We start from the raw sequence: 55,304 nt of genomic DNA, 5'->3' as shown, positions 1-55,304 counted from the left end.
GCCATCCTCATGGTCGACTCGACCTTCTCGCCGCCGCCGTTCTACCGACCGATCCACGACGGCGCCGACCTGGTGGTGCACTCCCTCACCAAGTACCTCAACGGGCACGGCGACGCCATGGGCGGCTCGGTCTCGGGGCGGCGCGATCTCATCCAGGCGATCAAGGCCGATGCCATGGTCGACGTCGGCGGCATCATCTCGCCCTTCAACGCCTGGCAGATCCAGCGCGGCACCGTCACCCTGCCCCTGCGCCTGCGCCAGCACTTCTCGTCGGCGCTGCAGATCGCGCAGATGCTCGAGGCCGACCCCCGGGTGGAGTACATCTACTATCCCGGCCTCGAATCGCATCCGGATCACGCTCTCGCCGTGCGGCAGTTCGGCGGGCGCGGCTTCGGTGGAATGATGTCGTTCGCCGTGACGGGCTCCCCCGACGTGCAGAACCGGTTCGTCGCGAACCTTCGACTGATCACCTCGGGGTTCTCACTCGGTCACGACGACTCGCTCATCGTGCACACCGGCACCGAGGGCGGCCGTGTCGCCACGTACCCGGCACCGTTCCGAGAGTTCGGACACCTGCGTCTCTCTGTGGGCCTCGAGGATGCCGACGACCTGGTCGCCGACCTCTCCGAAGCCCTGGATCTCACTTTCGGCGCCGATTCGCGATAGAGCAGAGGAGCCGAGAAAATCCATTCACGCGCATCCATCCCCCCTCTTCCGGGCGTAGGCTGGAACCCTAGGACGGACCGTCCGAGAAGATCTCCCGGCACCGCGATCGTCCGGAAGAGGAGTCACTCGTGGCTCAGTACGACGTCTCGAACCGCTCGGCGATCGTGACGGGAGCAGGCAGCGGAATCGGACGCTCGACCGCTCTGCTGCTCGCCCGGAACGGCGCATCCGTGGTCGTCAACGACCTGAACGCGGAGCACGCGAACGCGGTCGTCGACGAGATCCGCGCCGCCGGCGGCACCGCCGAGGCATCCGTCGGAGATGCGACCGACACCGCCTGGATCGCCAGCTCGATCGAGCTCGCGAACACGCTCGCCCCGCTGCGCATCGGCGTCAACAACGCCGGCATCGGCGGAGCATCCGCTCCCACCGCCGAGTACGACGACGAGGCCTGGGACAAGGTCATCTCGATCAACCTCAACGCCGTCTTCCGCAACATGAAGGCGCAGATCCCCTCGATCCTCGCGAACGGCGGCGGCTCGGTCGTCAACATCGCGTCGATCCTCGGCAGCGTCGGCTTCGCCGGCTCCCCCGCCTACGTCGCCGCCAAGCATGCGGTCGTCGGCATGACCAAGTCGGCCGCCCTCGAGTACTCCGCTCAGGGCGTGCGCGTGAACTCGGTCGGCCCCGGATTCATCGACACCCCGCTGCTGGCCACCATGGGTGACGAGGCCAAGGACTTCCTGATCAGCAAGCACCCGATCGGACGCCTCGGCCAGGCCGACGAGGTCGCAAACCTCATCGCCTTCCTCGCCAGCGACGCCGCGAGCTTCATCACCGGCAGCTACCACCTCGTCGACGGCGGCTACACCGCTCTCTGAGGCTCGTTCGCTGCGCACGCCCGACCGCGCGCAGCACACGTGCAGGACGAAAGCGCGGATGCGGGGCGAGATCACCGATCTCGTCCCGCATCCGCGCTTCTCTCCTGCACCCGGCACCGACCTACCCGTCGGCACCGGCTTTCACTCCTGCATCCGGCACCGACCTACCCGTCGGCACCGGAACAGGCCCAGTGGCCACGCCCGTCAGGCGAGGCGGTCCAACCGCAGCGTGGCCGTCGCGCTGTGCGCGGCCATGCCCTCGGAGTCGGAGATCACCTGCACCGCGTTGGCCAACTCGGGCGTGGCCTCGCGGCTGATGCGCTGATAGGTGAGCGGCTTGAGGAAGCGCGACACCGAGAGCCCGGCGCTGTGCTTGGCGCCCCCGGCCGTCGGCAGCACGTGATTGGTGCCCGCCATGCCCTTGTCGGAGTAGGCGACGGTGCTCCACGGCCCGAGGAAGATCGAGCCGTAGTTGCGCAGATTCTCGTGGTACCAGTCGTCGTCGGCCGTGAGCAGTTCGAGGTGCTCGGGGGCGAGATCGTCCATGAGCGCCGCAGCGGTCTCGCGGTCCTTCGCCACCGTGACCACGCCGTAGTCGCGCCACGCGGCACCCGCGATGTCGACGGTCGCCAGGGTCTCGAGCTGCCGTTCGATCTCGGCGATCACGGCATGACCGTGCTCTTCGGATGTCGTGATGAGCGCCGCGGGCGAGTTCGGCCCGTGCTCCGCCTGCCCCAGAAGGTCAGCGGCGACGAGCACGGGGTCGGCCGTCTCGTCCGAGATGACGGCGACCTCGCTGGGACCGGCCAGCAGGTCGATCGCGACCGTGCCGAACAGCTGGCGCTTGGCCTCGGCCACGAACGCGTTGCCGGCACCGACGAGCATGTCGACGGGCAGGTCGCCGAGCAGCCCGTAGGCCATCGCGGCGAGCGCCTGCACTCCGCCGATCACGAACACGCGGTCGACACCCGACAGGTGCGCGGCGTAGACGACGGCGTCGTTCGCTCCGCCGTCGGGCTGCGGAGGCGTGCAGGCGATCACGGTCGGCACTCCGGCGGCCTTCGCCACGCCGACCGTCATGAAGGCGCTGGCCGTGAGCGGGAAGCGCCCGGCGGGCAGGTAGGCGCCGACGCGCGAGACGGGGATGCACTTCGCTCCGGTCACGATCCCGGGCACGAACTCGGTCTCGAAGTCCGTCAGATGCTCGCGCGAGGCGCGGGCGAACGCCTGCGTGCGCTCGGCGCCCAGCTCGATCGCGGCGCGCAGGTCGGGGTCGAGGCGATCACCGCTCGTCGCGATCTGCTCGGCGGTGAGCTCGATGTCGGTGCCCTGGTAGTTGTCGAGCTTGCGCGCATAGTCGAGCACGGCATCGAGGCCTCGCTCGCGGATGTCGGCGAGCATGTTCGTCACGGTCTCAATGACGGCCGGATCCCGCTGCGCGGCGGGTGCATCGATGAGCGGGGACTTGAGGTGGTGGAAGTCGCCGTCGTAGCGGGCGAGGACTGCTGAGGAGTAACGCATGCAGGAAGGCTAGATCCGACCGATCCACGAGACAACCCTGATGATCCTGCGCAAGCCATCGGGTTTACCATTGGGTGTGACCATCACCCAGCTCACGGCCTTTCTCGCCGCTCTCGACGACGGCTCGTTCACGGCGGCCGCGAAGACCCTCGGCATGACGCAGGCATCCGTCTCCGAGCTGGTCGCCCGGCTCGAGCGCGAAATCGGCGTCGCGCTGTTCGCCCGCGGCAGCAGACGGCTCGTGCCGACGGCCGCGGCGCTCGAACTGCGACCGCACGCGGCTCAGGCGGTGAGCGCGGTGCAGAACGGCATCGACACGATCCAGGCCCTGGCCTCACTCGATCGCGGCACCTGCACCTTCGGCGTGCTGCGCAATGCGGCGTACTACGCGCTCGCGGATCTCGCCGAGACCTTCCACCACCGGCATCCGAACGTGCGACTGCGACTGGTCGGCATCAACTCCGCGCACGTGGCTCGTTCGATCGCCGCCGGGGAGCTCGAGGCCGGCCTGCTCGTGCTGCCGGTCGATGAAGACGGTCTCGAGGTGCGCCCGCTCTTCCGCGACGAGGTGCTCTATGCGTCGGCCACGCGGGCACCAGGCGCGGGCGCCGTCACGATCGACGAGGTCGCCGACGCCAAACTCGTGCTCTACGACGCCTTCGCCGGGTGGGATGACCCGACCAGGCGACAGCTTCTCGAGCGCGCACGGCTCCGGGGCCTGACGATCGACCCCGCGGTCGAGGTCGAGCACGTCGAAACCGCGCTCAGCCTGGTCGCGGCGGGCACCGCCGACACGATCGTGTCGCGCTCGATCGCGGAGTCCGAGGCCTTCCCCGCCGGCATCCGCACGTTCCCCTTCGCCGAGCCGATGCACGACACGATCGCCCTCGTGCAGCGCGAGGGCGTGCTGCTCTCACCCGCGACGCAGAAGCTCGCGGAACTGGCAGAGCGGATGCTGCGCGAACGCCTGCCCGAGCACGAGGGGCGCACGGCGCTCGGCTGACGCCGGATTCCACTCAGTACAGGTCGGCCCGGCGGTCGGCGAACAGGTCGTTGTGCGGAGGCAGCGACTTGTTGCGCGCGGCGTCGAGCGACAGCAGGGCTGTCGCCCCCATCACAGCTCGGAAGGCGACGATCCAGCCTTGCTCGTCGATGATCGCCGTGCCGTCGGTCCAGTCGACCCCACGCTCGGACCCCCAGCGATCGGCGATCACGACCGGCAGCCTCGACGATCGCGCCGATGCCATCGCCTGGATCAGTTCGGGAGCGTGTTCTCCCTCGGGGCGAGGAACGAGCGGCCAGTTGACGGGCAGTGCGAGCACGTCGGCGCCGGCGAGCGCCAGGCGACGAGGAACTTCGGGGAACTCGTTGTCGTAGCAGAGCGCCACGCCGAGGCGACCGAACGGGGCATCGACCACCATCCCGGCTTCCGCCCCGCTCTCGAAGACCGACTTCTCGGCACCCCACAGGTGCGACTTGCGATAGTCGGCCAAGCGCCCGTTGCGGGTGAGCACCGCGGCGGTGTTGAAGAGCCGGTCGCCGTCGCTCTCGGCGTACCCCACCACGACGACGGCATCCTCGGGGATCACCTGCTGGACCACCGACCACCGCGGGTCGTCGGCGCTCATCGCCGCACCTCGCGCTTCATCCTGATCGGTGAACACGTAGCCGCTCGTGGCGAGCTCCGGCAGCACGATCAGTTGCGCCTCACGCCGGGCGGCCGCCGAGATCGCCGAGCGGATGCGGTCGAGATTGCCCTCCAGATCGCCGATGACGATCTCGGGCGACACCGCCGCGACTCGCAGCCCCACGGCATCCACTGCTCCGGCATCCGCTACTCCCTCGCCCGAAGCGGAGACGCCGGGGCGCGAGGAGCCGGAAGCCCCTCGCGCCCCTGCATTCTCAGTCATCTTCGGTGGCGGTGACCATCACTCCGAGCGGGGCCAGGTAGCCGTTGGGGTCGATGGTCCAGTCGGCGGCGGCTGCCGCCTCGACGACCTCGGGTGCCCACTCGAGGTAGACGCGGTCGTCGCCGCCGTTGATCACGAGCACCGTGCCGGTTCCGGTCTCGTCTCCCTCGACGCAGACGTACGAGCGCCAGCTGCCCTCGGGAACCGAGAAGGTGTCGCCCGCGCCGAGCGTGACCGCGGTCGAGGGATCGCCGTTGAGCGTGACCTCCCAGCGGCCGGTCTTGAACAACAGAGCCTGCGTCTTGTCGTGGCGGTGGCGGAGCACGCCCTGCCCCGCCTCGGCACGCACCCACGCGAGGTTGAACGAGTGGGGTTCGGTGACGTTCGGCACCTGACGGCGGTTCTCGCTCATGCCGTACCCGATGGCGGTGGCCAGCTCGACCCGACCGCCGTCGACCGCTGCGCAGAGCAGCGCCGCCGACGAGTACTTGCGGTCACCCGGCTGAATGACCCGCGAGCGCATGTCCTCGACCGTGTAGGTCGTGAGCTCGTCGATGTAGTGCTGCTTCATCGGCGTGATCAGCGGCACGTCATCGGGCAGCACGTCGCCCGCGACCGTGTCGATGAGCTTGTTGTCGGCCGTGAGGTGCAGCCCGTAAGACTCGGCTTCGCGCAGCACCGACGGACCCCAGATGATGCCGCCGTTGTCGTCGCGACCGAGCACCGTGTAGAGGATGCCGTCATCCGGCCCTTCGTTCGTGAACCCGCGGAAGATCCAGGTGGGGATCGTGACGATGTCGCCGTCGTGGCTGATGTACTCGCCCTGCGTGCCGTCGACCCCCCAGCGGAGACGGAACTCGCCGCCGAGGTTGATGAAGACCTCTGCGGTGAAGTGCAGGTGCAGGTTGTTCGAGATGCCGTTCGGCATTCCGGCTGCACCGGTGTTGAACCCGTGGTTCACCTCGAGGTTCACGTACTGGCTCGCGTTCTGCGAGACGCCGGCACCGATGAAGGAGTAGTTCTCCTTGCGGTCGGAACCGGGGGTACGGCAATCGATGAATGCCGAGTTGCACGGCACCCAGTCGGTGCGACGGATGGTGCGGCGTTCGATCTCGTCCGCGGGGACGATGACGTCGACCTGGTCGACGATGGCGTTGCTCATTTCTTCTTCTCCCTGTCGATCAGTCGCTGATCAGTAGATGTTGCTGAATGCCGCGGGCTCGTCTCCGCGGACGCCCGCGATCTGAGCGCGCAGGGCGATGTCGTCCCACAGGCGCACCTCCTTGACGAGGGCTCCCTGGTGGAACGTGAACTGCGAGATGCCGATCAGGTCGATCGGCATGCCGGTGAGGCTGCCGTAGTTGGGGACGCCGTTGTAGTCGCCGACGAACTTCCAGGTGACCGCGACGCGCAGGCCTGCATAGCGCACGTCGTAGTTGGTCTGGATGTCGCGGATCTCGAACTGCCCCGCAGGGAACGACTCGAGGAACCGCAGCAGCGCGCGGCGGTATCCCTCGGGGCGGATGACGACGCGGTTGCCGACCGTGAGCAGCACGAGGTCGCGGTGGAAGAACTTCTCGACCTTCTGCAGGTCGCGCTCGTTCCACACCGTCTGGATCATGTCGATCACGGTCTCGACCTCGGAGCGGTAGTCGTCGGGCCGCACGCCCGAGTCGCCCTTCGCGATCGGGTCGGCGGGTGCCGCCTCGAGCCACGACCCCGAGTAGCCACGGAACGCCTGGGCACGGGCCAGTTCGTCGAGGTCGTCACCCCGCTCGAGCGCGCCGGCGAGCGAGTCGCGCACGACCCACTCCTCGACCATGCGGCCCTTGCGATACAGGCAGTTCGCGATGGTGCGGCTGTGAGACGAGGTCTGCAGGTGCCCCGACAGCACCAGGTGCGAGCTGAGAAACGCATCGTCTCCGCGCGCCTCCCAGATCACGTCTTCGGCCTGACCGGTGCGATCGGGCGTCGCCGAGATGCGCATGAGCGTTCCCTCGATGACCTCCTGTCGCGTGGTCGAGGTGCCGTAGGCGCCGTGCACGATCGAGTCTGGTTCGTAGTTTTCGCGGATGAAGCTGATCGACCGATCGACCCAGATCAGATCAGTGACCTCACGGATGAAGTCGTCGGGGTCTTGGTACGGCAGATAGGCAACCGGGTCGAGAGACACGCTTTTCACTCCTTCAGGATGCGAAGCTGCGGTTCATCGGTGATCGCTGGCTCCGTCTTCGTCAGTGTATGCGTATGCACAAATCGACGCAAGAGACGATCCAGCGCACACGGTGATCATTCCTCGTCGTAGCGAGTCAGGAGGCGTGCGCGGCCGCGAGAGTGCGCCGAGGCACGAAGGCCGATTCGAACCGTGCGTTCTCGAGGTCCGCTGCAGGATCCTCGATACGGCGCACGATCAGATCCGCGGCGGTGCGCGCCATGCCGGCGATGTCATAGCCGATCGTGGCGAGATCGATGATCGGCCAGGCGGCCTCGGGAAGGTCGTCGAAGCCCACGATCGAGAGGTCGTCGGGCACTCGGAGGCCGGCACGATGCGCGGCGTTCAGGGCTCCGTAGGCCACCACGTCGTTGCCGCAGAAGAGCAGCGTCGGGCGGTCGGTCGCCGCGAGGATCTCGGCCGCGGCGGCCTCTCCCTCGGCGGCACCGTAGGGGACGCGGCGGACATCACCCTCGTCGAGCGCCACACCCGCGGCCGCGAGCGCCTCGCGCAGGGCGGTCTCACGGCTCTGCGCCGTGCTGGTGTTGCTCGGCCCGAGCACGGCGCCGACCCTGGTGTGGCCCAGATCGACCGCTCTCCGCACGGCCTCGCGATAGCCGGGAGCCGGATCGACCACCGTGGCATCCGCCTCGACGAACGAGCCGGTGCGGTTGAAGTAGACGAACGGCAGCCCGCGGTCCTTGAGGCGCAGGGGCGCGACGGATTCGACCGTGGTCGTCGCGAGGATGACGCCGTCGAGGCCGTTCGCGAGCAGACGCTCGACGATCGTGTCGTTGTCGGCCGATTCGGTGTGCAGCATCAGCTGATACCCGAGCGCCTCGAGCTCGCGGTGCACCGGGGCGATGATGTGCGAATAGAACTGGTTGTCGAGGTCGGTGAGCAGCAGCCCGATGCGCCTGGTGCGGCCGGACGACAGTGCTCGACCCGCTTCACTCGGCACATAGCCCAGCAGCTGGGCGGCCTCGCGCACCCGGAGCTTCGTCGCCTCCGACACTCGCGCATCGTCGCGCAGTGCGCGAGACACCGTCGGCTGCGACACCCCCGCAAGCCGGGCCACATCACGACTCGTGACGACCATGTGACGCCTCCCCCTCGACTCGATGGATTCTACCGCCCTTGACGCCGGAATGCATACGCGGTCATAATCAGCACATACGTATGCAATGAAAGGAAGGGCCATGCCCCTGCATCTGAAGACCGCGCCGACGAAGACGTTCGCGGACACCGCTCAGCAGGACGTCGCCGAGCGCGTGAGGGGGATCATCGGCGACATCAGGGCGAACGGCGACGCCGCCGTTCGCCGATACGCCGAGCAGTTCGACAACTGGAGCCGGGACTCGTACCGGCTGTCGGACGACGAGATCACGGAGATCATCGCCACTCTCGACCCGCAGGTGATCACCGACATCGAGTTCGTGCAGAACCAGGTGCGCCGCTTCGCCCAGGCACAGCGGGATTCGCTCGTCGACATCGAGGTCGAGACGCTGCCAGGCGTCTTCCTCGGCCAGAAGCACGTGCCTGTGCAGGCCGCCGGCGCCTACATCCCCGGTGGCAAGTACCCGCTCACGGCGTCGGCCCACATGACGATCATCACCGCCAAGGTCGCGGGCGTACCTCGCGTCGTCGCGTGCACCCCGCCCATCCGCGGCGAGATCCCCGCCGCGACCGTGGCCGCGATGAAGATGGCCGGCGCCGACGAGATCTACATCCTCGGCGGAGTGCAGGCCGTGGCCGCGATGGCTGTGGGCACCGACTCGATCGAGCCCGTCAACATGATCGCCGGCCCCGGAAACGCCTACGTCGCCGAGGCCAAGCGCCAGCTGTTCGGAGAGGTCGGCATCGACCTGTTCGCCGGCCCCACCGAGATCCTCATCGTCGCCGACGAGCACGCCGATCCGTTCTTCACCGCCGTCGACCTGCTGTCGCAGGCCGAGCACGGCCCTGACTCCCCCGCGGTGCTCGTGACCACGTCGCAGGCGCTGGCCGAGGAGGTCATGGACTGGATCGAGAAGATCTTGCCCGGCATGCCCACGCGCGACTACGCAGGGCCGGCCTGGCGCGACTGGGGTCAGGTGATCGTCGCCGACGACCTCGACGAGGCCTACCGGATCGCCGACGACTTCGCCTTCGAGCACGTGCAGATCTTCACGCAGAACCCGCGCGAGGCTCTGACGCGCATGCACGACTACGGTGCGCTCTTCCTCGGCGAGAACACCTGCGTCTCCTACGGCGACAAGGTGATCGGCACCAACCACGTGCTGCCGACGCTGGGTGCAGCGCGGTACACGGGCGGACTCTGGGTGGGCAAGTACCTGCGCACCGTGACGTACCAGGAGATCCAGAACACCGAGTCGTCGGCCGAGCTCGGCGCCGTCTGTGGTCGCGCGGCGCGGGTCGAGCTGTTCGAGGGGCACGCCCGCTCGGGAGACGCTCGCGCCTGGCGGCACGCCGGCACCGAGTTCGCCTGGATCGACGAGAGTCACGCGGCGGTCGGCGCGGAGGCACGATGACCGACCTCACCGGTCGCACTGCGGTGGTCACCGGCGGCGGCAGCGGACTCGGGGCGGCCATCGCCCGGGCGCTGCACGCCGCCGGCGCGCAGGTGGTCGTCGTCGGGAGGGATGCCGAGAAGCTCGACCGCGCCGTCGCCGACCTCGGCTCGCGTGCTCGCGCTCTCACGTGCGACGTGGCCGACCCGGCATCCGTCGATGCGCTGCGCGAGCAGCTCGTCGGCACCGAGGTGTCGATCCTGGTGAACAACGCCGGCATCCCCGGCCCTGTCGCGGCTCTCACCGACATCGACGTCGCCGACTGGGACGAAGTGTTCGCCGTGAACGTGCGGGGCACGTTCCTGCTGTGCAAGGCGCTGCTGCCCGGCATGGTCGAACGCGGCGACGGCGACGTGATCAACGTCGCATCCGTTTCGGGCAAGCGTCCGCTCGCGCATCGCACCCCCTACTGCGCGTCGAAGATGGCCGTGATCGGGCTCACCTCGACGCTCGCGTTCGAGGTCGGGCCGGCCGGAGTGCGGGTGAACTCCCTGTCACCGGGGCCGGTGCAGGGCCCACGGATGGAGCGCAACTTCCGGCTCGAGGCCGAGAGATCGGGCACCAGCATCGACGACGCCGAGCAGGCGTTCGTCTCTCGCGCGGCGCTCGGTCGCATGGTGACGGAGCAGGAGGTCGGTGCCGCGGTGATCGCGATGCTGGCGATGCCCGGCATGTGCGGAGCCGACGTCGACCTCTCGGCGGGGATGGTGGCGTGATGTCCTCCTTGCGTGCCCGCGCGCTCGCGGGCGAGAAGCTGATCGGCGCTCTCCTCCGGATGCCTTCGGAAGAGCTCGTCGAGATGCTCGCGGTCGCTGAGTTCGACTTCATCCTGATCGACTGCGAGCACGGGCCCGCCGACGTCGTCGCCCTGCGCCAGCACATCGCGCTCGCCCAGGCGCACGGCGTGCCCGTGATCGTCCGGGTGGGTGAGGGCGATCGCGGTCAGATCCTTCGTGTGCTCGACCAGGGCGCGGAGGGCATCCTCGCCCCTCACCTCGACACCGCGGCGGATGCTGCGGCACTGGTCGAGGCGGCGATGTACCCGCCCGTCGGGTCGCGCGGTTTCGCGACATACAGCCGGGCGGGGCGATTCGGGCTCGTCGACCCCGCAGAGCACCGTGACTGGTGGCTCGAGAACACGCTTGTGCTCGGCATGATCGAGTCTCCGGGCGGAGTCGCGAACGTCGACGAGATCGTCGCGACCCCGCGGCTCGACGGCATCATGGTCGGCCCGGCCGACCTCGCCGCCAGTTCCGGCCCCGACGACCAGCCGGTGCCGGAGGCGATCGCCGCGGTGCATTCCGCTCTGGCGCGGGCCGGTTCGCTGCGGATGGACATCGTCGGCACGCGCGATGCAGCGAGCGCGGCCTTCACAGACGGAGCCGACCTCGTCGTCTACAACCTCGCGTCGTCGCTCATGGCGCATCTGCGCGGCCTGGCGACACCCGAGCGCTGACCCGCGGAGGCCCTCCCGCTGCATCCCTCACATCCCGTCGGGAGGAGAACTGCGCCCGGGGAGGAGAGATCTACGGATTCTCTCCTCCCCAGAGACAGTTCTCCTCCCGGACGTGCGCCCGGGTAGCCCCGAGCCTAAGAGTCGCGGCCCCGTCAACAGCCCCGATCAGGCGACGGCGCCGGCCAGTCGCTGCTGCGACATCCACGACCGCACGAGACGCCCGAACTCCCGGGGCCGCTCGAGGGGCAGCAGGTGCCCGGCATCCAGAGTGACGAGCCGTGCGTCGGGCATCGCCGACACGATCTCGGTGTGGAAGTGCGGCGGACAGATGACGTCATCCAGCCCCGACACCACGAGCGTCGGCATCGGCAGCTCGGCCAGGCGGGCGAGCAGGTCCGTGCGTGTGAGCTGCATCCGCAACTGCGCCCTCAGCCGCTCCACGCCGGTGTCCTCCCCCATGCGCAGCGTCCGCTGCACCAGATCGGGCCGGTCGCGCACGAGGGCCTCCCCGAGAAGAGGACAGAGGATGCTCTGCTGCAGCGCTCGCGGCTCCGCCCCCTCGTCGAGCTGCGACAGCCAGTCGCCCCATCCGGAGCGCTGCGCATCGATGGGCGCTTTGGCGTTGGTCGAGACCAGGCAGAGGCCCGCGACGCGCTGCGGCGCCGCGAGCGCGAGCGCCATGCCGACGATGCCGCCCAGCGAGTGACCGACGAGCACGAATGTGTCGGGCAACCCGTCGAGCAGCACCTCGACCTGCTCTGCGATCGAGGGGCGATCCAGCACCGGCTGAATCGCCCCTCTCGCCCCATCCGCGCCGAGCCCCGCATCTGCGCCGAGCCCCGCATCCGCCCACAGGTCGGCCGTGCAGTTCATTCCTGCGAGCAGCACGAGCGGCGGCACCGCGACAGACATGTCAGCCCTTCACGGCGCCGTCGCTGAGCCCCGCGACGAGATACTTCTGCGCTATGAACGCGATCACGAACACCGGGATCGTGAGCAGCATCGATGCGGCTCCCGCCTGTTGCAGCATCGGCAGGGTCTGCCCGAGCTGGGTGGCGATGAACACGGGCACGGTCTTCGACGAGGTGTCGGTGAGCACGAGCGCCGTGAGGTACTCCTGGAACGCGAACAGGAAGACGAAGATGCCGGCGGTGAGGATGCCAGGCCCCATCAGCGGGATCATGACCCTGCGCAGCATCCCGATCCTGGTGCAGCCGTCGATCATCGCCGCCTCGTCGAGCTCTTTGGGGATCTCGGCGAAGAAGTTGCGCAGCAGCCAGATCGTGAACGGCTGATTGATCGCGACGAGGGCGATCGCGAGTGCGAACGTGGTGTCGTAGATGCCGAGCGCCCGGCTGATGTCGTACATCGGCAGCACGACCGCGAATCGGGGCAGCGCACGGAAGATCAGCGCGAGCACGAGCAGCAGCGCCGAGACGTAGCTCGGGAACCGCGACAGTGCGTATGCCGCCGGGATGCCGATCGCCAGCGCGATCACCGTCGAGACGACGGCCACGACCACCGTGTTCACGAGGTAGTCGGCGAAGTAGGTGGTCTGCCAGAGATCGACGAACGCCTGCAGAGTCGGCTGGTAGTCCCACAGCACCGGCGGGTTGGAGAACGCGACGTCGGTGGGCTTGGTAACCGAGAGCGTCATCCAGATGAACGGGCTCAGCATCACGATGCACAAGATGGCGAGCAGGAGCCCCGTGATCACCGGCGGACGGTGGGGTCCGCGGCGACGACGCTTCGGCACGCCCGTGGTGACGATGGCCCTCGTCGAGAGTTCTGCGGAGGTGAGACTCATCGTTCGGCCTTCGCTTCCTTGAAGATGCCCCGGATGAACGGGATCAGCATGATGAGGATCAGGAGGATGGTGAGCACGTTGATCGCGCTGCCGAGCCCGAGGTTCTCGGCGCCGTCGGCGAATGCGACCGAGTAGACGTAGAGCATGATCGACTCGTTCCCGATGTTCTGCGCCTGCGGCGACAGCGGGATCAGGTTGTCGAACATGCGCAGCACGTCCATGATCGTGATCAGAGTGACGAAGCCGAGCACCCCGCGGATGGTCGGGATGATCACGTTCAGGTGCGTCTGGAAGCCGTTGGCGCCGTCGATCTTCGCGGCTTCCTTCAGCTCGTTCGGCACGCCCTGGAGCCCGGCGAGGATGATCAGCATCGCGAACGGCAGCATGTGCCAGACGGTGTTGGCGATCACGAGGATCGCGTTCGGCACCTGGTCGGTGAACCAGAGCACCTGCGATCCGCCGAAGAAGCCGATCAGGCGGTTCACGACCCCACCGAAGTTGTCGTCGAAGAGCCACGAGAAGGCGACGGCCCCGACGAGGTTCGGCAGCACGTACGAGACGAGCATGATGCCGAGCACGAGCGGACGTGACGTCGTGATTCGGTTGATGCCGGTGGCGATGATGTAGCCGAACACGAGCAGGATCGCCGTGGTGACGACCGTGACCGCGACGGTGAACATCACCGCCTTGTGGAAGCGAGGGTCCGTCAGCGCGTCGGTGAAGTTCTCCAACCCGATGAAGGTGCCCGGTGTGCCGTATCGGACCTGCTCGAAGCTCCACTGCACCGTACGCACCAGCGGGAGCACGAGGAGTGCACCCATCACCAGCAGGCTCGGAGCGAAGAGCAACCAGAATTCGCGTGCCTTCATATGCGTCCTCCCTTGGACGGACTGTGGCCTGAACTCGCGCTCAGGCCACAGTCATGGACGGTCGGTCCGTGATCAGCCGGCGATCTTCTCGCCGGCGGCCTGCATCTGCGCGAGCCCCTCGTCGACCGAGACCTGGCCGTTCAGGATCGAGACCAGGATCGGCCTGATCTCGTTCGTGATGTCGGCGATGACCGGCGACACGATCGGAGGCATGGCGCTCGCGATCGAATCGTTGGCAGCGGCGCCGTACGGGGAGTTCTCGTCAGTCACCATGCCCTCACGGGCCGGGTACGCGGCCGGGACGGATGCCGTCGATGCGTCTTCGCTGACGGCGGAGGCCATCATCTGGAAGAGCATGTCGTGGTCGAGCTTGGTGTTGAAGGGGATCGACCAGCCGTCGATCGACAGCCGGTTGTACGAGTACTGGGCGTCGTCCGAGACCTTCGGCGCGCCGGCGAAGCCGAACGAGTCGGACAGCTTGGAGTTCGCGGGCAGGGTCAGGTCGAACATGCGACCGGAGAACATGATCGACATGGCGGCCGTGCCGTTGAACATCTGCTGCTGCACCTTGGGCTGGTCGAAGGTCGTGACCTGCGGGTCCATGTAGGGCTTGAGTGCGAGCATCGCCTCGATGGCCTGCTTGGCCTCAGGCCCGTCGAGCGTGACCTCTCCGTCTGCGGTGACGAAGTCGGCACCGAGGGAGTTCATCGCACCTTCGAAGCCCGTGGTCACGTCGGCCGTGGCGAGCCAGGGCAGCGCGATCGGGTAGTCCATGAGGCCCTCGGCCTTGATCGCCTCAGCCGCGGCGATCATCTCGTCGAAGGTGGTCGGGACCTCGAGGCCGAGATCTTCGAAGATGTCGGTGCGGTAGGCCATCACGAACATCTGCGCCTGCATCGGGATCGCGTAGATGTCGCCGTCGTAGGACATGCCCTCGACCATCGACTCGCTGATCTCGCCGAGACCGTAGTCGTCGCCGTACTTGTCCCACAGGTCGTTCAGCGGGACGAGCTTCTCTTCTTCGCCGAAGCCGGGGATGACGAATCCATAGGTCTCGATGATGTCGTAGGTGCCTGTGTCGCCGGCGAGAGTCGCCGTGGTCTTGGTCACCTGCCCACCGAAGTCGATCGGGTCGTGCTTCAGCGTCACATCATCGGTCGAACAGCTCTTGACCATGGTGTCGGTGAAGGGGTCGATGGCGGAGGAGTTGTACGCGAGGACGTTGACCGTGGTCTTGCCCTCGGGAGCGGTGTAGTCGCACGACACCGTTGTCGCGTTCTCATTGTCTGTACGGCTCCCCGCGCCGCAGCTGGAGAGAGCGATCATGCCCACGGCTGCGAGGGCGAGTACCGGCAGTGCTCGATGCTTGATGTGTCCCATGACGCTGATGGTATACGTATGCAGCGGACTAAGGGAAGCCTATATTCCCGGAAAGTTTCAGTATTGAATACGTATACTGCGAAAACCCGCGGAACGGGCGCGCAGGCGCCCCTCCGCACCACTCTAGAGGCCTTCCGCGATCTCCTTGATCGCCGCCAGACGACGGTCCCATCTGCGGCAGATCGCATCGAGCTTCCTCGCCGTCGCCTCGAGCTCGGCGCCGATCGCGCGGAAGCGCACTTCGCGACCGACCCGCACGGATTCGACGAGTCCGACCTCCTGCAGCACGGCGAGATGCTTGGCGATCGCCTGACGCGAGACCGGCAGGCGCCCGGCGAGAGCGGATGCTGAAGCATCCTCCTCACCGAGCGCGGTCAGGATGCTCCAGCGCGTCTCGTCGGCGAGCGCTGCGAACATCGGCAGCAGCGTCGCGGCGGTCACGCCTCCGCCTCGACCAGCGCCACGAGCTTGTCGAGCTCGAGATCCCAGCCGGTGCGGTGCTCCTCCATGTTCACGGCGGCATCCGACGTGCGGTCGAACCCGGTCTCGATGACAGTCAGCAGCGTGCCGCCGTCGACAGGCTCGAGCGTGAAGGTGAACACGGTCGAGGTGTCTTCGTCGAGCTCCGCCGGGCGATGACCCAGGGCATCGTCGTTGCTCCAGCGATACGAGATCAGCCGCGGCTCGTCGATCTGCTCGACACGCAGGGGGATGACGTCGTCCGGCCCGAAGGTCATCGTGCCGGTCGCGCCCACACCTCTGCCCTCGAGCTCGGTACGGCCGAACCACCGAGACACGTGCGCAGGCTCCGCGACGGCCCGCCAGACCTTCTCGGCCGGTGCGGCGATGCGGATCGAGCGTCGGACGGTGAAGCCGGCCGCGTCGATGACGGATGCTCCTTCTGTCCTGCTGGCCATGATGACTCCTTCGTCTCGGTTGCGTGGCGTGGATTAGTGCAACTACAGCATTGCACTTGTTCGAGCGTGGCGCAATCCCCGAGTTGCACTTGCGTCCGCGCCCCGGCCCCCCGAACCCCTTACTCCCGAACCTTGCGCTTCTCGAGCACCCCGGCGAGCAGCACTGCGACGAGCGCCGCGGCCGGCGCCACGATCAGCCCCGCTCGCAGGCTCTCGTTGTCGGCGATGAATCCGACGAAGGGCGGCGAGAGCAGGAAGCCGAGCCGCAGCAGCCACGACACGACCGTGAGACCCACGCCCGGCTTCAGCCCCGGCAGCTCGTCGGCGGCGTGCATCGCGGCGGGGATGAGCGTCGCGATGCCGAAGCCGACGGCCGCGAAGCCCGCGATCGTTCCGGGGACGCTCGGGAAGATCAGCGCGAGGGTCATGCCACCCGCGGCGATCAGACCGCCGACCCTCGCGACCGCACGCTGGCCGAACCGGTCGGTCATGCCGTCGCCGAGCATCCGTCCGATGAACTGCGCGCCGACCAGGGCGATGAATCCGAGAGGGGCGATCGCGGCCGCGGCGCCGAGCGACTCGCTGAGGTACAGCGTGGCCCACGAGTTGCCGGCATCCTCGGCGATCGCGCCCGCCATAGCGATGAGAGTGAGGGCGATGACCACCATCACGGTGCGCGGGCTCACACCCCGGCGCACCGCGGTCTGCAGCTCGACGGGTTCGGCCGTGGCCTCGGCATCCGCCTCTTCGTCACGTCCGGGCAGGCAGAACCAGAGTGCCGTGAACGCCACAGCCGCGAACACCGCGGTCGAGATGCCGAGGTGCACGCCGAGCGGCAGCTGCAGCGCGATCGCAGCCGCCGCCATCCCACCGCCGAGCACCGCGCCGATCGACCAGATGGCGTGGAACGAGTTGATGATCGAGCGCCCATAGCGTCGCTGCACGCGAAGACCGTGCGCGTTCTGCGCGACGTCGGTGATGGCATCGGAGGCACCGCCGAGCAGCAGGGCGACGGCGAAGAGGATGCCGGAGGGCGCGACCGCGGCGGCGAGCAGACCGAGCCCGGTGGCGATCGTGCCGAACACGGCGATGCGCGCGGAGCCGAACCGACGGATCAGCACCGCGGCGAGAAGTCCGGCGGCGATCGCTCCGGCAGGGAAGGCGGCGATCGCGAGGCCGTATCCGACGTTGTCGAGACCGAGGGCAGCTTTGATCTCGGGGTAGCGCGGAAGGATGTTGGCGAACAGCGCGCCGTTCGTCAGGAACAGCGCCGAGACGGCGATGCGCGCACGTCGGGAGGCCCGATCCGGCACCGGCCGTCGAATCGATTCGATCGAAGTCATAGCAACGACCGTACACGCCGATCGGGGGCTTCGGACAATCGCGACGAGCCTGAGCCGAAGGGACTCAGCCGCCGAGCCTGAGCTGATGCGACTCAGCCGCCGAGCCTCAGCCGATGGGGCTCAGCTCAACTGGCGCTCCGCCTCCGGAGCGGCCACCGCGCTCGACGCGGCCGCGACCACGGCCGCCTTCGCCACGTCGAGGTCGTCGAACAGTCCGAGGAAGTCCGACTGCGGTCCGAAGGCGCGGAAGCCCTCGAGAGGCGTTCCGGCGATCGAGCCGAGGAACTGGCGTCGATCATTGCCGACGTGGAAGCCGGGATCGACCTCGACCCAGAGGCCCCGGGGTCGGGATGCCGAGCGCGCCCGCATGCTGGTGGCGGCCTTCGCCGCTTTCCTTATCCGAGTGGACATGGGTCACGCACTCATCGCGTGCAGCCTGCGAGAACCGCCGGCAGATCGGGCGAACTCCTCGCGCGTGACGTCGAGTCCACCGGACGAGCTCGCGGCGTTCATCATCGCGACCACGAGCGGCCGATCGATCGGCGCCTCGTCCTCGATCGCGAATCGCAGCGGGATCGAGGCGTGCAGCCAGAGAGTCTCGGCCACGCCGTCGCCCAGGGGGAGCGTGAGCGGGAACGCCTCGTTCCGCCGGAGCTTCGTGACGATCACGAGGCGCAGGTGCGTGAGCAGTTCATCGTCGACCTCGATCGGTGCCGCGGTGTTGCCGTACGTCAGATAACCCATGGTCTCTCCTCAAGCCAGACTTCGCTTGATAGATAGATTACTAGGTTACCTAGCTAAATCCCAGTCGGAACTCAGGGCAGGTCGCTGATCTCTTCGGCGAGCCGGCGCAGGAAGCGCGTCACGGCCTCGGTCTGGTCCGGCGTGAATTCGCTCGCGAGTGACTCGATGCGCTGCGTGAGTTCATCGGCGGGAGAGTGGAGATCCCGCAGCGACGGGCGTAGAACCTTCGAGCGGGCATCGGCCGGATGCGGGGCGATGACGATCTGCCCACGCTCCTGCAGTCGGCGCAAGAGGCTCGTGATCGCTGCCGTGCTCACGTTCAGGTGGGCGGCGAGGCTGCCCGGCGTGGCCGGTGCGTCTGAGGGAGCATCGGTGATGAACCGCATGGCTTCACGATCGGTGTCGTTCGGAGCACGCATGGCGGCCAATCGACGCCCCAGCTGCGCCTCGGCGCGACGAAGCTCATCGACCCGCGCGACGAGTTCGGTCGCAGTCGTCTGCAGCTCGGTTCCGGTTGCCATGTGTCACCCCCTGACGCTCCCATGATACTCGATGGAAAGGTAACCAGGTTGGCTAGTGAAATCCAATGCGACCTGGGACTCTCTTCGGATGCGAAGATGGATGTCTGTGGGAAGGACAGTCATGGTCGAGCGATTCACCCTCGGGGATGCGGGGTACATCATGTACTCCGACATGCTCGATCGCCTGCGGGAACGCTTCCCGTCCGTTCCCGACTGGCGACTCGACCAGATCGTCACCGCCGAGCACGACGCCATCACCGGCGGCATCCTGCAGATCGTTCCCGCCGAGGTCGAATCCGGCGCGATCGAGATGCTCTCGCGCGAGGCCGATGAGCGCGAGCGGCAAGACGCTCTGAGCGACGACGGCGAGGTGGCGTGATGGAGCGCTCTGAGGACTTCGGCCGATCCGGCTACTGGTACCCCGAATCGAGCACCGCCAGCACGGTCGACGTGCTGAACATGCTGCGCCGCTACCGCGCGGCCGAGACCGCGATGCGCGCACGCACCCGCGCATCGATGGGCATGAACGAGACAGATCTGGTGGCCCTGCGCTTCCTGCTGCGTGAGCAGCGGGCCGGACGCATCGTGCGCCCGATCGACATCGCCCGCATGCTCGACATCTCGACCGCCTCGACGACCACTCTGATCGACCGGCTCGAGAAAGGCGGCCACGCGAAGCGCGAGCCGCACCCGACCGACCGCCGTGCGGGCGTCGTCGTGCCGACCGTCAGCAGCGACGACGAGGTACGCGAGACCCTCGGGGCGATGCACCGACGGATGCTGTCGCTCGTCGACGAGATGAGCGACAAGGAGCGCGGGATCGTCACGCACTTCCTCGCGGGAATGACCTCGGCGATCGAAGAGGCATCCGATCTCGATCAGGAGCTGCGCGACGTCATCCGCTCGCACGAAGAGTCGGAGTCCCCCGGGGAGTGACCGGCGAGTGACCGCCGAGGGCCGGCCGCGAATCGGCCGGCCACCCGACGGGTCGATCAGGCCTTCTAGACCTGACTCTCGGTCTGCTCATCCGCCTGCGCGTGTTGCGCGTCCTGCGCGGCCACAGCCTCCTGCTCGGCCTGCGCGGCCAGCTCGGCCACGTACTCCGCATTCTCGAGGCGCTCGGGGAAGAGCTCGTCGAGATCGAGGTCGGGGTTCTCCTCCTGCGTCTCGACGAGCTCGACGGCCTCTTCGTGGGTCTGCACGCTCGGCATCGCACCGGGCAGCGGCCTGCGCGCCGACTCCTTGAGCACGACCACGGCGATGAAGCCGGCGATCGAGGTGCCGATCACATAGAACGCCGGCGCGAGCGACGACCCGGTCATCTGCACGAGCGCCTCCATCACCACCGGAGCCGTACCCGCGAACAGCGCGACCGCGAGGTTGTACGAGATGCCCATGCCGCCGTAGCGCGACGAGGTCGGGAAGAGCGCCGGCAGCGACGACGCGAGGTTCGCGACGTAGAACGTCACCGGGAACGCGAGCAGCACGAGGCCGAGCAGGGTCGACCAGATCTCGCCGTGCATCATGAACAGGAACGACGGCACGGCCAGCACGATCGCCGAGATCGAGCCGATGAACAGCACCCTCTTGCGACCGATGCGGTCGGAGAGCTTGCCGGTGAGCGGGATGCTGAGCGCCATCGCCACGAGCACCGGGAGCGTGAGCAGCGTGCCGTGCACCTCGTCGTAGCCGAGGGTTCCGGTCAGGTACGTCGGCATGTAGGAGGTGAGGGCGTAGCCGACCGTGTTCGCGGCGGCCACGAGAACGAAGGCTGTGAGCAGCTCGCGCCAGTACGCGCGGATCAGCGCGATGACGCCCTTCGGGGCATCGACGGCTTCCTTCGCGTCGTCGGCCGCGCGCTGGGCGGCATCCTGAGCCTCCTGGAAGGCGGGGGTGTCTTCGATCTTGAGTCGGAAGTAGATCGCGATCAGTCCGAGCGGCAGGGCGACGAGGAACGGGATGCGCCACGCGAAGCCCTGCATGACGTCTGCCGAGAGCGTGAGCTGCAGGATCGACACGAAGGCGGCGCCGATCGCGAAGCCCATGTACGAGCCGAGGTCGAGCAGCGAGGCGTAGAAGCCACGGCGCTTGTCAGGTGCGTACTCGGTGATGAACGTCGTGGCACCGGCATACTCGCCACCGGTCGAGAAACCCTGTGCGAGCTTGAGGACGATCAGCAGGATGGGCGCCCAGACGCCGATCACCGAGAAGTCGGGCAGCACGCCGATGAGGAAGGTCGCCGCAGCCATCATGATGAGCGTGAACGCGAGCACGCGCTGGCGACCCATGCGGTCGCCGAGCTGGCCGAGCACGATGCCGCCGAGCGGACGCGCGACGAAAGTCACGGCGAAGACGCCGAGCGAGAAGAGCGACTGCGCGCCGGCCGACGCGTCGGGCAGGAATGCGCGCCCGATGATCACGGCGAGGTAGCCGTAGACGCCGATGTCGTACCACTCCATGAGGTTGCCGACCACGGTGCCCGCGACGGCGCGACGGAGCATCGGACGGTCGACCACCGTGACGTCCTCGACGGTGAGGCGCCGCAGTTCGTCTGCCTTGGCGGGTCGCAGGCGACGGATCAGTCGCTGCCACAGGGTCGGATTCTCGGTCTTCACTGGATCGGACATCGTGCCATCTTCCTTCTCTTGCAGCATCCGCTTCGTATGACGGGCCGCACAAACGGCGGGGAGGTGGCTTTCGCCACCTCCCCGCACTGTGTCGATGGTGTCAGCTGTTGAACGCGTCCTTGACGTTCTCGCCGGCCTTCTTGACGTTGGCCTTCGCCTGGTCGGCGCGGCCCTCTGCCTCGAGCTTCTCGTTGTCGGTCACCTTGCCGGCGGCCTCCTTCGCCTTGCCGGCGAGGTCCTGAGCGGCGTTCTTGATCTTGTCATCGAGTCCCATGGGGGATCCTTTCTCTCATCAGCGGTGGTCTTCAGTCGGTCTAGGAATGCGGCTCTGAACTCACAGTCTTTGCGCTCACAGCGGGAGCGAGAGGATCTGGGCGATCAGCGGCAGCGTGGCGGCGGCGATCAGGGCGATGAGCCCGACGATGCCTGCGGCCTGCCAGAGCGGAGCGCGCGACGAGGAAGCCTGCGAGAACGACGCGCGCGACGAGGGAGCGGCGACGCGGTCGATGCCGGTGCGCCTGCCCACGGCCTCGCGGGCGGACAGCGGGGTGAGGGTGACGGACGCGGCCTCGGGGCTCACGATCCGGCGCGCCCGCAGATCGCGACGCGTGGGGGCTTCTGCTGCTGTCGTCATGGCGTCTCACCTTCCTCCGCATAAAGATTACTAGGTGAACTAGTGAATTGTCACCCTAGCGAAATATTCAGGCATTCCGCTTACGCTCAAGACATGACCGAGCTCACCCAGCCCACCGGGCACGAAGAGGCCCTGCGCGCCCTCCCCCGCGAGGATGGATCGGCGCCCCGCGCGCTCGTCCTCGGAGCCACCGGATACATCGGCGGCCGCCTCACCCCGCGCCTGCTGAACGCCGGATACCGGGTGCGCACGCTCGCCAGAGACGCCGCGCGCGCGGCATCCTTCCCCTGGGGCCCGGAGTGCGAGATCGTCGAGGGCTCGGCGGATGACGCGGATGCCGTGGCCGAAGCCATGCGCGACGTCGATGTCGTGTACTACCTGATCCACTCGATGACCGCGGGCAAGGGCTTCGAAGAGAGCGACGAGCGCGCGGCCACCACGGTGGCGGAGGCCGCGGCAAAGGCCGGCGTGCGTCGCATCGTCTACCTGGGCGGCCTGCATCCCGAGGATGCGAAGCTGTCGCCGCACCTGCGCTCGCGCGTGCGGGTCGGCGAGATCTTCCTCGAATCCGGCGTGCCGTCGCTGGTGCTGCAGGCCGGGGTCGTGATCGGCTCGGGATCGGCGTCGTTCGAGATGATCCGCCACCTCACCGATGTACTGCCGTACATGCCGGCGCCGAAGTGGGTGCGCAACCGCATCCAGCCGATCGCCGTGCGCGACGTGCTGCACTACCTGCTGGGCGCCGCGCGAGTGGATGCCGATGTGAACCGCGCGGTCGACATCGGCGGCCCCGACGTGCTGCGGTACGGGCAGATGATGAACGGCTACGCACTCGAGGCGGGTCTGCGTCAGCGGGCGATCGCGGCTCTGCCCGTGCTGACCCCCGGCCTGGCATCGCACTGGGTGAACCTCGTGACGCCGGTTCCGCGGTCGATCGCGCGTCCGCTCGTCGCCTCGCTGCAGAACGAGTGCATCGTGAAGGACCATGCGGTCGATGACCTGATCCCAAAGCCCGATGGCGGGCTGACGCCGTACCGCACCGCGGTGTCGATGGCGCTGGGCCGGCTCGACGCCGACACGATCGAGACGAGCTGGCAGGATGCCGAGGTCTCGGGCGCCCCGAGCGATCCGCTGCCGAGCGACCCCGACTGGGCCGGACGCACCGTCTTCACCGACACCCGCAAGCTGAAGACGGCCGCGCCGGTCGACGGGCTCTGGCGCGTGATCATCGGCATCGGCGGGTCGAACGGCTGGTATTCGTCGAAGTTCCTGTGGGCGGTGCGCGGGTGGATGGACCGCCTCGTCGGCGGCGTCGGCCTGCGCCGCGGGCGTCGCAGCAAGGTCGAGGCCCGGGTCGGCGACGCGATCGACTTCTGGCGCGTCGAGGCCGTCGAGGAGCCGGGGCGGGCGACCGATTCCTCCCCCGCGAGCGGCGGATTGCTGCGCCTGCGCGCCGAGATGAAGGTGCCGGGCGAGGCGTGGCTCGAGCTGCGGGCGCTGCCGGACGGCGAAGGGTCGCGCTACGAGCAGCGCGCCGTGTTCTTCCCCCGCGGACTCGCCGGCCGCCTGTACTGGCTCGGCGTGCTGCCGTTCCACGGGTTCATCTTCGCGGGCATGGCCGCCCGGATCACCGACGCGGCAGCCGTTCCGGTCGAGACGGGCGCGCCTGGTGCGGATGCGCCGGGCGCGCCCGAGGCGGCCGCCGTCTCCTGAGCCGCGTCGCGGCCTGAGTACCCGCGGACCAGGCAGGCAGGCGGGGTCACTTTCGCATCGTCCGCGGCCTGCAGGGTCACTTTCGCACCGCAAACGGGTGATTCGGATGCTCTATTGACCCCGCACCGGGCCGAAACCCGTGCGGGGCCACTTATGCACCCGGCGTCAAGAAGGGCGCTCGGCGAGTCCCGCAGGGTCGGCGCCGGGATCCGCACCGGGATCCGCCCCGGCATCCGCATCCGCATCCGCAGCCGCGATCGCCCCGGCATCCGGGATGATGTCGATCGCCTCGGTCGCGGTCGCGTAGACCTCGGCGAGGCTGTCGTCGACGTCGGCTTCGTCGATCCAGGCGAGGTCGTCCTCGGAGTGGTCGTACTCCACCGGCACGAGGGCGAAGTCGTCGCCGTACTCCTCGAGCCCCGCCATGACACTGTGGCGCACGGCCATGCGGGCATACCGGTCGCGCAGGATCAGCGGATCGCGCCGGAGGTCCTTCATGAACGCGACCATCATGAACGCCATGATCACCGCGAACGGCAGTGCGGCGATGATCGTGACGTTCTGCAGCGATTTGAGCCCGCTGCCCTCCTCGCCGGTGACGAGCAGCACGGCGGCGATCACTCCGACCAGCACACCCCAGACCACGGCGACCCAGCGCGAAGGCTCGGGGCGCCCCTGCTGCGACAGCGTGCCCATCACGAGGGATGCGGAATCCGCCCCGGTGATGAAGAAGATCGCGATCAACAGGATCAGCACGATGCTGGTGATCAGCGGGAACGGCAGGTTTTCAAGCACGCCGAAGAGCACTTCCTCGGGGGGATCGACCGTGAGGTTCGCGCCGTTCATCTGCTGCTGGATCGCCGTGGTCCCGAAGATCGCGAACCAGATGAGCGAGATGACCGCGGGCACGACGATGACGACCGACACGAACTGGCGGAGCGTGCGGCCGCGCGAGATCTTGGCGATGAACATGCCGACGAACGGCGACCACGAGATCCACCATGCCCAGTAGAAGATCGTCCAGCTCGAGAGGAACATCTGCGCCTCGTCGCCCTGCGAGGCCGATCGGGCGACCATCTCGGGCAGGTCGCCGAGGAACTGCACGGCGACCGAGGGGATGACGTTGAGGATCAGCAGCGTCGGACCCACGAAGAAGACGAAGAAGGCGAGCAGCAGCGCGACGACCGCATTGATGTTCGACAGCGCGCGGATGCCCTTCGAGACGCCCGACACGGCGGATGCGATGAAGCACGCGGTGAGCACGGCGATCGCGGCGATGAGGATGCCGTTGCCGAGCTCTCCGATTCCCGCGACGATCTCGACGCCGTGGCCGATCTGCAGGGCGCCGAGGCCGAGAGAGGCGGCGGTGCCGAACAGCGTGACGATGATCGAGAAGATGTCGATCGTGCGGCCGAGGGGTCCGGTCGTGCGGCCCTCTCCGAGCAGCGGGGCGAAGATCGACGAGATCAGCGGGGTGCGACCGCGACGGAAGGCACCGTAGGCGATCGCGCCACCGACGAGCGCGTAGAACGCCCAGGCCTGCGGACCCCAGTGGTAGAGCACCTGTGCCTGCGCGGTGTGCATCGCGTCGAGAGTGTTGGCCTCGACGGTGCCGGGCGGCGGGTTCTCGAAGAAGGTGAGCGGCTCGGCAGCGCCCCAGAAGACGAGACCGATGCCCATTCCTGCCGCGAACAGCATCGAGATCCACGAGAACATCGAGAACTCGGGCTCTTCGTCGTCGCGGCCGAGGGGGATGCGTCCGTAGCGACTGAAGCCGACGAACAGCATGAAGACGAGGATGACGGTGGCGATCGTCGTGAAGAAGAAGCCGAAGTACTCCACGACCCAGGCGAGCACGGTCGAGGTCGTGCCCGAGAGGTTGTCACCCGCGAACACGCCCCACGCGATGAACGCGACGGTCAGCGCGACGGCGAGGCCGAACACCAGCGGATCGGTGCGGTAGGTGCGGCCGGTCTCTTCGACCGAGACCCCGGGCACGAGCGCCGGATGCACGCCACGAGGCGGCACGGCAGCGATGTCCCGGACGATCTTCTGGGCGGTCTCGGTGGCCTTCGCGGCCTGCCTGATCGCGGCGGTCGTGGTCTTCGGAGCGTCGTTCCTCGGGGGCGTCTTATCGTCCGGAGTGTCCATGGGAACCCATTCTCCCATGCCGGCATTCTGCGGCCGGGACGGGAAAACCCAGATCACTCGGTCGATCCGCGGCGCGGCGGGGCCGCACACGCCGGGCGGATGCCGGATGCTCTGGGTTTTCAGGGCGTGTCAGCGCGTGCCCGCAACCGTCAGCGCGAGCAGTCCGGGCGCCTCAGCGCGAGCGCCGGGGTAGCGTCAGCGCGAGCGGCGGGGCCGCACACGCCGGGCGGATGCCGGATGCTCTGGGTTCTCCGGGCGCGTCAGCTCGTGCCCGCAAACGTCAGCGCGAGCGACGCCCGCCGAAGACCGCGTGCAACAGGGGCAGGGCCGAGACGCAGAGGAGGGTGATGCCCAGCGGCGGGATCGAGGGCACGAGCAGCGCTCCGCCGACGAGCATCGCGGCGAACAGCACCCCGGATCCGATGCGGCGCGCGATGCCCTCGAGCCGGTCGAGGCGACGCTCGAGGCGCGAGGTGTCGAAAGAGACGTTGCCGTCGTCGACGCGGGTGATGATCGCGTCGATCCGCTTGGGAAGGCGGTAGGTGACGGCGGCGGTCTCCATGGCCTGCTGCGCCATGTCCTGCATGAGGTTGCCCGACTCGTCGCGCAGCAGCCGCCCGGCGTAGGGCTCGGCGGCATCCCACACGTTGAAGGTGGGGTCGAGGCTCGAGCACATGCCCGAGGTCAGCGAGACCGCGCGGATCAGCAGCAGCATGTTCTCGGGAAGCTGCAGGGGGAGCGAGCGCACCATGTCGCCGAACTCGTCGGCGAAGTCCGTGAACTCCTTCGGGTCGACCTTGCTCAGCTCGGCGAAGCCCATGCCGCCGAAGCGGGCGAAGAGCGCCCGCAGAGCGCGTTCGAGCTCGGCGGTGTCGGCCGACGGCAGCAGCACGCCGACCTCCTGCGCAGCGGCCACGAGACCCTTGCTGTCGCGGCCGGCGACCGCGATGAGCAGCGTGCGCAGTCCGTCGCGAAGGCTCGCCGGAACCTCGGCCATCATCCCGAAGTCGATGAAGGTGAGCCGGAAGTTGCGGCCGGTGGTTGCCGGCTCCGGCGTCACGAAGATGTTGCCGGGGTGCGGGTCGGCGTGCACGAAGCTGTGCGTGAACACCTGGTCGAACATGACCTCGGCGAACACGTCGGCGACCTCCGACGGATCGATGTCCGCTGCGCGCAGAGCATCCGTGTCGTTGATCTTGATGGCAGTGACGTCCGACAGCGTGAGCACGCGGCGGGTCGAACGCTCCCAGACGATCTCGGGGGCGCTGACGCGCGCATCCTCGGCGAAGTTCTCGCGGAACCGCTCGGCGCTGGCCGCCTCGTGCAGGTAGTCGATCTCCTCGAGGCTCGTCTGCGCGAACTCCTCGACGAGACCGGGGGCGTCGACGCGGTCGGCGACCAGCCGCACGCGCGTCAGCCACCGGGCCACGCGGCGGAGCGCGGCGAGGTCGACCGCGACGATCTCGTCGATGCCGGGGCGCTGCACCTTGACGACCACGTTGCCGAGTCCGGTGTCGACGGCATCCTGGGCTGCGAGACGGGCGCGATGCGCCTGCCCCAGGGATGCCGCGGCCACCGGCGTCTCGTCGAACCAGGCGTAGGCCTGTTCCAGCGGCATGCCGAGCTCGGCCTCGGCGGCAGCGCGGATGCCGGAGAACGGCACGGACGGGACCTCGTCCTGCAGTCCCTCGAGCTCTTTGGTGATCTCGGGCGGCAGCACGTCGAGGCGCGACGACATGAACTGGCCGACCTTGATCATGAGGCCGCCGAGCTCGACGGCGAGCACGTGGAAGCGCTTCGCGAAGCGCTGCATGCGCGGCGCACGGGTGCGCTCCGAGACGGAACTCAGACCGAACTTCGGCAGGACGAGCTCGAACCACCAGATCTTGAGGAATTCACGCGCCGCGAAGGAGAGGATGCGGCGGTACCGGGCACGATGGGCGCCCTGCGCCGCAGCATCCGTCATGTGTCGTCCCTGGGTCGTGTGCGATCAGTCCTGAGCGAGGATCGAGTACAGCCTACGGCGGGCGTCATCGAGGATCTCGATCGCCGCCTGCACCTGCTCAGGCGATCCGCTGCGGCCCACCTGCGCGGCTGCCGCTGCGAGGTCGACGCCCGCCTTGGGCAGAGCCGTGAAGCGGGGATCGTTGCGGTGACCGTCCTTCGTCGAGCTCGACTCCCAGGGTGCCGGTGCCTCGGTGGTCTCGGTCGCGACCGCACGACCGGCCTCGGTGAGCGAGTACGTCTTGCGACCGTTCTGCTCTTCGGCCTCGATCAGGCCCTCGTCGGCGAGCAGCTGCAGCGTCGGGTAGACCGAGCCTGCGCTCGGCTTCCACGAGCCGCCACTGCGCTCGGCGATCTCGTTGATGATCTGGTAGCCGTGCATCGGCTTCTCGGCGAGGAGCGAGAGCACCGCGGCGCGAACGTCGCCCTTGGCCATGCGGGTGCCGCCGCTGGGGCGCTGCTCGAACGACTTGCGCAGCTGGTCGAGTGCGTCGAAGAGGGTGCCGGCCGGTCCGCTGGCTCCGCCGAAGCCGCCGGATCCGAAGATGCCGCCCAGCGGGTTGTCGGTGTTGCCTGCGCCGTTGCCTGCGCCGGTGCCGAAGGGGAATGCGTTGTTCATGGTGACCTCCCGGAAGTGGTGAGCGATAGTCAACGATATATCGTTAAGGCTGAGTGGTGGGTGGGAGTTTTCGTTCGAATCGCTCACTTGGCTCGATTTCACGGCTTTTATCGGCCAAGTGCGCGATTCGAAACCGGGTGGGAGATTTCTTCGGCGGATGTGTCGATCGGCCGATCGCTCGATCGTCATCCCTCTGTACGCTGACCGTCGAACAGCGAGGAAGAGACCATGCGCTACACACTGCTGTTGCACTACGAAGAGCTCGACGCCGAGACTCTGGGGGCCGAGGCCCTCGAACAGGGGCAGGCCGCGTTCGCGAGCTATGCCGCCACCCTGCAGTCGGCCGGGGTGCTGATCTCCGCCGAGGTCCTGCAGCCGTCAACCGTCAGCACCACGGTGCGGGTGCGCGACGGAGAGCTGCAGGTGCAGGACGGCCCGTTCGCCGACACCAAGGAGCATCTCGGCGGGACGGTCGTGATCGACGTCGCCGATCTCGACGCGGCGATCGGGTTCGCCCGACAGGCGCCTCCGGCATTCTGGGGCACGGTCGAGGTCCGGCCCGGCGCCGTCTTCACCGTCGACGGCGTCTGGATGCCGAACCGATGATCCCCGAGGAGGTCCGGGCCGCCGCCGAGAGCGCGGCGCGGACCTCCTATGGCCGGCTCGTCGCGCTGCTCGCTGCCCGCTCGGGTGACCTCGCGCTCGCGGAGGACTCCCTGTCGGGAGCGTTCGAAGAGGCATTACGACGCTGGCCGGATGCCGGGGTGCCCGACAACCCGGAAGGGTGGCTGTTGACCGTGGCCAGGAACAGACTGCGCGACGTGTGGAAGTCGGCTGCGGCGAGAGCATCCGCTCCTCTCGACGAGGAGAGCGCACGCGACGATCCGTTCGCCGAGCACGATCCGCTGGCGATCGGCGACAAGCGGCTCGAGCTGCTGTTCGTGCGCGCATCCGGCTATCGACCCGGCGGTGCGCGCTCCGCTGATGCTGCAGGCCGTGCTCGGCTTCGACTCGGCCGACATCGCCCGCGCGTTCGCGGTGCCGCCCGCAGCGATGGCGCAGCGACTGGTGCGGGCGAAGAGGCGCATCAAGGACGCCCGCATCCCGTTCGCGATTCCCGAGCGGGGAGCGATGCCCGAGCGGCTGCCCGCTGTGCTCGAAGCCGTGTACGGGTGCGCCGCGCTGACGTGGAGAGGAGACAGCGATTCGCTCGCGGGCGAGGCGCAGTATCTCGCCGCGACCCTCGCCGGGCTGCTCGAGGACGAGCCCGAGGCGTGGGGTCTCGCGGCTCTCGCGACGCTGACGTTGGCGCGGCGATCGCGGGAGTTCGTGCCGCTGGACGAGCAGGATCCCGGGTCGTGGGATGCCGCACTGATCGCCGAGGGCGAGGCGTATCTGCGGCGAGCGCAGCCTGCGGACGCGCCGGGGAGGTTCCAGCTGGAGGCGGCGATCCAGGCGGTGCATTGCGACCGTCGCCGAACGGGCCGCACCGACTGGGAGGCGCTGCGGATGCTGTACTCCGCGCTGCTCGCGGTCGCACCGACTCTCGGAGCCCGGGTGGCGGCCGCCGTGGTGACGGCGCGCATCGAGGGGCCCGAGTCGGGACTCGACGCGCTTCCGCCGGATGCCGAGGGATTCCAGCCCTACTGGGCGGCGAGAGCGGAGTTGCTCGCGGAGGCAGGCCGGGATGCGAGGGATGCGTACGCGAGGGCGATCGCACTCGCCGACGATCAGGATGTCCGGGATTTTCTGCGTTCTCGCGCGGAGGCGCACGGACGGAGCCGCTGACTCTCCTGCACGCATTCGCGCCTGAGCGCAAGCCCCGTGCGCCCCATAGCTCTCGGTGTTTGACTGCCGTCGATGTCGAATTCCCCTGCCGTTCAGCCCGCGTCCACCTCGATCCGAGTGAGCGTGGTCGTTCCCGTGTTCAAGCCGGGTGCGGCATTCGACGAACTCATCGCCTCACTCGACGCGCAGACGCTCGATCACTCACGCTTCGAGGTGCTGCTGTGCGACGACGGATCGGGCAAGGCGACCGCGGCACGGCTGGTCGAGGTCGCCCGCGATCGGGATTACATGCATGTGGCGTTCCTGCCGCATTCCGGGTGGCCGGGCACGCCCCGCAACCACGGGATCGACGAGGCGCGAGGCACGTACATCCAGTTCGTCGATCAGGATGACTGGCTCTACCCCGGTGCGCTCGAGGCGCTATGCGACTACGCCGACCAGCACGGCTCCGACGTCGTGGTCGGCAAGGAGGTCGGGATCGGGCGCCGACTGCCGAGCCGGATCTTCCGTCGCGATGTGCCCCAGGCGCGGCTCGGCGAGGATCCGCTGCTCGAGATGCTCACGCCGCACAAGATGTTCCGCACGTCGTTCCTGCGCGACAATCGCATCCGCTTCCCCGAGGGCAAGGTGCGCCTCGAGGATCATCTGTTCGTCATGCGCGCATACTTCGAGGCGTCGACGATCTCGATCCTCGCGAGCCAGCCCTGCTACGCGTGGGTGAAGCACGCGGGCAGTGCGAGCTCGTCGCGGATCGATCCGGAGTCGTACTTCCCGCATCTCGAGGCCGTGCTCGACCTGGTCGAGCGGTACACGGAACCCGGGCGACTGCGCGATCGGCTGCTGCGGCACTGGTTCCGCGGCAAGATCCTGAAGCGGCTGACGGGCAAGAAGTTCCTCGCGTACCCCGACGAGTACCGCGAGCGGCTGCTCGATGTGGTCGGGCCGCTCGCGCAGCGTCGGTTCGGACCGGGCGTCGACGGAGGCCTGTCATTTCCGAATCGGATCAGGGCCGCGCTGCTGCGGGCCGACCGCCGTGCGGATCTCGTGACGTTCGCGCGGTTCGAGGTCGAGACGACCTGCCGCGCCGTCGTGACGTCGGCGCGGTGGTCACGGGGTGGCGGGCTGTATCTGACGGTCGCCGTGTCGATCACCCGCGATGGGCAGGATGCTCTCGTCGTCGAGCCCGGCACCGGCGTGCTGACCTCGCTCCCCGTGGCGATGGACGGCCTGCCCACCGGCCTGCTCGAAGCCGGCCGCGAGCTGCAGAACGACCGGGTCGAACTGGTGCTGCGCGACAAGGCTGCGGGGGTCGAGCGCCGCGTAGCGCGCGTGAAGCCTCGGAATCTCGGCGCGGTCGCTCTCGCGATCGATCCACTGAAGGTCTTCGGGCCCGACGACGAGTCGCGCGGCGCGAGGCTGTTCGTGACTGTGCGGCGGGCCGGGTGGACCTTCGACGTTCCCCTCACGGCGGATGCCGCGACGCTCGCCGCCGCCGGACATTCACCGCTGCTCGCCGGTCGCACCTGCACTCCGGTCGCAGGGCATGGCGGCGCGGTCGAACTGCGGCGGCAGTGGCCCGGCGGACGGTTGAAGGACCTGGCCGGACGCGCGGTGCGTCGGGTGCGTGGTGGTTCGAGGGGTGCGTCGCGCACGACGTGAGCGTGTGCCGACTCGTCGTCAGCGCGGGAGCGTGAGGATCTCCGCTCCGTCTTCCGTGATCGCGATCGTGTGCTCGGTGTGGGCGGTGCGGCAGCCGGTGGCGCTGCGCAGAGTCCAGCCGTCGGCGTCGGTGATCAGCTCGTCCGTATCGGCCATCACCCATGGCTCGAGAGCGAGCAGCAGGCCGGGGCGCAGCTTGTAGCCACGACCGGGGCGTCCGTCGTTCGCGACGTGCGGATCCTGGTGCATGGTCGAGCCGATGCCGTGGCCGCCGAACTCGAGGTTGATCGGGTATCCCGCGTTGCTGAGCACCGTGCCGATCGCGTGCGAGAGGTCGCCGATGCGGGCACCGGGACGGGCGACGGCGATGGCCGCGGCGAGCGCGCGCTCGGTCACGTCGATCAGCGCGAGGTCGGCGGATGCCCGGGTGGTTCCCACCACGAAGCTGATGGCGGCATCGGCCGAGATCCCCCGCAGTGTGACGGCGAGGTCGAGCGTGAGCAGGTCACCGTCGGCGAGGGCGTAGTCGTGCGGCATCCCGTGCAGCACCGCGTCGTTCACAGCGGTGCAGACGTAGTGGCCGAAGGGTCCGCGGCCGAACGACGGGGCGTAGTCGACGTAGCAGGACTCGGCACCGGCATCCTCGATCATCTGCTTGGTCCAGCGGTCGAGGTCGAGCAGGTTCACGCCGACCCTCGTGCGCTCTTTCAGCGACCGCAGGATGCTGCCGACGAGCGCGCCGGCATCCCTCGCCCTGGCCAGTTCGTCGCTCGTGAGGATCTCGATCATGGTGCTCTCCGCATCCGGGTCGCTGTGGTTCCAATAACTATCCCGGTAATACTATCCCGGTATTAGAATGGGCACATGATGGTTCGGATGCCGTTGACCCCCGCCGAGGTCGAACGAGGCGAGCGTCTCGGCGCGCTGCTGCGGCGAGCGCGTGGCGAGCGGTCGATGCTGAGCGTCGCTCTCGACGCCGGAGTCTCGCCCGAGACCCTGCGCAAGATCGAGTCGGGTCGCGTGGCGACTCCCGCGTTCTCGACGATCGCGGCGATCGCGGGCGTGCTGCACCTCTCGCTCGATTCGGTGTGGGCGGAGATCGAGCCGCCGGTGCGCACGATCGGACGAGCGCAGGTCGCGTCCTGAGATGGCGAATGCACTGATCACGGGCAGTTCGCGCGGAATCGGCCGCGCTGTCGCCCAGGCGTTCGCGCGCAGAGGCGATCGGGTCGTCGTGCACTACGGCCGGGATCGCGCCGCTGCCGAGGCGACACTCGCCTCGCTCGACGGTTCGGGGCATGCTCTCGTGGGCGGCGACCTGGATGATCCGGCTGAGGCGCAGCGCGTGGTCGAGGAGGCCATCGCCGCGCTGGGCTCGCTCGAGATCCTGGTGAACAACGCGGCGGTCGCGCCGAGTGCGGCGAATGAGCATCGCGTCGACTCGACGTCGTACGCCGAGTGGCAGGCCGCGTGGTCTGCGATGGTCTCGGTGAACCTGCTCGGAGCGTCGAACGTGACGATGCTCGTGGCGCAGCACATGATCGAGCGCGGCGCGGGCGGAGCGATCGTCAACGTCGGCTCACGCGGTGCATTCCGCGGCGAGGCCGATCACCCCGCGTACGCCGCGACGAAGGCGGGGCTGCAGGCGTTCGGCCAGTCAATGGCCCTGGTTCTCGCCCCTCACGGGATCTCGGTCACGTCGGTCGCACCCGGGATGGTTTCGACCGAGCGCCAGTCGGCGAAGCTCGATGGCGAGCAGGGCGACAGCATCCGCGGGCAGAGTCCGTTCGGTCGCGTGGGCACTCCCGAAGAGGTGGCGGATGCCGTCGCCTACCTCACCTCGCCCGCTGCCGCATGGGCGTCGGGCACGGTGCTCGACCTCAACGGGGCGTCGTACTTCCGCTGAGCTTCGGGCGCGTCCCGTCGCCGGGGCATCCCCTCCCGGGAGAGTCGTCTCGCGAGAGTCGGCCCTCACACCCGCACGCCCCGCCTTCACCCCGCGCACAGCCCACAGCCCCGGGAGGAGAACTGCGCCTGGGGAGGAGGTTTTTCGAGAATCTCTCCTCCCGAGAGGCGGTCCTCCTCCCCTGTGGCGAGCTCGCCCCGAGAATCCGGCACTCCGACCCCGTGCGCCCCTTCGCGTCCTAGGCGCGCAGCACCGAGTCCAGCAGCCCCGGGAAGAGCGAGTCGAGATCGTCACGGCGCAGCGTCAGCATCCGTCGCCGTCCGTTGGGCTCGTTGCGGATGACGCCCGCTTCGCGCAGCACCTTCATGAAGTGCGACTTGGTCGACTTGGGGAGGTTCGGGTCGGTCGCGTGGCACGCGGCCATGTCGAGCGGGCCGTCGGCGAGCTGTCGAGCGATGGCCAGGCGCTCGGGGTCACTGAGCGCGAAGAGCACGTCGGTGAGCTGGATCTCGGAACGATCCGGATGCGGGAGGTCGCCTGGCATGGTTCGAGAATAGTTGAACAATCGCGGGAAGGCGAGTACGCTCCGATAGTTCGATGATTCTCGAACCTAACTCGTTCGAGACCTCGGACTCGACCCCAGACCCGCGGGAGCACAGATGACCACCACTTCGCCGATCGCAACCACCGCGTCGACGGCGAAGCCGATCCGCCGCCCGCGCTTCGGCTTCGCGCTGGCGATCGTCACGCAGATCGCGATGATGATGGGTGCGAGCGCGCCGTCGCCGTTCTATCCGGTGCTCGCGGCCGAGATCGGGTTCGACGCGATCGTGATCAGCGCCGTGTTCGCCGTGTACGCGATCGCCCTGCTGCTTGCGCTGCTCACCGCGGGGTCGCTCTCCGACCATGTCGGGCGACGCCCTGTCGCGATCGGCGGACTCCTCCTACTCGCCGTGAGCATGCTGCTCTTCTGGCATGCAGACACCGTCGCGACGCTCATGCTCGCGCGCATCCTGCAGGGTGCGGCGAGTGGTGTGCTCATCGCTGCACTCTCGGCCGCAGCGCTCGACCTCGCTCCCGGCGGACGGTCGAGGGTCGCCGCCCTGTGGAACGCCCTCAGCCCCGGCATCGGCCTCGCTCTCGGCGCGCTGATCTCGGGCATCGCTCTCGATCTGACCGGCGAGCCGCTGCTCGACGTGTTCGCACCGCTGACCGTCGTCTACATCGTGCTCGCCGCGCTCTTCTTCCTCGCGCCCGAGACCGCACCGCTGCGACCGGGAGCACTCGCGTCGCTGAGCTTCCGCCTGTCGGTGCCGGCCGGCATCCGCTCGGACTTCTGGCGAGGCGCGCCCGCGATCATCGCCGGATGGGCGACCGGTGGACTCTTCCTCTCACTCGGCGCGAACATCGTGCGCACCGAGCTCGGCGGCGAGGCGCACGTCTGGCAAGGGCTCGCGGTCGCGATGCTCGCGGGAGTCGGCGCGATCACCGCGTTCGCGTTCCGCAACCGCACGCCGCGCACGTCGGTGATCTTCGGCACCGCGGCGCTCGCGACGGGAACCGCTCTCTCGCTCTGGGCCCTCTCAGCCGAGTCGCTCCCCTTCTATCTCGCCGCGACCGCCATCACCGGCATGGGATTCGGCACCGCCTTCTCGGGGGTCGTCGGCTCGCTCGCACCGCGCATCCCCGCGACCGACCGCGCCGACACGTTCGCCGTGATCTACCTGCTCGCCTACCTCGCGTTCGGAGTGCCCGCAGTGGTCGCCGGAACGCTGGTCGGGGTGTTCGGGCTCGGAGTCGTGTGCGTCGGATACGGGGTCGCGGTCATCGTGCTCGCGCTCGTCGCGCTGGTGCTGCGGGTGCGCCGGGCGGAGTAGGCGCTCCCGCGGGATGCCGGACGCCGTCGCGACCTACCGCCCCGCGAGCAGCTCCCGCAGTCGCGCGGCCTCAGCCTCGGGCATCCCGTATCCGTGCTCGGGCGCGGGGTACACGCCGTCGCGTACCTCGTCGGCATACGCCTGCACTCCGGCGACCGACACTCCCCGCACATCGGCATAGCGCTTGACGAACTTGGCGACGCCGCCGGCGTAGATGCCGAGCAGGTCGTGGAAGACGAGCAGGTCGTGGAAGACGAGCACCTGGCCGTCGGCATCCGCTCCCGCGCCGATGCCGATCAACGGAATGCGCAGCAGGGGCGCGAGGGCCGCGGTGACCTCCGACGGCACGGCTTCGATGACGAGCACCGAGACTCCGGCATCCTGCAGCGCGAGGGCGTCTTCGATCACGGCGAGCGCGGCATCGGCGGTGCGTCCCTGGGCGCGGTATCCGCCGAGGGAGGTCGCGGTCTGCGGGGTGAGTCCGACGTGTCCGACTACGGGGATGCCGGCATTCACCAGCGCGCGGGCACGGTCGACCGTCGTGCCGCCGCGCTCGATCTTGATGAGGTCGACGCCGGCCTCCTTGATGAAGCGCTGGGCGGTCGCGAGGGCGAGTTCGTCCGACGCCTCATACGAGCCGAAGGGCAGGTCGCCGACGAGCAGCGGCTTCTCGAGTCCACGGCGCACGGCCTTCGTGAGCATGAGCATCTCGTCGATCGTGACGGGCACGGTGCTGTCGTAGCCGAGCACGGTCATCGCGGCCGAGTCGCCGACGAGCACCATGTCGACCCCGGCCTCCTCGACGATCTGCGCGCTCGGATAGTCATACGCGGTGACCATGACGATGGGCTCGCCGGACTGCTTCTTCGCGGCCAGACCACCCAGGGTCAGGCGTTTGGTCGGTGCGGCGTGGGCGCTCATCGGGCGACCCCTCTCAGCAGGTGGTTGTCGATCAGTCGGGCGGCGCCGACGCGGGCGGCGACGAGCAGCAGCGCGTCACGGTCGACGACCGTGACTGGTTGCAGGGTCTCGGCATCCCGAAGTTCCAGGTACTCGACAGCGATTCCCGCCTCGTCTAGAACAGCCTGAGCTCCAGACAGGATGCTCTCCCCCGATCGGTGCGCCGCGTCGGCGGCGTCGAGGGCGCGGTTGAGCGCGGTCGCCTGGGCGCGAGCATCCGCGTCGAGGTAGACGTTGCGCGAACTCATGGCGAGGCCGTCGGGCTCGCGGACGATCGGGCAGGCCTCGATGCGCACGTCGAGGTTCAGGTCGCGCACGACGCGGCGGACGACGAGCACCTGCTGCGCATCCTTCTGTCCGAAGTAGGCGACGTCGGGCTGCACGATGCCGAACAGCTTGGTGACGACGGTGGCGACGCCGTCGAAGTGGTGGGGTCCGCGGCTCGCGCCGTCGAGCACCTCGGTGATGCCCGCGACGTGGATGTTCGTGGCGAAGCCGTCGGGATAGATCTCGGCGGGCTCGGGTGCGAACAGGATGTCGATGCCCGCGGACTCGGCGAGCGCAGCGTCGCGGGCCTCGTCGCGCGGATAGCTGCTGAGGTCTTCGTTCGCGGCGAACTGGGTCGGGTTGACGAAGAGCGAGACGACGACGAGGTCGTTCTGCTCGCGTGCGGCACGCATGAGCGAGAGGTGCCCCTCGTGGAAGGCGCCCATGGTCGGCACGAGTCCGACGGACCGGCCCGCTGCCTTGGCGTCGCGGACCGCGGCTCGCACCTCGGCGATCGTGCCGAGGATTCTCATGCCTCGGGCTCCTCGGGGGTGGCGGCGTGATCGGCGGTCGTGTCGGCAGTCGCGTCAGGGGTGGTTGCATGTGGCGCGCGCCCGGCGACCGCACGGGTGGCGGTGGCGAGCGCGTCGAAGAGGTCTTGGTAGTCGACGGATGCTGCGCGCTGCCGCGCCACGGTCGCTTCGTCGCCGCGCGCGATCGGCCCGGTGAGAGCGGCCACAGCACCGGAGGCCGCCCAGTTGTCGACCGTCTGCCGCACGAGCGGTGCGAGGTGCGCGCGGTCGACGCCGGCGTCCTTCGCGAGGTGTTCGGCCGCGTCGAGCACGGTGAGCACGAAGTTCGAGGCGAAGGATGCGGCGGCGTGATACTCCGCGCGGTGGGCGTCGTCGACGCGGAACGGGTTCGCGCCCAGCGCCCGCGTGAGTTGCTCGGCCACCTCGAGTGCCTCGGGTGTGCGGCCGTCGATGGCGACGCCGATTCCGCGGAAGACCTCGGGAGTCTCGGTTCCGGTGAAGGTCTGCAGCGGGTGGAGGCTGAAGTCGACGTCGGCGAGAGGCGTCGCACCCGAGACATGCGCGACGAGCCGCGCGTGCGGTCGAACCGCGAACGCCACGGCGGGGATGGCGGAATCGGGAACGCAGAGCAGTGCGATGTCGGCATCCGGAGCTCGGTCTTCGCGGCGCAGGGGTCCGATGACGACGAAGCCCGCTGCCCGCAGGGCCCGTGCGAGTACGCCGCCGAGACGGCCGGCGCCGACGATGGCGATGGTCGTTTCAGGGGCGAGAGCAGGGGTGCTGTGCATGTCGATTCCCCGGCCGAGACGGTCGGCGCGGATGGGATGAGTATCCGCCCGAGACGGGGTGCGCGCAAAATCTGGGAGCAGAGTGCACATCATTCGATGCCACTTGATGCGTTTACTGCCTCTCTTTATCGAAAATGGCTGCGCATATCGCTCCCGCTCGTGTTCACAGCGCTCGACGTCGGCGTGCGGATCCGGACCGGCACCCGCACAGCGCTGTCGTGTCCATCCGAACGCGAGCGCTTGACGATCCGGGCGCAGCCCAATGGACTAGGTGGATGCTGTCGACACCTGTTCCCGACGAGGCCCCCGTAGAGCTCGTCATCATGCCGGAATGGGCAAGCTCGCAACGGGTGGTGGGCATATTCTCTCCTCGTCTGTCGAGAGAACTTCAGGCACGTATCCGCGCGTGGAACGACGAGTGGAAGTTCACGCTCAACCCTCAGAAGACGATCCACTGGCCTCACCCCGAGATAGGGCGCCGGTGGATAGAGGAAGGGAACGCTCTCGTCGAGGCGATCCAGGCAGAGCTCGGGCTGAGGTTTCGCGTCGTCGGCGGGTTCTCTGCGTACGCCCCGGAGCCCTGAGCGCGCATCGGCGGCTGAGCCGGAAGGACGAGCGCCCGGAACACGTCCGAATGGCTTCCCCGCTGCCGCGCACGAGCGACACGAACTCGCCCCTGCAGCATCCGCCGTACCCTTAACTGTTCTGCCCCATCCCCGGGCACCTTCTCTGGAGCATCCCCATGTCTGCAACCACGGTCGACGATCGTGCCCGCTATCGGGCGAATCCCACCGTCCTTCAAGCACTGAAGAGTCCGCGGATGCTGACGCGCGAGGTGCTCGCGGGTCTGGTCGTGGGGCTCGCGCTGATTCCCGAGGCGATCGCGTTCTCGGTGATCGCGGGGGTCGACCCGAAGGTGGGGCTGTTCTCGTCGTTCATCATGGCGGTGTCGATCGCGTTCCTCGGTGGGCGTCCGGCGATGGTGACCGCGGCGACCGGAGCCGTCGCGCTCGTGATCGCACCGGTCGCGCCGACGTATGGGATGGACTACTTCATCGCGACCGTGATCCTCGCCGGCATCTTCCAGGTGCTCCTCGGGGTGCTGGGCGTCGCGAAGCTGATGCGTTTCATTCCGCGCAGTGTCATGGTCGGGTTCGTGAACGCGCTGGCGATCTTCGTGTTCAGCTCGCAGTTCCCGCAGCTGATCGATGCGCCGTGGATGGTCTATCCGCTGGTCGCGCTGGGAATCGTCGTGATGATCGTAATGCCGAAGATCACCAAGGTCGTGCCGGCGCCGCTCGTGTCGGTGGTCATCGTGACAGCTGTGGTGCTGGCGTTCGCGATCACCGTGCCGACGGTCGGCGATCAGGGCGAGCTGCCCAAGAGCCTGCCGGAGCTGTTCATCCCGAACGTGCCGCTGACGTGGGAGACGTTCACGATCATTGCGCCGTTCGCGCTCGGAGTCGCTCTGGTCGGACTCATGGAGTCGCTGCTCACCGCGAAGCTCGTCGACGAGATCACCGACACCCACTCGAACAAGACGCGGGAGTCGTGGGCTCAGGGCGTGGCGAACATCCTCTCGGGGACCTTCGGGGGCATGGGCGGATGCGCCGTCATCGGCCAGACCATGATCGGCGTCAAGGCCTCAGGAGCCCGCACCCGCATCTCGACGTTCTGTGCAGGCATCTTCCTGTTCCTGCTGGTCGTCGTCTTCGGCGACTTCGTCAGCACGATCCCCATGGCGGCCCTCGTCGCGGTGATGATCATGGTCGCGATCGGAGCCTTCGACTGGCACAGCGTCAAGCCGTCGACCCTCAAGCGGATGCCGAAGAGCGAGACGTTCGTGATGGTTTCTACCGTCGTCTTGGTCTTGCTGACGCACAACCTCGCGATCGGCGTTGTCGGTGGGGTGCTGGTCGCGTCGGTGCTGTTCGTGCGGAGGGTGGCGCACTTCGTGTCGGTGTCCCGGACTGTTTCTGTTTCCGGGGATTCGGTCACGTATGTCGTGAACGGGGAGCTGTTCTTCGCCTCGAGCAACGACCTGACGACGTTGTTCTCGTACTCTTCCGACCCCGACTCCGTCGTTGTCGACCTGTCGGGATCGCACATCTGGGATGCATCGACCGTCGCCGCGCTGGACGCGATCGAGACGAAGTACACGGGGCTCGGGAAGAGCGTCGAGATCATCGGGATGAACGAGAGCAGTCAGCGGATGCGGGGACGGCTGACCGGCGGGTTCGAGTAGCACCTCGGTCGTTGAGCGAGCGAAGCGAGACGAAACGCCTTCGACCCGTCAGCCGATGGCTGCTTGAATCTGCCCCGCAAGCTTCTCGAGGGCCTTCTTGTTCTTCACGCCGTCCATGAGTGCCGGCGGACGGTTGTGGTGCACGTCGAGCGACAGGTGCACGTCAGAGCCGGATGCCGCGGGCGTCGTGATCGCGCGTCCGAGGAGCTCCCAGTTGAACAGCGTCTTCTTGGTCTGGAAGTCGATCGTGGTGCCGTCGGGCGCCTGGCCCAGGATCTTGGCCTTGTTGTCGGCGAGCACTTTCTGCACGGCAGCCGCCGTGGTCGTGGCGTCGGCGTTCGAGTGGAAAGTGGTGGTTGCAGCAGAAGACATCGTGATCCCCCTCAGGTCATGGTGTGTGTTTCACCCTAGCGAAGTCGTGTTCCGGCTCACGTAAGAGGCAGGCCCCACCCGAAGGCGGAGCCTGCCTCTTTGCCGCTACGTGCTCAGTATCCGACGGCCGCGAGACCGAACTCGATCTCGGCGGGCAGGAAGCCTTCGTACGCCATCTGGTCGTACAGCCCCTGCCGCGAGAACGACGAGTAGTCGAGGTACTGCTGCGCGGTCTCGGCCGCCTCAGCATTCCAATCTGCACCCGCGTTGTCCACGGCGAACGTCGCGTCCTCGGTGCTGAAGCCCTCGTACTCGAGCTGGCCGATCAGTCCTGTTCGCGAGAAACCGCTATAGCTGAGGTAGCTCTTCGCCGAGTTGATGGCGTTCTGCTGCCCGAGTGTGAAGACAGGCTTCTCTTCGAGGGTGAGGGTGATCTCGGTTCCCTCTTCGACCTCCGTGCCCGCAGCGGGGCTCGTCGACAGCACCTTCGCGAGAGGATCCGCGAGAGCTGTGAGCACCGGGGGATTCAGCCCCGCGGCCGTGAGCGTGACGAGCGCCTCGGTCGCGGTCTGCCCGGTGACGTCCGGAACCGCAACCATCACCACCGGCTCTTCGACCGGCTCTTCCTCTACGGTGACGGTCGACGCTGCGGGCTTCTCGTCTGCGACCTCGGTCTTGCCGCCGCCGCCCATCGCACTGGCCACACTGCTGATCACGATGACTCCAGCGGCGATCGAACCGCCGATGATCCACCCCTTCTTCTTCGACTTGCGCGCGGGAGCTGACGGAGCTGCAGCAAACCCGGCAGGCGGGGGCGCGTCGAACCCAGCGGAGGCACCCGTGGGGCTGGGCGGCATGCTCGGGTACCCAGGGGCTGCCGTGTCGACCAGGTCGGCGGCTGAGGGCGGTCCGGCAGGGAACGCGACTGTCTGCGCATCTGCGGGCGACCCGGTTCCAGGGAACACCTGAGTGGGCGCATCCGATGTCGACGGGGTCGCAGGGAACACCACCGTCGCTGCATCGGCAGGCGCCGGAGGAGCGGGCGGCTGCGGCTCAAGCCACTGGATGCCGTCCCAGTAGCGCTGTTCGTTATTCGCGTGCGGCGCGGGGTACCACCCCGGCGCCGGATTCTGATCGGTCATCTTGCTTCCCCTTCTGATGGCGTTGCCGCCCGTCAGCTCCCCCAGCGGCAGCCGAACGTGGTCGTGGTGTTCCGCGAGCGTCGCTGCTCGCGGGGTACTGCTTCGGTGGTGCGACCCGATGCGATATCGGGTCGCACCACGCTTACTGCGCCGAGTTGGCCACGCCGCGCGTCGCCTCGACCTGCGCTCGAACGACCTCTACCGCGGCGAGGATGGTCGGGCCGTCCTGCGTCGAGACCGCGTCGCTCAGCGCGTCGAGTGTCGTGTCGAGCGCCACCAGGGACTCAGGCCAGGTGACGGCGACGTTCGCGGGAACGTCCAGCGCCTCGAGCTGACCGAAGTTGAAGGCGAGCTCGCCGCTGTTGCTCAGCAGGCGCCAGAATCCGTTCTCCTGCACCGTGACGATGATGTCGTCGAGGTCCTTATTCATGTCGTCGAGGTGCGAGCCGGCCTGAGCGCGGAATGCCACTGCATCAACGACCTCAGCTTCGACCGCAGCAGTCGGCGTGGGGGTCGGCGTCGGCTCTGCCACGGCAGGCTCTTCCGTTTCGACGACCACGGGCGCGGTGCTGGCCTGCGGCGCCTCATCTCGGTCACCACCAGCTCCGATTGCTGCGCCGACGGACCCGACGACGATCACGCCGGCCGCAATCGCACCGCCGATCAGCCACTTCTTCTTCGGGCTCGCAATCGATGCGGCAGTGGGCGCCGCAGTCGGCACGGGAGGCGGCGGAAGCACCGGAATGGTCGCATCTGCGGGAGCGGGGCCCGGCGAAGGAGCGGAACCAGGAGCCGGTGCAGAGAAAGCGGGACCACTCGGAGCCGGCGGCGAGACAGGTGCCGAGGGTGCCGGGGCAGGCGCGGCGGCCGGTGCACTGTGCTGTGTCCATTGCACCCCGTCCCAGTAGCGATTCTGCGTCGGGTCTTCGGGGCTCGGATACCACCCGGCGGGGACGTTGCTCACATCTGCTCCATGCTGCTGAGATGCCCCCAGTTGGGCTCGATCTGACATTAGCGATTCCATGCGGTCGCATGGTCCCTATAACGTCACGATTGGATGACGAGCCGTTGCGAAATGTGCAACTCGGGAGGCCACGTACTGGGATACTCATGCTCAGGACTCCGCGCGGGAAGGAAAGCAGATGGCAGAGGTCGCAGCTGGCTGGTACGACGACGGTTCTGGTCGCCAACGGTGGTGGGACGGAACGACCTGGACCGAGCACTACCTCGACGCACAGCCCGGCCAGGCGCCCGCCGTGGTCGAAGCACGGGGCGGAGCTGTCGCCGACTGGGCGAAGAATCAAGCCCAGCGACTGACCGCCAAGCACGATCTGGCCAATGATGAAGACGCCATCTGGACGGCCGTCGGGAAGCCGCTCACCGGCCTCGGCGCAGGACGCTACAAACTCACCGCCGAGTACCTAGTGTTCGAGACGGGCACGCTCTCGTCGAAGGGCCAGCAGATCAGAGCCCGCGAGATCCACGACGTCGACTCGTCGCAGACCATGGCGCAGAAGGCTCGCGGCGTGGGGAACATCACACTGCTGGCGCGTCGCCCCTCGGGTGACGAGAAGGTCGTCATGCAGGACATCCCGAACTTCCGGGAGGGCGTGGTCGCCATCAACCGCGTTGCCGACGAAGCCCGGCACGCGCAGCACCTGCGAGAGAACACGTCGCGTTCGTCGATCGAGTACTCGGGTGCCGTGCAGACGGTCGCACCGGCCTTCGCCCCAGCGGCATCCCAAGCACCGGCCGTATCTGCCGCCGGCGATCTGAACTCCGAGCTCGAGCGCCTCGCAGGGCTGCGCGCCCAGGGGATCCTCGACGAGGAGGAGTTCACGGCGGCCAAGCGCAAGCTTCTCGGGCTGTGACCCTACAGTTCCGCTCTCGGCCGTCCGGCGCCGTTCATGCGAATATGAACGCGTGAGCGAGCAAGCACCAGCGGGTTGGTACCCGGACGGCAGTGGCAGCGAGCGGTATTGGGATGGAGCGGCGTGGACAGCGCATGTCCGGACTCCTGCGCCGCCTGCGCCCGCGACACCACCGCCCTCTTCCGCGGTCGCCGTCGTGGTCGCGACGAGTGAACCCGCGGCGTCCGCAAACGTGATCTCGAAGCTGGGTTCTGTCGTCAAGAAGGCGGCGGCGGATCGAAAGGCGACGAAGGAAGAAGAAGCACGGGACCACAGTGAGCGCGCTCGGGCCGCGGGCGCCTTGGTCACCAGCGGAGTGTTCGGCATCTCGACGGTTGAGATCTACGAGGGCGGTTACGTTCGCGTAGCGGAAGGCCGCGAAGGGAACAGCCGCGCCACCGAGATCACGAAGGCGACGCCGTTCGAACGACTCCGGTCGATCTCGTTCGCATCACCGGAGACGGACAAACCGGACTCCTCGGCCGCTGGCTCTCCGATTGAAGGCGCGGTGATGCAGGCGATGTCCGGCATCATGAAGGGCGGCAAGCTCCTGACGAAGGGCACCGCCATCGGCATGGCGGCATCGGGAGTGGCCCAGCTCGCTGCGAACTCCGCTCGGAAGTCGAGCCTGGTGATCGCGACAGACCGCGCCATCCACACATTGACCAACCAAAAGCACAACGGCGTGTACAACGTCAGTCAGAAAGAACACAACACGGTCGCCCTGGCCTTGGTCGACGCGGGGAACTCCGTGCTCGGGATCTCAGCAGAGCCGGAACCGCAGGTTGCAGTCGAAGCGATCGCCGTGGCCGCCGCGCCGCCTGCTGCACCGACGCTCTCGGACCGACTCCGTGAGCTCTCGGTGTTACACCAAGAGGGCATCCTGTCGGACGACGAGTTTTCCGCCGCCAAGGGCAAACTGCTCGCGGGACTCTAACTCTCGCGAGGAATTCTTCGTGATTTACGCCGGCGGCGACACAGGTCGCAGACGGAGCAAGTGAACGACGACCTATTGGCTTGGGAGGGCGCAATGGAGAGAGACCTCAAGACTGCCGAACGCATTCGAGCAGCGATGGAGTTCCTCGCGCGTGAGGGCGCGAGCGGCGGCTATGTTCCGATCACGCGGATTTGGGACAGTGCACTCGCCGCAGTGCCCCTCACTCCCTACGAATCCGAGTTGAACACGAAGAATCTGCCACGAGGTCAGACGAACTGGCGGTTCGCGAGTTCGGACTTCGTTGGTGCCGGATGGCTGATCAAGAACCCTTCCGGAACCGGAGAATGGTCGATCACTGCTCAGGGCCTGGAGGCGCTCGCGCAGCATCCGGGCACCGAGCTTTTTGCTGCCGCCGCACGCTTGAGCACCGAAGAACGCACTCGTCTGCGTGACGAAACTGTTCGCTCTCTGTCCGAGCGGTGGGTCAGCACCGACTCTGCCCAGCGGAAGCTCCTCGCAGCAGCGGATGTGATCGTCCAGGAGGGGTTCCGTAAAGGGCTATCAGCGTTCGCTCCGGGCCGGGAAGTATGGACACCGACGAACATTCGCGAGGTGCACGAACTGTGGGCTACAGCGGAGAAAGCCGAGGGCAAGGGCTTCACGGGCAACCTCACGCTGCAGTTCGCGGACGCCACTGACGACCAACGTTTGCTCATGGCCGAGGTGATCGCGTTGCAGCTGCTTCCGATCGGCTGGATCATCGGACACGCGAAGAAGCGCGAGCGCGTGCAATCACTGCTGGACAGCATGTCCCATCCCGTCGAGATTCCGAGGGTTTTCGACGAAGCCTTCGGCGGTGGAGCATTCAACCCCGGACAGGGTATGCAGACGCACGTCAACAACGCGATCACGATCATTCTGGATCTGCTCCTCTCGTGGAGCGCACTCTCCGAAGAGGCCCAGCAAGAAGCCCTTGACGACCCTCTGAAGTGGCGCGAGCTTGTTATGGGGACGGAAACTGGCTTTCCCACCCAGCGATACGCGCTGCTCTACCTGGTGCATCCGGGGTTCTTTGGCCCGATCGTGTCGACCGACCATCGCCAGCGCATCCGTCAGACCTTCATCGGGGAGATCGGCGGTGAGTTCTCGGACGATCCCGACGCCGACCTCCAGTCGATCGTCATCGCCCTTCAAGTCAAAGAAGGCAAGCCGATCAACTTCTACGGTGACCTAGAGGCGCGATGGAGGAGGACCGATCCGGATCCTGAACCCACGCCAGACCCTTTGCCTGGGCCTGTACATCCGCCATCTCCGGACCTCCCGGACCCCCGAGGTTTTGTTCCGCCCGAGCTCGATCTCGACGCACTCGCCGACCAAACTCACCTCGACTCCGTGTGGCTCGGCAAGGTGGCAAAGGCTCTCCACCGCCGCGGGCAGGTGATTCTGTATGGCCCTCCTGGCACCGGCAAGACCTACGTCGCCCGGGCCCTCGCGGACCAGCTCGGCAAGCCGGGCAGCGTCGTGAAGCGCATCCAGTTCCACCCGTCCTATACCTACGAGGACTTCTTCGCCGGATATCGGCCGGTGACGGATGCCGCGGGCCAGCTGTCGTTCTCGCTGACGCGAGGCCCCCTTCGCGAGATCGCGGACGAGGCTCGCAAGAACCCGGATGTGCCGCACGTGCTGATGATCGACGAGATCAACCGCGCGAACATCAGCAAGGTCTTTGGCGAGCTCTACTACCTGCTCGAGTACCGCGATGACGCCATCGACGTGCTGTATGCGGGTTCGGGCGATGACGGCGGCAAGTCGTTCACCCTCCCGGCGAATGTGCTCATCATCGGGACGATGAACACCGCAGACCGCTCGATCGCACTTCTCGACTCGGCCATGCGCCGCCGCTTCTCGTTCTTCGAGCTGCACCCGGATGTCGCACCGGTGAAAGACATCCTCGTTCGCTGGGCTGCACACCACCCGCAGACCCTGCCGGTGGCTGAGCTTTTCGAGCGCCTCAACTCGAGCATTCGCGATCGCGAAGACCGCGTAGGCCCGAGTCATCTGCTGCGAACCGACGACCTCGGCGAGGACGATCTCTTGGCGGTGTGGGAGGAAAGCATCCTGCCTTTGCTCGAGGAGCGTCACGTCGGAACCGGTGTCGACGTGCACGCGAAATATGGGCTGAAGACATTGCTCGACGGCCTCGGAGCGTCTGACGCCGAGGCGACAGCGTCGGGGACATGAGTTCGACGACGTTCGGCATCCGCGTTGAGGAGATCGCGGAGAAGGGCGAGTCCTTCGTCGCGCTGTCCACGCCACAGGCAGCGCGTCTGCAAGAGCTGAAGTTCTGTCGCGTATCTCCGACAGGCAACGCGGGAATCTGGCGCATCACCGACGTCGCTCGTGTGGGAGTCGTCGGGATCGACGGACTTCGACTGATCATTCGGCCGAAGACTCCGTTGCGGAGCCTGATTTTCATGGCGTCGTCTTCCGGCGTGCAGGCTGACGTGAGGCACGCGACGTTCGCGTTCGAGGCTGATCAAGATCTGCCCTCTACGCTGGCTTCAGCGCTGATCCGAGCGGTCGAGGCAGCGACGGGACGAGGGCTGCTGAAGGGGTATGTGTCCGTCGAGGAGACAGGCACAGTTATTCGCGGCCGATGGGATGTGGCGCGCCAGCTCAAGGCGCGGCCTGGCATTCCGGTCCCGGTCGAGCTGACCTATGACGACTACACCGAGGACGTCGCGGAGAACCGGATCGTCAAGGCGGCGCTGCGCGCGCTGGCGCGGCTCGAACAACTACCCCGTCGCGTCGTCGACGAGCTGGGCCCTTTGCTGGGGATGTTCTCCGACGTCTCGGATCTGCGGACTGGCAGTCGGCTGACCTTGCCGGCGGAGACCCGATTGAACGCTCATTACCAGCCGGCGCTGCGCCTCGCGCAATGGATCCTCGAAGCGACATCGTGGGCACACGCGGAGGGCGCGAGCTCCGGTTCGGCGTTCTTGCTCAACGTCGCGAAGGTGTACGAGGACTTCGTCGGGTCGGTGCTCCGGGCGACGCTGAAGCCCGAAGGGTTCGAGGTCGATCTGCAGGTGTCGGACTGGCGGTTGGACACCTGCGGAAAAGTGCGAATGCGGCCGGACATCGTCATCTCACGTGGAGGTCGCGTCGTGGCTGTGGCGGACACGAAGTACAAGGTGTGGGGTGAGAGTCATGGCTCTCCCCCGAACGCCGACGTGTACCAAGGGCTGGCATACGCGATCGCAGCGCAGGTGCCCGAGGTGCATCTGCTGTACGTGTCAGGAGATGTGGAGCCGCGGCGATACGAGATCGCGGCCACGGGGACTGTAGTCGTGGCGCATGCAGTGGATGTGAGCGGAGGACCGGAAGAGTTGATCACTCGAGTTGAACAGCTCGGGCATGCGATCGTCGCTTCGCTGGGAGCTGGCACGGTCTGAGGGTCCAACAGAGGCCCCGGAGCTCATTGGTAGCGCCGCTGGATCAATCCGCCTGCGAGGGAGACCCCGCCGGTTCGTTCTGTCCTGCGGTCGTCACTCCGACCGCGACCGCACGACGTGCGCGCAGCTTCGATAGGTGCCGATCGGTCATCCAAGACGCCGTGTCGGTCAGCACTGAGCCGTAGAAGCGCGGCTTCCGAGTGAGCAAACCGAGGCCATGGCCGGAGGATATCGCGAGGGTGAGCCAGCCGACTGCGGCGAGATCCGACGAGAAGAAGACGTAGGCGAACGCCACGTTCGCAATCACTCCCATGATGGCAAACGCGCTGCCACGCCAAACACGCGCCTGTGGAGAGTCGGCCGCAGGTTGATCGCAGACGCTGGTGCAAGGCCCGTCAGCCCAAAACCGCTCCACGGCTTATCCGCGTCAGGAGAGCCGTTGGTTCCGCATCTTTGTCATGCGTGCCGTGTGAGGTCGGAGGGATCTGCTTGTTCACCTCTTTCGCCTTGTCCTGATGTGGATCTCAGAGCATTGAATCTCCTACATCAAAAGACGGGCGCATGTTATTGGGCGAGGATCGCAAGAAGATCAAGCGGCTGGCAGCCGCTCAGGCCACCAGAAATCGCGGTTTTGTGCGTGATAGAGGTTATATCGATCGGCTTGATGCGCGTTGGATCGATGAACATGCGCTGGTTGCTCGGATCCACACCATGACTGTCTCAGTCGGGATCACCGTAAATACGGCGTTAGATGGGAACTCCGGAAAGCCGGCCACACGCTAGCGAGAGACTGGCGAAAAAAAGTATTGCTTTACCGATTGCTAAACAGGAAAGATGCGTGCTACTGTTCCCTCAATCTAAATCCTGGGAGGGCACCATGAGCACTTCAAACGTCGATCTGGAAATAGCCGCGATGGGCGCTATTTCTGCCGCCCTTTCACCCCTTGATTCCGATGAGCAGGCCCGCGTACTGCGTTGGGCGGCCGACCGATTCGCGGTTCGCGACATCAAGTTCGATGCCGCTTCGACTGATGTCTTCGAGAATACTGCGGTGTCAGCTCCTACGGAAGTGCCCGGACGGACGTACAACTCGATCGACGAGCTATTTGAGTCCGGTGTAGCGAAGACCAACACACAGAAAGCCCTGCTCGCTGCGTACTGGTTCCAGGTCGTCCAGGGCGGCGGAACCTTCCAGTCATTCACTCTGAACGCTGCGCTTAAGAACATGGGCCAGGGCATCCCGAACATCACCGACGCTTTGGGATCGGCCGAGGGACAGAAGCCGGTGCTCGTGATGCAGACCGGCAAGACCGGGAAGAGCCGTCAGGCTCGCAAGACCTACAAACTCACGACCGCCGGCATCAAGGCCGTCGAGTCGATGCTCGCGGACTCTGATGTCGATTGACCCGAAGACTGCGTTCGCGGCGCTTCCTCCGACGCTGGCGCAGGATCTGCTCGATGCCTACGCGGAGGTCGTCACGAACTACGCCGAGCATCGGTGGGAGCCCGCCGAGCTCAACGGGGGGAAGCTTTGTGAAGCGGTGTACACGATCGTCGAGGGCCATCTGTCGAGCACCTACCCCGCTCGCGCCAACAAGCCCAAGAACATGCCTGCTGCCTGCCTGGCGATCGAGAATAAGCACACAACCGCGGTGCGGTCGGCCCGCATTCAAATCCCGCGGATGATCGTGGCGCTGTACGAGATCCGAAACAACCGCGGAGTCGGGCACGCCGGCGGCGACGTCAACCCAAACCAGATGGACGCGACCGCGGTCCTGTACATGAGCAAGTGGCTCATGGCGGAGCTGGTCCGCCTACTCCACGGACTGACTACCGAGCAGGCCAGCGAGGTCATCGAAGCACTCGTCGAACGCGAGATCAGTCTGGTGTGGAAGTGGGGCGAGAAGCGTCGTGTCATCCGGACGGGACTGACCCTCAAGCAGCAAGTTTTGCTCCTGCTCGCGGGCGTAACCGAGGCGACCGAGGCGGAGCTCGTTGCATGGCTAGAACACAAGAGGCCGAATGATCTGCGGAAGGCGGTGCTTCGTCCGATGCACAAGGAACGACTGATCGATTTCGACGAGACGATCAAGGTCATCCGGCTCCTCCCGCCCGGAGTTGAGGCAGCAGAAAAGCTCATCCACTCCCTCTCGAAGTCATAGACGTGAACTAGCAATGGAGGATCCTAAGATGGACAACGCCGAATTCGAGACGCGGCTCGACCGTGTCAGCCGGGCAGCTGACGTAGTGAACTCGCTTCCGAAGAAGCTGCAGGCCGGTGCCTTTCAGTACTTGATCGGCGGTGATGTCCCCATCGTCGAGGTCCCTCCGGCTCGGCATCAGGCGGAGGGCAACAGTTCCTCGTCGACCCTTACTCCGGCGCCTGCCTCAACCGATGCTGGCTCGAAGCCGACCCCACGTGCGCGTAAGAACGGCTCGAAGCCTGGCAAGTCGGCATCAAACGATCTAAGCATTGATCTGTTCCCCGAGGGTAAGACCTCCTTCAAGGACTTCGCCGCTGAAAAGGCACCGAGCACCAACAATGAGCGATATGCGGTCGCTGTGTACTGGATCTTGAGAGTGGCTGAACTCGAGGCTGCCACCGTCGCGCAGGTCATGAGTTGCTTCATGGTTGCCGATTGGAGGCTTCCAAACGATTCTGGCAATGGCGCGTCGAAGTCCCGTGTCGCTGGCTACCTCAGCAGTGGTAGCTCTGAAGATCTGAAGTTGAGTTCGATCGGCTTGAACCTTGTGAAGTCGGATCTGCCCCACGCAAAGACCAAGAGCTAGGCCACGTGCCGAGCAAGGACTGTCAGTGGTGTGCGGCTCCCGCGGATTCACGGGAACACAAGTTCGCCCGGCACCAGCCGGAGTGCTAGCGGCGGCGACGAGCTGAATGACCGGGACTCTTGACCTGGCCTAACTGCTCCAACCCTTCCCCAAGCTCCGCGTTTGTGACGGCGTTCGCGCTGATTCGCTGCCAGGACCCAGCTCGCGACGCCAGCTGCGACCACGAACCGAGTTCCCTTCTCCCATAAGGCGTCCGAAACGGACCTGGATGCGACCGAGCTCCTTACGAAGGATGCCTTGGTGCGCTCAGGCGCCTGAGGCGCCTACCCTCCCGTGCTTCCAACTGGACGCGTCGACGTTCACGTCTGTCTTTAGTGACGTGGCCACGCGCCCGGGCGCGTGTTTGTCAACGGAGCCGCTCCCTGAGAGGACCTGGCGGGCGAATCCCTCGTCATCCGGGGCGACCCGAAGCTCGGCTTCTACGATCGTGTGCCAGCTCACTCCGGACACGGAATCGTACTCTGCACTGGCCCGCAACCGAACGGTGCCAGTAGTGATCAACCCGGTGAGAAGCGCGCGTCCACTGTCACCCGAGAACTGCGCCACGAACCGCATTCCGTGCTTCTCACCCGAGCTAATCGGCAAACCGATCTTCCGCGGCTCAGTCCATACGACCGAGCCGGCGCTCACTATCGCAAGTTCGAACGCGGGAGTGAGTGCGACGTCCGCCAAAGACTGAAGCGGAATCGTGATCTCCAGCCGAAGGTCGACGCCGTGCCCTACCTCGTAGACCGCGCGAGAGACGGCAGCTTGCGCGACATCCCCATCGTTTTCTCCATTGCCGAACCGAACGGTCAGCACCGGGCGACGTGACTCCATCCGGTCCGATAGATCACGTTCCCGCTCGCGCATGTCATACACCAAGACCACGATGAGGCCCGTAAAGGCCATTCCAGAGAAGAGAGCATTGGCGGCTCCGAACATGTCCCCGACTACGCCCAGCTCGGCTACCGGCTGCCCCCAGTCGTGGAGCCAGCCGTTGAGGATCACTACGGCCCAAACCATTGCCGCTAGCGCCACGAGAACGACACCGAGGAACACGCAGAACCAGAACCACGGGCGGATGGGACGGCGCGACCCCGCTTCGCCGCTAGACGATCTCACTGACGACACTTTCCATCCATCCCAACAGTGTTTCGTGGCGCCCTCTGGCGGCACGTGGGCCAAGCTCAAATCCCTGCGATGCCAACGCCGAAGGAGCGAGCGCGTACTCAGGGATAGCTGGCGCCTCACGCAGACGACGCCGTACCGACGTGGCGCTTGAACTGCTCAGATACATGACCTTCGCGAGCTCAGTTTTCACGGTAGCCGGCCCGACAATGCCGTAGCTCGGGTCATACTCAAACTCCCGCAGCTCGCGCTCGGCCAGCTCGCCATTGTCGATGGGATCTCGAGCGCCATTGATCCGCGCAAGCCCGCGGATTGCTCGTGTCAGGGTGCGACTACCGCCGCGAGACACGCGCTCCAACGATACGTCCGAGAACCGCGTCGTCTCTCGAGTTTTAATCGTGTCCCCACGGCGAACCACGTTCATAACGTCAGCGTCCGAAAGGTCGTCAAGCCTCAAGACGGAGTTCCAGTATGTGTCCAGCATGGCGGCGGCGCCGAATCGGGCCAGTGTCGCTGCGGCAAGCAAGACGGCTCGGTTTGAAGGCAAGTCAGCAGGCTCAACGACGCCTGCGCGCCCGACCAGAAGCGTCAACGCGTCGGCGTACTTCCCGATCGCAGATGGCCAAACCTCGGCAACATCTTCCGGAGGGATCTCGAGGAGGTCGCTGGCTCTAAGTCCTCGCACGCTGGCGTTCCCCTGACCGGCCGCGCTGAGCGCCACGAACCGAAGAATCTGGAGAGATGTCACCCGGAAATCGACCAAGATCGGATGGGCTTCCTGCCCCCGCTCCCACCCCTCGCGCAAGTCCTCCCCTATAGCGCCAGCGCGGGCGTTCGCGAGGTCAAAGACGTCGATTGGTACTCCCGAAGTATTGATCGCCTCGAAGATCTGCGCCAGCTCGTATACTTCTACGTCATGCCCGAGCACTACGCATGGGAGATCGTAACGGTCCAGTCGGTGCAGCTGATCCTGTAATTCGACTCGGTCGTTGGGAGGCGTTGGCCCCCAACCAAAAAGTTGGTCCCTATCTGTGCCCCGAGTTCGATTGAGCGAGAATCCATACTCACCCACACCAGAGATTGCCTGATAGAGCGCAGTCAACCGCTGTTGCCCGTCTAGCACCAGATACTGAACGCCGTCGGGACGCAACGTTGGCGCGCCGGCGATGGGTCGCATCGCCAACTCTGGAACGGGCGGCACCAGAAGGAGAGTTCCGATCGGCCAATCGCGCGCGACACTATCCAGCAAGGCGGCGACTTGAGAGGGCGGCCAAACAAACTCGCGCTGAAAGTTAGGCAGGCCGATGACCCCGTCATCAATCATACGAACGAGTTGGCCGACCGAAAAGGTAAGTACGTGCTGCCTCAACTACGCGCCCTTCGTAGACCAGAAAAAGCATTCCCTAGGTGACCATACTCGCGGCGATGCTCAATGCCGGTCATTTGCGGGTTGGGGCTGCGACGTTCATTGAGGGCGGCTGGGGTGGGACCCAACGAACGTTGAGTGCGAACGGCCGGCGCGGCAGAGCGCGCAGGGCACCCGAAATCTGGACAGTCGTGACGCAGAATCCCAGCGATGAAACGGAAGTGCGCGTTGAGGCAGCGTGAACTCCGACGGGAGGCTTGTCCGCCCGCGCGAAGCAAGAAGCTCGCTCGAAGTCGATTCGTCGAACATCTGACGAATCGACAAATTCTCCGACTCCGATCAGATCGATACGATGGCGGAGAGCGGATCGACCGCCGGCCAGTTCAGGGGAGGGACGAAGTCGTGAGCCCTCTCAACGTTGCACCCGGCTCGATCGTCACGGTTCGCGATGCGGACTGGCTCGTGACCAAGGTCGATCCCACGCAGGACGGCCTCCTGATCGAGGTCACCGGACTCTCCGAGTTGGTCCGTGACACTCGCGCTGCCTTCTACGAAGGCCTCGACGACATCGCGCCGCTCGATCCGCGAGCGGCACGGCTGCGCTCCGACACGTCTCCCGGGCACCGGAGCACCCGCCTCTGGCTCGAATCCACCCTGCGCCGCACGCCTCTCCCTCTCGGCGAGGGCGACCTATCAGTTTCGACGCGAATGCTCACCGACACCCTCGGCTACCAACGCAGCGCCGTGCGCAAGGCTCTGAGCTCAGAACAACTCCGTCCGCGCGTCCTGCTCGCTGACACCGTCGGCCTCGGAAAGACGATCGAGATCGGGATGATCCTCTCCGAACTCGTCCGTCGCGGACGCGGCGAGCGCATCCTCATCGTCACCCCGAAGCACGTGCTCGAACAGATGCAGTTCGAGATGTGGACGCGCTTCGCCCTTCCGTTCGTGCGCCTCGACTCCGTGGGCATCCAGCGCGTGCGTCAGAAACTGCCCGCCACCCGCAACCCGTTCAGCCTCTACAAGCGCGTGATCATCTCGGTCGACACGCTCAAGCAGGACCGCTACCTGAATCATCTGCGCCGGCAGCAGTGGGATGCGGTCGTCATCGACGAGTCGCACAACCTCACCGGCGTCACCAAGAACAACGCCCTCGCCCGTGTTCTCGCCCCGAACACCGAGGCCCTGATCCTCGCGTCGGCCACTCCCCACAACGGTCGCAAGGAGTCGTTCGCCGAGCTCATCCGCCTTCTCGAGCCCACCGCCGTCTCCCCGAACGGTGACGTGGATCCGCAGGCACTCGATCGCCTCGTGATCCGGCGGCACCGTTACTCAGATGAGGTCAAGCGTGAGGTCGGAGATCAGTGGGCGGAGCGCAAGGAGCTGCAGCATCTGGTCGTCGCCGCGTCACCGGCAGAGGATGCCGTCGCCGACGAGCTGGCCGAAGTGTGGCTCTATCCGAAGGTGAGCACCCCCTACTCGGGCGATAACAAGGGCCTCTTTCCTTGGACCCTCGCGAAGGCGTATCTCTCCAGCCCGCCCGCGCTTCTGGAATCCGTCCGCAACCGCATCCGCACCCTCGGCGAGGCAGGCA

The 55,304-nt window shown here is 67.0% G+C and carries 58 protein-coding genes and 2 pseudogenes (2 of these 60 cut by a window edge); 26 read left to right on the top strand and 34 right to left on the bottom strand.

Annotated features, from left to right (window positions below; all coding sequences use genetic code 11):
• Positions 1–666, top strand: partial view of an aminotransferase class V-fold PLP-dependent enzyme gene (locus tag RQG77_RS06305; protein WP_311243974.1) — the 3' portion only. 549 nt of this gene lie to the left of the window's left edge; the window shows 666 of its 1,215 coding nt (coding positions 550–1,215); its start codon lies off the left edge, out of view; its stop codon occupies positions 664–666.
• Positions 667–794: 128 nt separating this feature from the next.
• A complete protein-coding gene (locus tag RQG77_RS06300; RefSeq protein ID WP_056310430.1) occupies positions 795–1,547 on the top strand; it encodes an SDR family NAD(P)-dependent oxidoreductase in 753 nt (250 codons plus the stop codon).
• Positions 1,548–1,751: 204 nt separating this feature from the next.
• On the opposite strand, the gene hisD (RQG77_RS06295) is transcribed toward RQG77_RS06300, so the two are convergent.
• Complete coding sequence (gene hisD, locus RQG77_RS06295; protein ID WP_311243973.1) at positions 1,752–3,068, bottom strand: histidinol dehydrogenase; 1,317 nt, start codon at positions 3,066–3,068, stop codon at positions 1,752–1,754.
• Positions 3,069–3,144: 76 nt separating this feature from the next.
• Here hisD (RQG77_RS06295) and RQG77_RS06290 point away from each other — a divergent pair, with 76 nt between their 5' ends.
• Positions 3,145–4,071 (top strand): LysR family transcriptional regulator, encoded by a 927-nt coding sequence (locus RQG77_RS06290; RefSeq protein WP_311243972.1) that lies wholly within the window; start codon positions 3,145–3,147, stop codon positions 4,069–4,071.
• Between the two features lie 13 nt (positions 4,072–4,084).
• Here RQG77_RS06290 and RQG77_RS06285 read toward each other — a convergent pair whose 3' ends face one another.
• The 4 genes from RQG77_RS06285 to RQG77_RS06270 form a co-directional block, all read right to left on the bottom strand.
• Entirely contained in the window at positions 4,085–4,978 is an 894-nt protein-coding gene (locus tag RQG77_RS06285; RefSeq protein ID WP_311243971.1) for a nitrilase-related carbon-nitrogen hydrolase, read from the bottom strand.
• Positions 4,971–6,140 carry a hypothetical protein gene (locus RQG77_RS06280; RefSeq protein ID WP_311243970.1) on the bottom strand — a complete coding sequence of 390 codons (1,170 nt, stop codon included), beginning with the start codon at positions 6,138–6,140 and terminating at the stop codon, positions 4,971–4,973. The genes RQG77_RS06285 and RQG77_RS06280 overlap by 8 nt, the downstream gene beginning before the upstream one ends.
• 30 nt (positions 6,141–6,170) lie before the next feature.
• Positions 6,171–7,151: an ester cyclase gene (locus tag RQG77_RS06275; protein WP_311243969.1), complete on the bottom strand. Its 981-nt coding sequence runs from the start codon at positions 7,149–7,151 to the stop codon at positions 6,171–6,173.
• 136 nt (positions 7,152–7,287) lie between these two features.
• The gene (locus RQG77_RS06270; protein ID WP_311243968.1) at positions 7,288–8,289 is read right to left on the bottom strand and encodes a LacI family DNA-binding transcriptional regulator; all 1,002 of its coding nucleotides are present in this window, start codon (positions 8,287–8,289) and stop codon (positions 7,288–7,290) included.
• Positions 8,290–8,389: 100 nt separating this feature from the next.
• Here RQG77_RS06270 and hisD (RQG77_RS06265) point away from each other — a divergent pair, with 100 nt between their 5' ends.
• The 3 genes from hisD (RQG77_RS06265) to RQG77_RS06255 are packed head-to-tail and all read left to right on the top strand — an operon-like array spanning position 8,390 to position 11,216.
• Complete coding sequence (gene hisD / locus RQG77_RS06265) at positions 8,390–9,721, top strand: histidinol dehydrogenase (protein ID WP_311243967.1); 1,332 nt, start codon at positions 8,390–8,392, stop codon at positions 9,719–9,721.
• Positions 9,718–10,476 carry an SDR family oxidoreductase gene (locus RQG77_RS06260; protein WP_311243966.1) on the top strand — a complete coding sequence of 253 codons (759 nt, stop codon included), beginning with the start codon at positions 9,718–9,720 and terminating at the stop codon, positions 10,474–10,476. The genes hisD (RQG77_RS06265) and RQG77_RS06260 overlap by 4 nt, the downstream gene beginning before the upstream one ends.
• The gene (locus RQG77_RS06255; protein WP_311243965.1) at positions 10,476–11,216 is read left to right on the top strand and encodes an aldolase/citrate lyase family protein; all 741 of its coding nucleotides are present in this window, start codon (positions 10,476–10,478) and stop codon (positions 11,214–11,216) included. The genes RQG77_RS06260 and RQG77_RS06255 overlap by 1 nt, the downstream gene beginning before the upstream one ends.
• A 165-nt stretch (positions 11,217–11,381) precedes the next feature.
• Here the strand turns inward: RQG77_RS06255 and RQG77_RS06250 are convergent, their stop codons facing one another.
• From RQG77_RS06250 to RQG77_RS06205, 10 genes are all read right to left on the bottom strand, one after another.
• A complete protein-coding gene (locus RQG77_RS06250) occupies positions 11,382–12,128 on the bottom strand; it encodes an alpha/beta hydrolase (RefSeq protein ID WP_311243964.1) in 747 nt (248 codons plus the stop codon).
• A 1-nt stretch (position 12,129) separates the two neighbouring features.
• The gene (locus RQG77_RS06245; RefSeq protein ID WP_311243963.1) at positions 12,130–13,023 is read right to left on the bottom strand and encodes a carbohydrate ABC transporter permease; all 894 of its coding nucleotides are present in this window, start codon (positions 13,021–13,023) and stop codon (positions 12,130–12,132) included.
• Positions 13,020–13,892, bottom strand: coding sequence for a sugar ABC transporter permease (locus RQG77_RS06240; RefSeq protein WP_311243962.1), 873 nt, complete (start codon positions 13,890–13,892; stop codon positions 13,020–13,022). The genes RQG77_RS06245 and RQG77_RS06240 overlap by 4 nt, the downstream gene beginning before the upstream one ends.
• Before the next feature lie 72 nt (positions 13,893–13,964).
• Positions 13,965–15,272: an extracellular solute-binding protein gene (locus RQG77_RS06235; RefSeq protein WP_311243961.1), complete on the bottom strand. Its 1,308-nt coding sequence runs from the start codon at positions 15,270–15,272 to the stop codon at positions 13,965–13,967.
• Between the two features lie 123 nt (positions 15,273–15,395).
• A complete protein-coding gene (locus RQG77_RS06230) occupies positions 15,396–15,713 on the bottom strand; it encodes a metalloregulator ArsR/SmtB family transcription factor (RefSeq protein WP_311243960.1) in 318 nt (105 codons plus the stop codon).
• A complete protein-coding gene (locus tag RQG77_RS06225; protein WP_311243959.1) occupies positions 15,710–16,189 on the bottom strand; it encodes an SRPBCC domain-containing protein in 480 nt (159 codons plus the stop codon). The genes RQG77_RS06230 and RQG77_RS06225 overlap by 4 nt, the downstream gene beginning before the upstream one ends.
• A gap of 119 nt (positions 16,190–16,308) precedes the next feature.
• Positions 16,309–17,532: an MFS transporter gene (locus RQG77_RS06220; protein ID WP_311243958.1), complete on the bottom strand. Its 1,224-nt coding sequence runs from the start codon at positions 17,530–17,532 to the stop codon at positions 16,309–16,311.
• A gap of 120 nt (positions 17,533–17,652) precedes the next feature.
• Positions 17,653–17,943, bottom strand: coding sequence for a hypothetical protein (locus tag RQG77_RS06215; RefSeq protein WP_311243957.1), 291 nt, complete (start codon positions 17,941–17,943; stop codon positions 17,653–17,655).
• A gap of 3 nt (positions 17,944–17,946) precedes the next feature.
• Positions 17,947–18,276, bottom strand: a complete 330-nt coding sequence (locus tag RQG77_RS06210; protein WP_056310438.1) for a hypothetical protein — start codon at positions 18,274–18,276, stop codon at positions 17,947–17,949.
• Positions 18,277–18,347: 71 nt separating this feature from the next.
• Positions 18,348–18,797 carry a MarR family transcriptional regulator gene (locus tag RQG77_RS06205; protein ID WP_311243956.1) on the bottom strand — a complete coding sequence of 150 codons (450 nt, stop codon included), beginning with the start codon at positions 18,795–18,797 and terminating at the stop codon, positions 18,348–18,350.
• A 121-nt stretch (positions 18,798–18,918) separates the two neighbouring features.
• Here RQG77_RS06205 and RQG77_RS06200 point away from each other — a divergent pair, with 121 nt between their 5' ends.
• Both RQG77_RS06200 and RQG77_RS06195 read left to right on the top strand, forming a co-directional pair.
• Positions 18,919–19,176: a hypothetical protein gene (locus RQG77_RS06200; protein ID WP_311243955.1), complete on the top strand. Its 258-nt coding sequence runs from the start codon at positions 18,919–18,921 to the stop codon at positions 19,174–19,176.
• Entirely contained in the window at positions 19,176–19,733 is a 558-nt protein-coding gene (locus RQG77_RS06195) for a MarR family transcriptional regulator (RefSeq protein WP_311243954.1), read from the top strand. Before RQG77_RS06200 ends, RQG77_RS06195 begins: the two co-directional genes overlap by 1 nt.
• 65 nt (positions 19,734–19,798) lie before the next feature.
• On the opposite strand, the gene RQG77_RS06190 is transcribed toward RQG77_RS06195, so the two are convergent.
• From RQG77_RS06190 to RQG77_RS06180, 3 genes are all read right to left on the bottom strand, one after another.
• On the bottom strand, positions 19,799–21,424 hold the full coding sequence (locus RQG77_RS06190; protein ID WP_311243953.1) for an MFS transporter: 1,626 nt from the start codon (positions 21,422–21,424) through the stop codon (positions 19,799–19,801).
• Between the two features lie 100 nt (positions 21,425–21,524).
• The gene (locus RQG77_RS06185) at positions 21,525–21,698 is read right to left on the bottom strand and encodes a CsbD family protein (protein ID WP_082477872.1); all 174 of its coding nucleotides are present in this window, start codon (positions 21,696–21,698) and stop codon (positions 21,525–21,527) included.
• Positions 21,699–21,773: 75 nt separating this feature from the next.
• On the bottom strand, positions 21,774–22,058 hold the full coding sequence (locus tag RQG77_RS06180; protein ID WP_311243952.1) for a hypothetical protein: 285 nt from the start codon (positions 22,056–22,058) through the stop codon (positions 21,774–21,776).
• 93 nt (positions 22,059–22,151) lie between these two features.
• Here RQG77_RS06180 and RQG77_RS06175 point away from each other — a divergent pair, with 93 nt between their 5' ends.
• The gene (locus RQG77_RS06175; protein WP_311243951.1) at positions 22,152–23,771 is read left to right on the top strand and encodes an SDR family oxidoreductase; all 1,620 of its coding nucleotides are present in this window, start codon (positions 22,152–22,154) and stop codon (positions 23,769–23,771) included.
• Positions 23,772–23,936: 165 nt separating this feature from the next.
• Here the strand turns inward: RQG77_RS06175 and RQG77_RS06170 are convergent, their stop codons facing one another.
• From RQG77_RS06170 to RQG77_RS06160, 3 genes are all read right to left on the bottom strand, one after another.
• Positions 23,937–25,922 carry a BCCT family transporter gene (locus RQG77_RS06170; RefSeq protein WP_311243950.1) on the bottom strand — a complete coding sequence of 662 codons (1,986 nt, stop codon included), beginning with the start codon at positions 25,920–25,922 and terminating at the stop codon, positions 23,937–23,939.
• Positions 25,923–26,202: 280 nt separating this feature from the next.
• Positions 26,203–27,888: an AarF/UbiB family protein gene (locus RQG77_RS06165; RefSeq protein WP_311243949.1), complete on the bottom strand. Its 1,686-nt coding sequence runs from the start codon at positions 27,886–27,888 to the stop codon at positions 26,203–26,205.
• A 24-nt stretch (positions 27,889–27,912) separates the two neighbouring features.
• Positions 27,913–28,545 (bottom strand): PadR family transcriptional regulator, encoded by a 633-nt coding sequence (locus RQG77_RS06160; protein WP_311243948.1) that lies wholly within the window; start codon positions 28,543–28,545, stop codon positions 27,913–27,915.
• Positions 28,546–28,773: 228 nt separating this feature from the next.
• On the opposite strand from RQG77_RS06160, the gene RQG77_RS06155 reads away from it, so the two are divergent.
• From RQG77_RS06155 to RQG77_RS06140, 4 genes and pseudogenes are all read left to right on the top strand, one after another.
• Positions 28,774–29,151 carry a YciI family protein gene (locus RQG77_RS06155; RefSeq protein WP_311243947.1) on the top strand — a complete coding sequence of 126 codons (378 nt, stop codon included), beginning with the start codon at positions 28,774–28,776 and terminating at the stop codon, positions 29,149–29,151.
• A pseudogene (locus RQG77_RS06150) lies at positions 29,148–29,324 on the top strand (RNA polymerase subunit sigma-70); the annotation flags it as partial. The gene RQG77_RS06155 and the pseudogene RQG77_RS06150, both read left to right, overlap by 4 nt.
• Before the next feature lie 190 nt (positions 29,325–29,514).
• Positions 29,515–30,333: a DUF6596 domain-containing protein gene (locus tag RQG77_RS06145; RefSeq protein WP_311243946.1), complete on the top strand. Its 819-nt coding sequence runs from the start codon at positions 29,515–29,517 to the stop codon at positions 30,331–30,333.
• Between the two features lie 72 nt (positions 30,334–30,405).
• Entirely contained in the window at positions 30,406–31,992 is a 1,587-nt protein-coding gene (locus RQG77_RS06140; RefSeq protein WP_311243945.1) for a glycosyltransferase family A protein, read from the top strand.
• An 18-nt stretch (positions 31,993–32,010) separates the two neighbouring features.
• Here the strand turns inward: RQG77_RS06140 and map are convergent, their stop codons facing one another.
• The gene (gene map / locus RQG77_RS06135) at positions 32,011–32,781 is read right to left on the bottom strand and encodes a type I methionyl aminopeptidase (protein WP_311243944.1); all 771 of its coding nucleotides are present in this window, start codon (positions 32,779–32,781) and stop codon (positions 32,011–32,013) included.
• Between the two features lie 78 nt (positions 32,782–32,859).
• On the opposite strand from map, the gene RQG77_RS06130 reads away from it, so the two are divergent.
• Entirely contained in the window at positions 32,860–33,138 is a 279-nt protein-coding gene (locus RQG77_RS06130) for a helix-turn-helix transcriptional regulator (protein WP_311244168.1), read from the top strand.
• A gap of 1 nt (position 33,139) precedes the next feature.
• Positions 33,140–33,898 carry an SDR family oxidoreductase gene (locus RQG77_RS06125; protein WP_311243943.1) on the top strand — a complete coding sequence of 253 codons (759 nt, stop codon included), beginning with the start codon at positions 33,140–33,142 and terminating at the stop codon, positions 33,896–33,898.
• A 238-nt stretch (positions 33,899–34,136) separates the two neighbouring features.
• Here RQG77_RS06125 and RQG77_RS06120 read toward each other — a convergent pair whose 3' ends face one another.
• Positions 34,137–34,442, bottom strand: coding sequence for a transcriptional regulator (locus RQG77_RS06120; RefSeq protein WP_311243942.1), 306 nt, complete (start codon positions 34,440–34,442; stop codon positions 34,137–34,139).
• 115 nt (positions 34,443–34,557) lie between these two features.
• Between RQG77_RS06120 and RQG77_RS06115 the strand changes: the two genes are divergently transcribed.
• Complete coding sequence (locus RQG77_RS06115; protein ID WP_311243941.1) at positions 34,558–35,775, top strand: MFS transporter; 1,218 nt, start codon at positions 34,558–34,560, stop codon at positions 35,773–35,775.
• Positions 35,776–35,808: 33 nt separating this feature from the next.
• On the opposite strand, the gene panB is transcribed toward RQG77_RS06115, so the two are convergent.
• Genes panB through RQG77_RS06100 form a run of 3 tightly spaced genes read right to left on the bottom strand, consistent with a single transcriptional unit; the run spans position 35,809 to position 38,323 of the window.
• Positions 35,809–36,696 (bottom strand): 3-methyl-2-oxobutanoate hydroxymethyltransferase, encoded by an 888-nt coding sequence (gene panB, locus RQG77_RS06110; RefSeq protein WP_311243940.1) that lies wholly within the window; start codon positions 36,694–36,696, stop codon positions 35,809–35,811.
• On the bottom strand, positions 36,693–37,535 hold the full coding sequence (gene panC / locus RQG77_RS06105; protein ID WP_311243939.1) for a pantoate--beta-alanine ligase: 843 nt from the start codon (positions 37,533–37,535) through the stop codon (positions 36,693–36,695). The genes panB and panC overlap by 4 nt, the downstream gene beginning before the upstream one ends.
• A complete protein-coding gene (locus RQG77_RS06100) occupies positions 37,532–38,323 on the bottom strand; it encodes a DUF2520 domain-containing protein (RefSeq protein ID WP_311243938.1) in 792 nt (263 codons plus the stop codon). The genes panC and RQG77_RS06100 overlap by 4 nt, the downstream gene beginning before the upstream one ends.
• Before the next feature lie 275 nt (positions 38,324–38,598).
• Between RQG77_RS06100 and RQG77_RS06095 the strand changes: the two genes are divergently transcribed.
• Both RQG77_RS06095 and RQG77_RS06090 read left to right on the top strand, forming a co-directional pair.
• Positions 38,599–38,907: a hypothetical protein gene (locus tag RQG77_RS06095; RefSeq protein ID WP_311243937.1), complete on the top strand. Its 309-nt coding sequence runs from the start codon at positions 38,599–38,601 to the stop codon at positions 38,905–38,907.
• 158 nt (positions 38,908–39,065) lie between these two features.
• Positions 39,066–40,568 (top strand): SulP family inorganic anion transporter, encoded by a 1,503-nt coding sequence (locus RQG77_RS06090; protein WP_311243936.1) that lies wholly within the window; start codon positions 39,066–39,068, stop codon positions 40,566–40,568.
• A gap of 48 nt (positions 40,569–40,616) precedes the next feature.
• Here the strand turns inward: RQG77_RS06090 and RQG77_RS06085 are convergent, their stop codons facing one another.
• The 4 genes and pseudogenes from RQG77_RS06085 to RQG77_RS19375 all read right to left on the bottom strand — a co-directional run.
• Entirely contained in the window at positions 40,617–40,940 is a 324-nt protein-coding gene (locus RQG77_RS06085) for a hypothetical protein (RefSeq protein WP_311243935.1), read from the bottom strand.
• A 113-nt stretch (positions 40,941–41,053) separates the two neighbouring features.
• Complete coding sequence (locus RQG77_RS06080; protein WP_311243934.1) at positions 41,054–42,082, bottom strand: Ltp family lipoprotein; 1,029 nt, start codon at positions 42,080–42,082, stop codon at positions 41,054–41,056.
• Positions 42,083–42,224: 142 nt separating this feature from the next.
• On the bottom strand, positions 42,225–42,821 hold the full coding sequence (locus RQG77_RS06075; protein ID WP_311243933.1) for a hypothetical protein: 597 nt from the start codon (positions 42,819–42,821) through the stop codon (positions 42,225–42,227).
• A gap of 120 nt (positions 42,822–42,941) precedes the next feature.
• A pseudogene (locus RQG77_RS19375) lies at positions 42,942–43,094 on the bottom strand (DUF2510 domain-containing protein); the annotation flags it as partial.
• Between the two features lie 130 nt (positions 43,095–43,224).
• On the opposite strand from RQG77_RS19375, the gene RQG77_RS06070 reads away from it, so the two are divergent.
• From RQG77_RS06070 to RQG77_RS06055, 4 genes are read left to right on the top strand one after another with little or no spacing between them, the layout of a single operon-like run.
• A complete protein-coding gene (locus RQG77_RS06070) occupies positions 43,225–43,953 on the top strand; it encodes an SHOCT domain-containing protein (RefSeq protein ID WP_311243932.1) in 729 nt (242 codons plus the stop codon).
• A 52-nt stretch (positions 43,954–44,005) separates the two neighbouring features.
• The gene (locus RQG77_RS06065) at positions 44,006–44,929 is read left to right on the top strand and encodes a DUF2510 domain-containing protein (RefSeq protein WP_311243931.1); all 924 of its coding nucleotides are present in this window, start codon (positions 44,006–44,008) and stop codon (positions 44,927–44,929) included.
• A 60-nt stretch (positions 44,930–44,989) separates the two neighbouring features.
• Positions 44,990–47,170: an AAA family ATPase gene (locus RQG77_RS06060; RefSeq protein WP_311243930.1), complete on the top strand. Its 2,181-nt coding sequence runs from the start codon at positions 44,990–44,992 to the stop codon at positions 47,168–47,170.
• Complete coding sequence (locus RQG77_RS06055) at positions 47,167–48,384, top strand: 5-methylcytosine restriction system specificity protein McrC (RefSeq protein WP_311243929.1); 1,218 nt, start codon at positions 47,167–47,169, stop codon at positions 48,382–48,384. Before RQG77_RS06060 ends, RQG77_RS06055 begins: the two co-directional genes overlap by 4 nt.
• A 43-nt stretch (positions 48,385–48,427) precedes the next feature.
• Here the strand turns inward: RQG77_RS06055 and RQG77_RS06050 are convergent, their stop codons facing one another.
• Entirely contained in the window at positions 48,428–48,691 is a 264-nt protein-coding gene (locus RQG77_RS06050; protein ID WP_311243928.1) for a hypothetical protein, read from the bottom strand.
• A gap of 257 nt (positions 48,692–48,948) precedes the next feature.
• Positions 48,949–49,092, bottom strand: coding sequence for a hypothetical protein (locus tag RQG77_RS06045; RefSeq protein ID WP_311243927.1), 144 nt, complete (start codon positions 49,090–49,092; stop codon positions 48,949–48,951).
• A gap of 169 nt (positions 49,093–49,261) precedes the next feature.
• On the opposite strand from RQG77_RS06045, the gene RQG77_RS06040 reads away from it, so the two are divergent.
• From RQG77_RS06040 to RQG77_RS06030, 3 genes are read left to right on the top strand one after another with little or no spacing between them, the layout of a single operon-like run.
• On the top strand, positions 49,262–49,789 hold the full coding sequence (locus tag RQG77_RS06040) for a hypothetical protein (protein WP_311243926.1): 528 nt from the start codon (positions 49,262–49,264) through the stop codon (positions 49,787–49,789).
• A complete protein-coding gene (locus RQG77_RS06035) occupies positions 49,779–50,546 on the top strand; it encodes a hypothetical protein (RefSeq protein ID WP_311243925.1) in 768 nt (255 codons plus the stop codon). The genes RQG77_RS06040 and RQG77_RS06035 overlap by 11 nt, the downstream gene beginning before the upstream one ends.
• Positions 50,547–50,574: 28 nt before the next feature.
• On the top strand, positions 50,575–51,174 hold the full coding sequence (locus tag RQG77_RS06030; protein ID WP_311243924.1) for a hypothetical protein: 600 nt from the start codon (positions 50,575–50,577) through the stop codon (positions 51,172–51,174).
• Between the two features lie 306 nt (positions 51,175–51,480).
• On the opposite strand, the gene RQG77_RS06025 is transcribed toward RQG77_RS06030, so the two are convergent.
• Entirely contained in the window at positions 51,481–52,275 is a 795-nt protein-coding gene (locus RQG77_RS06025) for a hypothetical protein (RefSeq protein ID WP_311243923.1), read from the bottom strand.
• 49 nt (positions 52,276–52,324) lie between these two features.
• Entirely contained in the window at positions 52,325–53,713 is a 1,389-nt protein-coding gene (locus RQG77_RS06020) for a DUF262 domain-containing protein (RefSeq protein WP_311243922.1), read from the bottom strand.
• Positions 53,714–54,112: 399 nt separating this feature from the next.
• On the opposite strand from RQG77_RS06020, the gene RQG77_RS06015 reads away from it, so the two are divergent.
• Positions 54,113–55,304 carry the 5' portion of a helicase-related protein gene (locus RQG77_RS06015; protein WP_311243921.1) on the top strand. 1,631 nt of this gene lie beyond the right edge of the window, so only the first 1,192 of its 2,823 coding nucleotides appear in the window; the start codon lies at positions 54,113–54,115; the stop codon falls past the right edge of the window.

This window comes from Microbacterium sp. WCS2018Hpa-23 (assembly GCF_031843845.1).
Taxonomy (GTDB): Bacteria; Actinomycetota; Actinomycetes; order Actinomycetales; family Microbacteriaceae; genus Microbacterium.
Note: the sequence above shows the minus strand (reverse complement) of the source record. Positions and strands in the feature narration are given on the sequence as shown.

Coding starts and splice junctions, on each gene's coding strand:
- hisD (WP_311243973.1), bottom strand. CDS start 3,068: ATGCGTTACTCCTCAGCAGTCCTCGCCCGCTACGACGGCGACTTCCAC.
- RQG77_RS06285 (WP_311243971.1), bottom strand. CDS start 4,978: ATGACTGAGAATGCAGGGGCGCGAGGGGCTTCCGGCTCCTCGCGCCCC.
- RQG77_RS06280 (WP_311243970.1), bottom strand. CDS start 6,140: ATGAGCAACGCCATCGTCGACCAGGTCGACGTCATCGTCCCCGCGGAC.
- RQG77_RS06270 (WP_311243968.1), bottom strand. CDS start 8,289: ATGGTCGTCACGAGTCGTGATGTGGCCCGGCTTGCGGGGGTGTCGCAG.
- hisD (WP_311243967.1), top strand. CDS start 8,390: ATGCCCCTGCATCTGAAGACCGCGCCGACGAAGACGTTCGCGGACACC.
- RQG77_RS06260 (WP_311243966.1), top strand. CDS start 9,718: ATGACCGACCTCACCGGTCGCACTGCGGTGGTCACCGGCGGCGGCAGC.
- RQG77_RS06255 (WP_311243965.1), top strand. CDS start 10,476: ATGTCCTCCTTGCGTGCCCGCGCGCTCGCGGGCGAGAAGCTGATCGGC.
- RQG77_RS06250 (WP_311243964.1), bottom strand. CDS start 12,128: ATGTCTGTCGCGGTGCCGCCGCTCGTGCTGCTCGCAGGAATGAACTGC.
- RQG77_RS06245 (WP_311243963.1), bottom strand. CDS start 13,023: ATGAGTCTCACCTCCGCAGAACTCTCGACGAGGGCCATCGTCACCACG.
- RQG77_RS06240 (WP_311243962.1), bottom strand. CDS start 13,892: ATGAAGGCACGCGAATTCTGGTTGCTCTTCGCTCCGAGCCTGCTGGTG.
- RQG77_RS06235 (WP_311243961.1), bottom strand. CDS start 15,272: ATGGGACACATCAAGCATCGAGCACTGCCGGTACTCGCCCTCGCAGCC.
- RQG77_RS06225 (WP_311243959.1), bottom strand. CDS start 16,189: ATGGCCAGCAGGACAGAAGGAGCATCCGTCATCGACGCGGCCGGCTTC.
- RQG77_RS06220 (WP_311243958.1), bottom strand. CDS start 17,532: ATGACTTCGATCGAATCGATTCGACGGCCGGTGCCGGATCGGGCCTCC.
- RQG77_RS06215 (WP_311243957.1), bottom strand. CDS start 17,943: ATGTCCACTCGGATAAGGAAAGCGGCGAAGGCCGCCACCAGCATGCGG.
- RQG77_RS06210 (WP_056310438.1), bottom strand. CDS start 18,276: ATGGGTTATCTGACGTACGGCAACACCGCGGCACCGATCGAGGTCGAC.
- RQG77_RS06205 (WP_311243956.1), bottom strand. CDS start 18,797: ATGGCAACCGGAACCGAGCTGCAGACGACTGCGACCGAACTCGTCGCG.
- RQG77_RS06200 (WP_311243955.1), top strand. CDS start 18,919: ATGGTCGAGCGATTCACCCTCGGGGATGCGGGGTACATCATGTACTCC.
- RQG77_RS06195 (WP_311243954.1), top strand. CDS start 19,176: ATGGAGCGCTCTGAGGACTTCGGCCGATCCGGCTACTGGTACCCCGAA.
- RQG77_RS06190 (WP_311243953.1), bottom strand. CDS start 21,424: ATGTCCGATCCAGTGAAGACCGAGAATCCGACCCTGTGGCAGCGACTG.
- RQG77_RS06185 (WP_082477872.1), bottom strand. CDS start 21,698: ATGGGACTCGATGACAAGATCAAGAACGCCGCTCAGGACCTCGCCGGC.
- RQG77_RS06180 (WP_311243952.1), bottom strand. CDS start 22,058: ATGACGACAGCAGCAGAAGCCCCCACGCGTCGCGATCTGCGGGCGCGC.
- RQG77_RS06175 (WP_311243951.1), top strand. CDS start 22,152: ATGACCGAGCTCACCCAGCCCACCGGGCACGAAGAGGCCCTGCGCGCC.
- RQG77_RS06170 (WP_311243950.1), bottom strand. CDS start 25,922: ATGGACACTCCGGACGATAAGACGCCCCCGAGGAACGACGCTCCGAAG.
- RQG77_RS06165 (WP_311243949.1), bottom strand. CDS start 27,888: ATGACGGATGCTGCGGCGCAGGGCGCCCATCGTGCCCGGTACCGCCGC.
- RQG77_RS06160 (WP_311243948.1), bottom strand. CDS start 28,545: ATGAACAACGCATTCCCCTTCGGCACCGGCGCAGGCAACGGCGCAGGC.
- RQG77_RS06155 (WP_311243947.1), top strand. CDS start 28,774: ATGCGCTACACACTGCTGTTGCACTACGAAGAGCTCGACGCCGAGACT.
- RQG77_RS06140 (WP_311243945.1), top strand. CDS start 30,406: ATGTCGAATTCCCCTGCCGTTCAGCCCGCGTCCACCTCGATCCGAGTG.
- map (WP_311243944.1), bottom strand. CDS start 32,781: ATGATCGAGATCCTCACGAGCGACGAACTGGCCAGGGCGAGGGATGCC.
- RQG77_RS06130 (WP_311244168.1), top strand. CDS start 32,860: ATGGTTCGGATGCCGTTGACCCCCGCCGAGGTCGAACGAGGCGAGCGT.
- RQG77_RS06125 (WP_311243943.1), top strand. CDS start 33,140: ATGGCGAATGCACTGATCACGGGCAGTTCGCGCGGAATCGGCCGCGCT.
- RQG77_RS06120 (WP_311243942.1), bottom strand. CDS start 34,442: ATGCCAGGCGACCTCCCGCATCCGGATCGTTCCGAGATCCAGCTCACC.
- RQG77_RS06115 (WP_311243941.1), top strand. CDS start 34,558: ATGACCACCACTTCGCCGATCGCAACCACCGCGTCGACGGCGAAGCCG.
- panB (WP_311243940.1), bottom strand. CDS start 36,696: ATGAGCGCCCACGCCGCACCGACCAAACGCCTGACCCTGGGTGGTCTG.
- panC (WP_311243939.1), bottom strand. CDS start 37,535: ATGAGAATCCTCGGCACGATCGCCGAGGTGCGAGCCGCGGTCCGCGAC.
- RQG77_RS06100 (WP_311243938.1), bottom strand. CDS start 38,323: ATGCACAGCACCCCTGCTCTCGCCCCTGAAACGACCATCGCCATCGTC.
- RQG77_RS06095 (WP_311243937.1), top strand. CDS start 38,599: ATGCTGTCGACACCTGTTCCCGACGAGGCCCCCGTAGAGCTCGTCATC.
- RQG77_RS06090 (WP_311243936.1), top strand. CDS start 39,066: ATGTCTGCAACCACGGTCGACGATCGTGCCCGCTATCGGGCGAATCCC.
- RQG77_RS06085 (WP_311243935.1), bottom strand. CDS start 40,940: ATGTCTTCTGCTGCAACCACCACTTTCCACTCGAACGCCGACGCCACG.
- RQG77_RS06080 (WP_311243934.1), bottom strand. CDS start 42,082: ATGACCGATCAGAATCCGGCGCCGGGGTGGTACCCCGCGCCGCACGCG.
- RQG77_RS06070 (WP_311243932.1), top strand. CDS start 43,225: ATGGCAGAGGTCGCAGCTGGCTGGTACGACGACGGTTCTGGTCGCCAA.
- RQG77_RS06055 (WP_311243929.1), top strand. CDS start 47,167: ATGAGTTCGACGACGTTCGGCATCCGCGTTGAGGAGATCGCGGAGAAG.
- RQG77_RS06040 (WP_311243926.1), top strand. CDS start 49,262: ATGAGCACTTCAAACGTCGATCTGGAAATAGCCGCGATGGGCGCTATT.
- RQG77_RS06035 (WP_311243925.1), top strand. CDS start 49,779: ATGTCGATTGACCCGAAGACTGCGTTCGCGGCGCTTCCTCCGACGCTG.
- RQG77_RS06030 (WP_311243924.1), top strand. CDS start 50,575: ATGGACAACGCCGAATTCGAGACGCGGCTCGACCGTGTCAGCCGGGCA.